This is a genomic window from Streptomyces sp. NPDC030799 (genome assembly GCF_055572255.1).
Genome location: NZ_JBVIDS010000010.1, coordinates 170653 through 226826 on the forward strand (window position 1 = coordinate 170653; position 56174 = coordinate 226826).

52 protein-coding genes and 1 pseudogene (2 of these 53 only partly in view) are annotated in these 56174 nt (G+C 71.2%); 14 read left to right on the top strand and 39 right to left on the bottom strand.

Translation table 11 applies throughout. The annotated features are described in order from the left end of the window. From lepB to ACZ41I_RS25085, 7 genes are all read right to left on the bottom strand, one after another. A protein-coding gene (gene lepB / locus ACZ41I_RS25055) for a signal peptidase I (RefSeq protein ID WP_468322435.1) crosses the window boundary here: on the bottom strand, nucleotides 1-186 show its beginning. The gene continues 516 nt to the left of window position 1, outside the view; 186 of the gene's 702 nt are visible here — the first part of the coding sequence; the start codon lies at nucleotides 184-186; the stop codon falls past the left edge of the window. 63 nt (nucleotides 187-249) lie between these two features. Beyond that, complete coding sequence (gene rplS / locus ACZ41I_RS25060) at nucleotides 250-600, bottom strand: 50S ribosomal protein L19 (RefSeq protein ID WP_055704359.1); 351 nt, start codon at nucleotides 598-600, stop codon at nucleotides 250-252. Between the two features lie 135 nt (nucleotides 601-735). Next, nucleotides 736-1569 (bottom strand): tRNA (guanosine(37)-N1)-methyltransferase TrmD, encoded by an 834-nt coding sequence (gene trmD, locus ACZ41I_RS25065; RefSeq protein WP_468515098.1) that lies wholly within the window; start codon nucleotides 1567-1569, stop codon nucleotides 736-738. Beyond that, nucleotides 1569-2147 carry a ribosome maturation factor RimM gene (rimM, locus tag ACZ41I_RS25070; RefSeq protein ID WP_468515099.1) on the bottom strand — a complete coding sequence of 193 codons (579 nt, stop codon included), beginning with the start codon at nucleotides 2145-2147 and terminating at the stop codon, nucleotides 1569-1571. The genes trmD and rimM overlap by 1 nt, the downstream gene beginning before the upstream one ends. Before the next feature lie 102 nt (nucleotides 2148-2249). After that, on the bottom strand, nucleotides 2250-2489 hold the full coding sequence (locus ACZ41I_RS25075) for an RNA-binding protein (RefSeq protein WP_003973401.1): 240 nt from the start codon (nucleotides 2487-2489) through the stop codon (nucleotides 2250-2252). A 5-nt stretch (nucleotides 2490-2494) separates the two neighbouring features. Further along, nucleotides 2495-2914, bottom strand: a complete 420-nt coding sequence (rpsP, locus tag ACZ41I_RS25080) for a 30S ribosomal protein S16 (RefSeq protein ID WP_030785131.1) — start codon at nucleotides 2912-2914, stop codon at nucleotides 2495-2497. Nucleotides 2915-3217: 303 nt separating this feature from the next. Then, entirely contained in the window at nucleotides 3218-3814 is a 597-nt protein-coding gene (locus ACZ41I_RS25085; RefSeq protein WP_363218174.1) for a hypothetical protein, read from the bottom strand. 523 nt (nucleotides 3815-4337) lie between these two features. On the opposite strand from ACZ41I_RS25085, the gene ACZ41I_RS25090 reads away from it, so the two are divergent. Beyond that, nucleotides 4338-5255, top strand: coding sequence for an SAM-dependent methyltransferase (locus tag ACZ41I_RS25090; RefSeq protein WP_363218175.1), 918 nt, complete (start codon nucleotides 4338-4340; stop codon nucleotides 5253-5255). Here ACZ41I_RS25090 and ftsH read toward each other — a convergent pair. The 6 genes from ftsH to nsdA form a co-directional block, all read right to left on the bottom strand. Further along, nucleotides 5252-7195 carry an ATP-dependent zinc metalloprotease FtsH gene (gene ftsH / locus ACZ41I_RS25095; RefSeq protein WP_468515100.1) on the bottom strand — a complete coding sequence of 648 codons (1944 nt, stop codon included), beginning with the start codon at nucleotides 7193-7195 and terminating at the stop codon, nucleotides 5252-5254. The two genes, ACZ41I_RS25090 and ftsH, sit on opposite strands and share 4 nt — an antisense overlap. A gap of 61 nt (nucleotides 7196-7256) precedes the next feature. Then, nucleotides 7257-8807, bottom strand: coding sequence for a signal recognition particle protein (gene ffh, locus ACZ41I_RS25100; protein WP_399770783.1), 1551 nt, complete (start codon nucleotides 8805-8807; stop codon nucleotides 7257-7259). Between the two features lie 123 nt (nucleotides 8808-8930). Beyond that, a complete protein-coding gene (locus tag ACZ41I_RS25105) occupies nucleotides 8931-11375 on the bottom strand; it encodes a [protein-PII] uridylyltransferase (RefSeq protein ID WP_399770781.1) in 2445 nt (814 codons plus the stop codon). 28 nt (nucleotides 11376-11403) lie between these two features. Next, nucleotides 11404-11742: a P-II family nitrogen regulator gene (locus ACZ41I_RS25110; protein ID WP_030990174.1), complete on the bottom strand. Its 339-nt coding sequence runs from the start codon at nucleotides 11740-11742 to the stop codon at nucleotides 11404-11406. Further along, the gene (locus tag ACZ41I_RS25115) at nucleotides 11739-13082 is read right to left on the bottom strand and encodes an ammonium transporter (protein WP_399770777.1); all 1344 of its coding nucleotides are present in this window, start codon (nucleotides 13080-13082) and stop codon (nucleotides 11739-11741) included. The genes ACZ41I_RS25110 and ACZ41I_RS25115 overlap by 4 nt, the downstream gene beginning before the upstream one ends. Nucleotides 13083-13423: 341 nt before the next feature. Further along, complete coding sequence (nsdA, locus tag ACZ41I_RS25120) at nucleotides 13424-14902, bottom strand: transcriptional repressor NsdA (protein WP_399770775.1); 1479 nt, start codon at nucleotides 14900-14902, stop codon at nucleotides 13424-13426. A gap of 491 nt (nucleotides 14903-15393) precedes the next feature. On the opposite strand from nsdA, the gene ACZ41I_RS25125 reads away from it, so the two are divergent. Next, complete coding sequence (locus ACZ41I_RS25125) at nucleotides 15394-16056, top strand: bifunctional DNA primase/polymerase (protein ID WP_363215785.1); 663 nt, start codon at nucleotides 15394-15396, stop codon at nucleotides 16054-16056. 81 nt (nucleotides 16057-16137) lie between these two features. Here the strand turns inward: ACZ41I_RS25125 and ftsY are convergent, their stop codons facing one another. Further along, complete coding sequence (ftsY, locus tag ACZ41I_RS25130; protein WP_399770771.1) at nucleotides 16138-17352, bottom strand: signal recognition particle-docking protein FtsY; 1215 nt, start codon at nucleotides 17350-17352, stop codon at nucleotides 16138-16140. A 169-nt stretch (nucleotides 17353-17521) separates the two neighbouring features. On the opposite strand from ftsY, the gene ACZ41I_RS25135 reads away from it, so the two are divergent. Continuing rightward, nucleotides 17522-18973: a cytosine permease gene (locus ACZ41I_RS25135; protein ID WP_399770767.1), complete on the top strand. Its 1452-nt coding sequence runs from the start codon at nucleotides 17522-17524 to the stop codon at nucleotides 18971-18973. Between the two features lie 98 nt (nucleotides 18974-19071). Further along, the gene (locus ACZ41I_RS25140; RefSeq protein WP_399770765.1) at nucleotides 19072-20043 is read left to right on the top strand and encodes an LLM class flavin-dependent oxidoreductase; all 972 of its coding nucleotides are present in this window, start codon (nucleotides 19072-19074) and stop codon (nucleotides 20041-20043) included. 334 nt (nucleotides 20044-20377) lie between these two features. Here ACZ41I_RS25140 and ACZ41I_RS25145 read toward each other — a convergent pair whose 3' ends face one another. The 4 genes from ACZ41I_RS25145 to ACZ41I_RS25160 all read right to left on the bottom strand — a co-directional run bounded on the left by ACZ41I_RS25145 (nucleotide 20378) and on the right by ACZ41I_RS25160 (nucleotide 26839). Beyond that, nucleotides 20378-21796 carry a sugar porter family MFS transporter gene (locus tag ACZ41I_RS25145; RefSeq protein WP_399770764.1) on the bottom strand — a complete coding sequence of 473 codons (1419 nt, stop codon included), beginning with the start codon at nucleotides 21794-21796 and terminating at the stop codon, nucleotides 20378-20380. A 202-nt stretch (nucleotides 21797-21998) separates the two neighbouring features. Further along, complete coding sequence (locus tag ACZ41I_RS25150) at nucleotides 21999-25724, bottom strand: AAA family ATPase (protein ID WP_468515101.1); 3726 nt, start codon at nucleotides 25722-25724, stop codon at nucleotides 21999-22001. Nucleotides 25725-25969: 245 nt separating this feature from the next. Beyond that, complete coding sequence (locus ACZ41I_RS25155; protein ID WP_392319897.1) at nucleotides 25970-26173, bottom strand: hypothetical protein; 204 nt, start codon at nucleotides 26171-26173, stop codon at nucleotides 25970-25972. A gap of 384 nt (nucleotides 26174-26557) precedes the next feature. Then, nucleotides 26558-26839: an acylphosphatase gene (locus ACZ41I_RS25160; protein WP_363215778.1), complete on the bottom strand. Its 282-nt coding sequence runs from the start codon at nucleotides 26837-26839 to the stop codon at nucleotides 26558-26560. Between the two features lie 201 nt (nucleotides 26840-27040). Here ACZ41I_RS25160 and ACZ41I_RS25165 point away from each other — a divergent pair, with 201 nt between their 5' ends. Continuing rightward, nucleotides 27041-28228 carry a CAP domain-containing protein gene (locus ACZ41I_RS25165; RefSeq protein ID WP_468515102.1) on the top strand — a complete coding sequence of 396 codons (1188 nt, stop codon included), beginning with the start codon at nucleotides 27041-27043 and terminating at the stop codon, nucleotides 28226-28228. A gap of 32 nt (nucleotides 28229-28260) precedes the next feature. Here ACZ41I_RS25165 and ACZ41I_RS25170 read toward each other — a convergent pair. Continuing rightward, nucleotides 28261-28398: pseudogene (locus ACZ41I_RS25170) on the bottom strand (site-specific integrase); the annotation flags it as partial. Between the two features lie 537 nt (nucleotides 28399-28935). Then, complete coding sequence (locus ACZ41I_RS25175) at nucleotides 28936-29520, bottom strand: flavodoxin family protein (protein ID WP_468322410.1); 585 nt, start codon at nucleotides 29518-29520, stop codon at nucleotides 28936-28938. 118 nt (nucleotides 29521-29638) lie between these two features. Here ACZ41I_RS25175 and ACZ41I_RS25180 point away from each other — a divergent pair, with 118 nt between their 5' ends. Beyond that, nucleotides 29639-30049 carry a winged helix-turn-helix transcriptional regulator gene (locus ACZ41I_RS25180; RefSeq protein WP_363215774.1) on the top strand — a complete coding sequence of 137 codons (411 nt, stop codon included), beginning with the start codon at nucleotides 29639-29641 and terminating at the stop codon, nucleotides 30047-30049. On the opposite strand, the gene mutM is transcribed toward ACZ41I_RS25180, so the two are convergent. The 8 genes from mutM to recG form a co-directional block, all read right to left on the bottom strand. Beyond that, nucleotides 30022-30882 carry a bifunctional DNA-formamidopyrimidine glycosylase/DNA-(apurinic or apyrimidinic site) lyase gene (mutM, locus tag ACZ41I_RS25185; protein WP_363215772.1) on the bottom strand — a complete coding sequence of 287 codons (861 nt, stop codon included), beginning with the start codon at nucleotides 30880-30882 and terminating at the stop codon, nucleotides 30022-30024. The two genes, ACZ41I_RS25180 and mutM, sit on opposite strands and share 28 nt — an antisense overlap. 82 nt (nucleotides 30883-30964) lie before the next feature. Next, nucleotides 30965-31822, bottom strand: coding sequence for a ribonuclease III (rnc, locus tag ACZ41I_RS25190; RefSeq protein ID WP_363215771.1), 858 nt, complete (start codon nucleotides 31820-31822; stop codon nucleotides 30965-30967). An 8-nt stretch (nucleotides 31823-31830) separates the two neighbouring features. Beyond that, entirely contained in the window at nucleotides 31831-32004 is a 174-nt protein-coding gene (gene rpmF / locus ACZ41I_RS25195; RefSeq protein ID WP_003951102.1) for a 50S ribosomal protein L32, read from the bottom strand. Between the two features lie 2 nt (nucleotides 32005-32006). Then, the gene (locus tag ACZ41I_RS25200; protein ID WP_363215769.1) at nucleotides 32007-32660 is read right to left on the bottom strand and encodes a YceD family protein; all 654 of its coding nucleotides are present in this window, start codon (nucleotides 32658-32660) and stop codon (nucleotides 32007-32009) included. Nucleotides 32661-32788: 128 nt separating this feature from the next. Continuing rightward, entirely contained in the window at nucleotides 32789-33862 is a 1074-nt protein-coding gene (locus tag ACZ41I_RS25205; RefSeq protein ID WP_363215768.1) for an ATP synthase F0 subunit B, read from the bottom strand. Nucleotides 33863-33919: 57 nt separating this feature from the next. Next, nucleotides 33920-34399 (bottom strand): pantetheine-phosphate adenylyltransferase, encoded by a 480-nt coding sequence (coaD, locus tag ACZ41I_RS25210; RefSeq protein ID WP_067041222.1) that lies wholly within the window; start codon nucleotides 34397-34399, stop codon nucleotides 33920-33922. 26 nt (nucleotides 34400-34425) lie between these two features. Next, nucleotides 34426-35013, bottom strand: a complete 588-nt coding sequence (gene rsmD / locus ACZ41I_RS25215) for a 16S rRNA (guanine(966)-N(2))-methyltransferase RsmD (RefSeq protein ID WP_468322402.1) — start codon at nucleotides 35011-35013, stop codon at nucleotides 34426-34428. 83 nt (nucleotides 35014-35096) lie between these two features. After that, nucleotides 35097-37322, bottom strand: coding sequence for an ATP-dependent DNA helicase RecG (recG, locus tag ACZ41I_RS25220; RefSeq protein ID WP_468515103.1), 2226 nt, complete (start codon nucleotides 37320-37322; stop codon nucleotides 35097-35099). Between the two features lie 167 nt (nucleotides 37323-37489). Here recG and ACZ41I_RS25225 point away from each other — a divergent pair, with 167 nt between their 5' ends. Together ACZ41I_RS25225 and ACZ41I_RS25230 are read left to right on the top strand one after the other, a co-directional pair. Continuing rightward, nucleotides 37490-39337 (top strand): HSP90 family protein, encoded by a 1848-nt coding sequence (locus ACZ41I_RS25225; RefSeq protein ID WP_468515104.1) that lies wholly within the window; start codon nucleotides 37490-37492, stop codon nucleotides 39335-39337. Then, a complete protein-coding gene (locus tag ACZ41I_RS25230) occupies nucleotides 39330-42491 on the top strand; it encodes a tetratricopeptide repeat protein (RefSeq protein ID WP_468515105.1) in 3162 nt (1053 codons plus the stop codon). Before ACZ41I_RS25225 ends, ACZ41I_RS25230 begins: the two co-directional genes overlap by 8 nt. A 7-nt stretch (nucleotides 42492-42498) precedes the next feature. Here the strand turns inward: ACZ41I_RS25230 and ACZ41I_RS25235 are convergent, their stop codons facing one another. Continuing rightward, a complete protein-coding gene (locus ACZ41I_RS25235; RefSeq protein WP_468515106.1) occupies nucleotides 42499-44277 on the bottom strand; it encodes a DAK2 domain-containing protein in 1779 nt (592 codons plus the stop codon). Nucleotides 44278-44531: 254 nt separating this feature from the next. Here ACZ41I_RS25235 and rpmB point away from each other — a divergent pair, with 254 nt between their 5' ends. Next, nucleotides 44532-44717 (top strand): 50S ribosomal protein L28, encoded by a 186-nt coding sequence (gene rpmB / locus ACZ41I_RS25240; RefSeq protein ID WP_009190838.1) that lies wholly within the window; start codon nucleotides 44532-44534, stop codon nucleotides 44715-44717. A 94-nt stretch (nucleotides 44718-44811) separates the two neighbouring features. On the opposite strand, the gene thiD is transcribed toward rpmB, so the two are convergent. Then, nucleotides 44812-45600: a bifunctional hydroxymethylpyrimidine kinase/phosphomethylpyrimidine kinase gene (thiD, locus tag ACZ41I_RS25245; protein WP_468515107.1), complete on the bottom strand. Its 789-nt coding sequence runs from the start codon at nucleotides 45598-45600 to the stop codon at nucleotides 44812-44814. Next, entirely contained in the window at nucleotides 45597-46562 is a 966-nt protein-coding gene (locus tag ACZ41I_RS25250; RefSeq protein ID WP_360091099.1) for a thiamine-phosphate kinase, read from the bottom strand. Before ACZ41I_RS25250 ends, thiD begins: the two co-directional genes overlap by 4 nt. Before the next feature lie 246 nt (nucleotides 46563-46808). On the opposite strand from ACZ41I_RS25250, the gene ACZ41I_RS25255 reads away from it, so the two are divergent. Both ACZ41I_RS25255 and ACZ41I_RS25260 read left to right on the top strand, forming a co-directional pair. Next, entirely contained in the window at nucleotides 46809-47042 is a 234-nt protein-coding gene (locus tag ACZ41I_RS25255; protein ID WP_003993216.1) for an Lrp/AsnC family transcriptional regulator, read from the top strand. 20 nt (nucleotides 47043-47062) lie between these two features. Further along, a complete protein-coding gene (locus ACZ41I_RS25260; protein WP_468515108.1) occupies nucleotides 47063-47584 on the top strand; it encodes a DUF3515 domain-containing protein in 522 nt (173 codons plus the stop codon). 12 nt (nucleotides 47585-47596) lie between these two features. On the opposite strand, the gene ACZ41I_RS25265 is transcribed toward ACZ41I_RS25260, so the two are convergent. The 3 genes from ACZ41I_RS25265 to ACZ41I_RS25275 form a co-directional block, all read right to left on the bottom strand. Further along, entirely contained in the window at nucleotides 47597-48754 is a 1158-nt protein-coding gene (locus ACZ41I_RS25265) for a D-alanine--D-alanine ligase family protein (RefSeq protein WP_363215759.1), read from the bottom strand. 81 nt (nucleotides 48755-48835) lie between these two features. Next, entirely contained in the window at nucleotides 48836-49846 is a 1011-nt protein-coding gene (locus ACZ41I_RS25270; RefSeq protein WP_363215757.1) for an NAD(P)H-dependent glycerol-3-phosphate dehydrogenase, read from the bottom strand. After that, on the bottom strand, nucleotides 49843-50613 hold the full coding sequence (locus tag ACZ41I_RS25275; RefSeq protein WP_363215756.1) for a lysophospholipid acyltransferase family protein: 771 nt from the start codon (nucleotides 50611-50613) through the stop codon (nucleotides 49843-49845). The genes ACZ41I_RS25270 and ACZ41I_RS25275 overlap by 4 nt, the downstream gene beginning before the upstream one ends. A gap of 154 nt (nucleotides 50614-50767) precedes the next feature. Here ACZ41I_RS25275 and cofC point away from each other — a divergent pair, with 154 nt between their 5' ends. Then, a complete protein-coding gene (cofC, locus tag ACZ41I_RS25280) occupies nucleotides 50768-51406 on the top strand; it encodes a 2-phospho-L-lactate guanylyltransferase (RefSeq protein WP_468322382.1) in 639 nt (212 codons plus the stop codon). 146 nt (nucleotides 51407-51552) lie between these two features. After that, a complete protein-coding gene (locus ACZ41I_RS25285; RefSeq protein WP_363215754.1) occupies nucleotides 51553-51756 on the top strand; it encodes a hypothetical protein in 204 nt (67 codons plus the stop codon). 82 nt (nucleotides 51757-51838) lie between these two features. Here ACZ41I_RS25285 and ACZ41I_RS25290 read toward each other — a convergent pair whose 3' ends face one another. From ACZ41I_RS25290 to leuC, 4 genes are all read right to left on the bottom strand, one after another. After that, nucleotides 51839-52489, bottom strand: a complete 651-nt coding sequence (locus ACZ41I_RS25290; protein ID WP_468515109.1) for an HU family DNA-binding protein — start codon at nucleotides 52487-52489, stop codon at nucleotides 51839-51841. A 136-nt stretch (nucleotides 52490-52625) separates the two neighbouring features. Then, nucleotides 52626-52856 (bottom strand): SCO5555 family protein, encoded by a 231-nt coding sequence (locus tag ACZ41I_RS25295; protein WP_363215752.1) that lies wholly within the window; start codon nucleotides 52854-52856, stop codon nucleotides 52626-52628. Nucleotides 52857-53127: 271 nt separating this feature from the next. After that, complete coding sequence (leuD, locus tag ACZ41I_RS25300; protein WP_351240178.1) at nucleotides 53128-53721, bottom strand: 3-isopropylmalate dehydratase small subunit; 594 nt, start codon at nucleotides 53719-53721, stop codon at nucleotides 53128-53130. A 6-nt stretch (nucleotides 53722-53727) separates the two neighbouring features. Beyond that, a complete protein-coding gene (gene leuC, locus ACZ41I_RS25305) occupies nucleotides 53728-55158 on the bottom strand; it encodes a 3-isopropylmalate dehydratase large subunit (RefSeq protein ID WP_363215751.1) in 1431 nt (476 codons plus the stop codon). A gap of 196 nt (nucleotides 55159-55354) precedes the next feature. Between leuC and ndgR the strand changes: the two genes are divergently transcribed. Further along, nucleotides 55355-56071: an IclR family transcriptional regulator NdgR gene (gene ndgR / locus ACZ41I_RS25310; protein ID WP_023546516.1), complete on the top strand. Its 717-nt coding sequence runs from the start codon at nucleotides 55355-55357 to the stop codon at nucleotides 56069-56071. A 77-nt stretch (nucleotides 56072-56148) separates the two neighbouring features. Here the strand turns inward: ndgR and ACZ41I_RS25315 are convergent, their stop codons facing one another. Continuing rightward, nucleotides 56149-56174, bottom strand: the final stretch of a protein-coding gene (locus ACZ41I_RS25315) for a DUF4188 domain-containing protein (RefSeq protein ID WP_468515110.1). The gene runs 484 nt beyond the window's last position; only the last 26 of its 510 coding nucleotides appear in the window; its start codon lies off the right edge, out of view — the gene reads right to left on this strand; it ends in the stop codon at nucleotides 56149-56151.

Here is a 56174-nt window from a genome sequence, read left to right on the forward strand (position 1 = left end):
TTGCACCACGAAAGCGTTGAGGACCAGCAAAAACGCCAGGCAGGCGAAGAGGGTGAGGGTGATCCGGCCGCCCGGCAGCCAGTCGGCGATCCGTGCCACCAACGCGAAACGCGACCGCTCCTCCGGACCCGGGGAATCCGGGTGGGAGGAACGGTCGCGTTCCGTCGGCTGTGCTTCGGTGTCCATCGGAGCCAGATGCTATCCGGCTCCGCTGTGAGCCCGGTGCGGGCCGGGACACCGGGAAAGCGCTCAGCTCTCGCGCTTCTCCTTGATCTTCGCGGCCTTGCCGCGCAGGTCACGGAGGTAGTACAGCTTGGCGCGGCGCACGTCACCACGGGTGACCAGCTCGATCTTCTCGACGATCGGGGTGTGCACCGGGAAGGTGCGCTCGACGCCGACGGAGAACGAGACCTTGCGGACCGTGAAGGTCTCGCGGACACCGGAGCCCTGGCGACGGATCACAACGCCCTTGAACTGCTGCACACGGGAGCGGTTGCCCTCGATGACGCGGACGTGGACGTTGACGGTGTCACCCGGGCGGAAGGCCGGGATGTCGCTGCGCAGCGACGCGGCGTCGACGGAGTCGAGCAGGTGAGACATTTCGTCTGCTTTCTTCGCTGATGCCACAGGTCATCAACGGAAACTAGGTGTACAGGAAGTCTGCCGTGCGGGTCGGGGCGGGCGTCGTCTCCCCCTGTGGCAGGGGCGCACGCCGGACGGGCGCACAACAGCGGTCTATTCTTCCACGCCCTCGGCCCGGCGCCAAAATCGGCCGTACGGCTCCCCGTCCGGGTCGGGCTCCCAGCCCAGGATGGAGAGCATCTCGCGGTCCTTCTTGTCGAAGGCCTTCGGGTCGCAGCGTTCGATCAGGTCGGGCCGGTTGGCGGTCGTACGCCGCAGCGCCTCGTCGCGGCGCCAGCGGGCGATCTTCCCGTGGTGGCCGCTGAGCAGCACGTCCGGGATGTCCCGGCCGCGCCAGACGGGCGGCTTGGTGTAGACGGGGCCTTCCAGGAGGCTCGCCATCGCGCCGGGCGCGAACGAGTCGTCGCGGTGGGACTCGGCGTTGCCGAGGACCCCGGGCAGCAGCCGGGCGACGGCTTCCGTGATGACGAGGACGGCCGCCTCGCCACCGGCGAGCACGTAGTCACCGATGGAGACCTCGTGCACGGGCATGCGGGTCGCGTACTCGTCGATCACGCGCCGGTCGATTCCCTCGTAGCGGGCCGGCGTGAAGATCAGCCAGGGGCGCTCGGCGAGTTCGACGGCCAGTTCCTGGGTGAAGGGGCGCCCGCTGGGGGTGGGGACGATCAGCGCGGGGGCGCGGTCGCCGGAGTCGTAGCCGTCGGCGAGGACCGTGTCCAGGGCGTCGCCCCAGGGGTCGGTCTTCATGACCATGCCGGGTCCGCCGCCGTACGGGGTGTCGTCCACCGTGTTGTGGCGGTCGTACGTCCAGTCCCGCAGGTCGTGCACGTGGACGTTCAGCTGCCCACGCGCGCGTGCCTTGCCGACGAGGGAGACGTTCAGGGGTTCCAGGTACTCGGGGAAGATCGTGACGACGTCGAGGCGCATTACGACTCTTCTCCGGAGGCTTCCCGGGCGTCTTCTCCGGAGGCTTCCCGGGCGGACGCGATCTCGGCGCGGTCGTCGATCAGGCCCGGCGGCGGGGCGACTACGGCCTTCTGCTCGTCCAGGTCGATCTCGGTGACGATCTCCTCCACGAAGGGGATCATGACCTCGGACCCGTCCGGGCGCTCCACGATGAACAGGTCCTGCGAGGGCAGGTGCGAGATCTCGGTGATCCGGCCGACCTCCACGCCGTCCTCGGTGACCACGTCGAGGTCGATGAGCTGGTGGTCGTAGTACTCGTCCTCGCCCTCGGGCAGCTCCTCCGGGTCGACCTCGGCGATCAGGAGGGTGTTGCGCAGGGCCTCGGCCGCGGTGCGGTCGGCGACGCCCTCGAAGCGCAGGAGGAGACGGCCGCTGTGGACGCGTCCCGTCTCGATGGTCAGCGGTCCCGCGGAGGCGGGATCCGTGGCGAGTACGGCGCCGGGCGCGAGCCTGAGTTCCGGCTCGTCGGTACGTACCTCGACGGTGACCTCGCCCTTGATGCCATGGGCACGGCCGATCCGTGCGACTACCAGCTGCACGTGTCCAATTCTCCTGTCATCTCCTGCCGGCGTCCTCTCATACGACTGCGGGCCGGGGACGGCCAGTGGCCCTCCCCGGCCCGAGCCGGTTGCGATGAAGCGTCAGCGGACGTGATCCACGTCGACCAGGTCGACGCGGACACCGCGACCGCCGATGGCGCCCACGACGGTGCGCAGGGCGCGCGCGGTGCGGCCGTTGCGGCCGATCACCTTGCCGAGGTCGTCCGGGTGTACCCGGACCTCCAGCACGCGCCCGCGGCGCAGGTTGCGCGAGGCGACCTGCACATCGTCAGGGTTGTCGACGATGCCCTTCACGAGGTGCTCAAGCGCCTCTTCGAGCATGCTGCTCAGGCCTCGGTCGACTCGGACTCGGCAGCGGCCTCGTCCTTCTTCTCAGCCTTCTTCTTCTGGGTGATCGCCTCACCCTTGCCCTCGTCGTCACCGCCGAGAGCCTCGAACGACGGACGGGCCGGCTTCGGCTCGGCGACGAGCAGCGGCGCGGGAGCCGGCTCGCCCTTGAACTTCTGCCAGTCGCCGGTCTTCTTCAGGATGGCGAGCACGGGCTCGGTCGGCTGCGCGCCGACACCCAGCCAGTACGCCACGCGCTCGGCGTCCACCTCGATGACCGACGGGTTGTAGGTCGGGTGGTACTTGCCGATCTCCTCGATGGCCCGGCCGTCACGGCGGGTACGGGAGTCGGCGACGACGATGCGGTAGTGAGGCGAACGGATCTTGCCCAGACGCTTCAGCTTGATCTTGACTGCCACGGGAGTGGGTTCTCCTGGATTTGACGTGGTTGGGCACGGCGAGCTGCCGCGTGGGGTTGCGGTACCCGAATGCCCGATGGACGCGTCAGCCGGAGGAGAGAGGGGTCCTGTGCGGCTGTCGAGTACAGCTAGCCATTGTGCCACACCCTGTGGGTCGCTTCGGGCCGAGGGTGAGTGAGTGAGTGCGCGTGGGCATGCCGGAGAGGCACCCGGCGTGGAGGTGAGGTCACGTCGGGTGCGCTGCCCGGTCGCAGGCGGGACCACTTCCGGCACCCACGAGATGCCGGTATGCGCGGCCCGCGATCATGCCGCCCCCGCGACCTCCGGGATTCTGAACGGCTTGCCGCAGCCGCCGCAGACGATGGGGGCCTGGGCCAGGACCGAGGGGACCACGCGGACGTTGCGGCCGCAGTCGCAGACCGCCTTGACGCGGACGCCGCCGCCGGAGGAGCCGTGCCGGGCGGCCGGACCGCGGAAGGTGCGGGAGGTGTCCGAGGAGGTGGCCGCCGTGTGGGCCCGCAGCGCGCGTTGCAGCCGCTCGATGGTCGGGCGGTAGCGCCGCTTGGCCTCGGGGTTGAGCGTGACCAGGGAGAAGCCGCTGCTCGGGTGCGGCTCCTCGGGGTGGTCGAGGCCCATTTCCTCGGCGATCGCGAGGAAACGGCGGTTGTGGTAGCGGCCGGCGCGGGAGGTGTCGCGGATCCCACGGGCGGCTGCGATGCCGTGGACTGCCTCATGGAGCAGTCGCTCGAAGGAGAGTTCGTGACCGCACGCGGACGACGACTCCCCGATCAGGGACTCTGGCGCGGCGAGGTCCGGCAGCTCGGGGTGGTACCGCTGAATGTCGGCCCACGCCTGTGCCAGCTCTGCGGCGAGAACAGGTGGTGTCTGTGTCGTGCTCACGTAATGACAACGAGCGGGAGCTCGAATGTGTTCCTATTCCGGGTCATCTCAAATAATTTGCACGTACCCGTCAGTTGGCACTGATGCGTCCGGACGAGGGCGGGTGCGCAGATCTGCGGAGAAGCCGCACAGCTCCTACCAAGCTGGTGCGTAGTCCGCCGTACGACCCGGCATGTACGGCCCGGTGCCGCTGTGGTCGGCGGTTGCGCAAGAGACGTTTCGGCCGCTCTCCTCGCGATGCCTCACTTCGGTCAGCGTCTGTGACGGCCGTGACGTTACCGCTCGCCGTCCGGCGCCCCGGCACCGGTCGGTACCCCGGAAGCGGACACCGTATGGCCTTGCGGATGACGGGGATGTGAAATCTCGCCACACCCGCGTCCGGAGTCCAAGCGGGAGCCCACGCCCCCTGGACGGGTCGGCGAGCCGGGAGTTACCTGACATACGTGGGAAGTGCGCGCGCACGGCACGGGGGCCACGCAACCGGGCACAGCGGCGAACTGTCGGCGGATTGGGGCGCTTACCTATGACACCTACGCTCGTGCGGCAGCACGCGTTGCACGCGGATTCCGCACCCCGCGTGGATCTGTGCGCACGCGCGCGTGACTGGTCCGAGATCCAGGAGCGGATGCTGGTGCCGCTCTACGAAGCCGTCTACGAACGACTCGAAGTGGGTCCCGCCACCCGGCTGCTGGGCCTGCGCTGCGGTTCCGGGCTCGCGCTGCTGCTGGCGGCGGGCAGAGCTGCCACGGTCACGGGGGTCGACACCTCCTCCCCCGAACGGCTCGCCCTCGCCCGCGAACGGCTGCTGCCGCAAGCCCCGCGGGACGGCAACGGCGACATGGCCGTGCACGGCGGAAGCAGCCGCCCACGCGCGCGTACGCAGGCGCGGCTCGTCGACGGCCCGCCCCGTGACGCGGCCGGCGCTCAGACGGCCACGTACGGCCTGGTGACCGTCTTCGAGCCGATCGGCTGTCTCGCCGGCGACTCCGAGGGGCTCGGCGAGCTGCTCGCGGAGGCGCTGCCGCTGGCCGCGCCCGGCGCCGCCGTGGTGCTGACCGGGTGGGGCCCTCCGGAGCGCTGCGCCACCTCCTCGGTGCTGCGGGTGGCGACGAAACTGGCCGATCCGCTGCGCAGCGCGCGCAGCTGGCGGCCCGCCCGGCGGGACGACCTGGAGGAGGTCGCCCAGCGGGCGGGGCTGAAGCCCGACGGCTCGGGGCGGGTGGCCTGCCCGTTCGGGTACGCCGACGTCGACAGCGCGGTACGCGGGCTGCTGTCGACCGGCCTGTTCGACGCGGCGATCGCGGCCACCGACGCCAAGCAGGTCGACAAGGAGCTGACGGAGGCCCTGCATCCGCACCGGCGCCCGGACGGGACCGTCTGGATGCCGAACGTCTTCCGCTACCTCGTCGCCCGGGTGCCCCAGGACGCCCGGGTGCCCTAGGGGGTGTCGCTCTCCTTGGCCAGGCGCGGGATCCCCGCGATCCGGTACGCGTCCGCCTCCTCCAGCGTCTCGCTCGCCAGCAGCGCCTCGGCGAGAGCGTCCAACTGGCCGCGGTGCTCGCGGAGCTTGCGGCAGGCCTCCTCGTAGCACTCGTCGACGATCCGGCGCATCTCGGCGTCGATGACGTCGAGGGTCTGCGGGGCGGCGGCGAGGCCGTAGGCCTGCTGGGCGTCGTTGGGAAGGGCGGAGAGGCGGCCGACCTCCCGGCTCATGCCCCAGCGGGACACCATCCCGCGCGCGATGTTGGTGACCTGTTCCAGGTCGCTCTCGGAACCTGTGGTGATCACGCCGTAGACGACCTGCTCGGCCGCCATGCCGCCGAGGGCGCCGATGATCCGGCCGCGCAGATACTCCTCGGTGTACGCGTACTTGTCGGCGTCCGGTGTGGAGAGGGTGACGCCGAGCGCGCGGCCGCGGGGCACGATGGTGATCTTGCGGACCGGGTCGGCGCCCGGCTGGAGCATGCCGAGCAGGGCGTGCCCGCTCTCGTGGTAGGCGGTGCGCCGGCGTTCCTCCTCGGGCATCACCAGCGGGCGTTCCGCGCCGAGCTGGACCTTCTCCAGTGCGTCGGAGAGGTCGGACTGGGTCACGTGCGCCTGTTTCCGCTTCACCGCGAGCAGCGCGGCCTCGTTGGCGAGGTTGGCCAGATCGGCGCCGGTCATGCCCGGGGTCGTACGGGCGACCTGGGCGAGGTCGACGTTCCCGGCGAGCGGGATGTCGCGGGTGTGGATCTCCAGGATGGCCTCGCGGCCGCCGCGGTCCGGGGGCGAGACCTGGACCACCCGGTCGAAGCGGCCGGGGCGGGTCAGCGCCGGGTCGAGGATGTCGGCGCGGTTGGTGGCGGCGATGACGATGACGCCCTCCGAGCCGGAGAAGCCGTCCATCTCGGTGAGGATCTGGTTGAGGGTCTGCTCGCGCTCGTCGTGCCCGCCCATCGAGGCGCCGCCGCCGCGGGCCCGCCCGATGGTGTCGATCTCGTCGATGAAGATGATCGACGGGGCGACCTTGCGGGCCTCCGCGAACAGCTCCCGCACACGCGAGGCGCCCACGCCCACGATCATCTCGATGAACTCGGACGCGGACGCGGAGAAGAACGGCACACCCGCCTCGCCGGCCACCGCCCGCGCGAGCAGTGTCTTGCCGGTGCCGGGCGGGCCGGCCAGCAGCACCCCGCGGGGCATCTTGGCGCCCATACGGCGGTAGGCGTCGGGGTTCTTCAGGAAGTCGACGACGTCGTTCAGCTCGCCCTCGACCTCGTCGATGCCGGCCACGTCCTCGAAGGTGGTGCGCTTCTCGCCCGGCACCAGCTCGACCGGCTTCGGCGGTGCCTTGCGGCCCAGCATGCCGCCCGCGCCGCCGAGGCCCGCACTCATCCGCCGCGCGATGAAGATCCACAGGGCGACGATCACCAGCATCGGCGCCAGCGAGATCAGCAGGTTGGACAGGAAGCTGCGGTGCTGGACGACCGGCTCGGCGGTGACCGTCACCTTGTGCTTGGTCAGGTTCGCCCAGAGGTCGTCGTGCGCGAACGACGGGCGCTCGGTGTTGAACTTGGTGTAGTTCCCGCCGCCCTCGGGCTTCTTCTGCTGCTTGCGCAGCTGGCCCTGGATCGAGTCGCCCTTGGCGTAGATCTTGGCGACATTGCCGTCGTTGACCTGCTTGCTGAACTCGGTGTACGAGATCGTCGGCTCGTTGGCCTGGTCGAAGTAGGACAGCACCAGGTTGGCGATCAGGTATACGACCAGCGCGGTGACGACCAGCCGCCACCAGCCCCCGCGCATCCGGCGCCCGCCGGGCGGCTGCTGCGGCGGCTCGTCCGGGGCGCCCTCGGTACGCCAGGGCTGGTCGGGTGACTTGCGTGGCGGCGCGGGGTTGGTCATATGCGGACGGTACGGCACCGACCAGACCCCGGCACGCGCAGAGGCGAACTCAGGGGCGGAGTCAGCCCATGAACTTCTTGAACTCGTCCGGCAGCTCGAAGTCCTGGCCGCCCTGCTGCGGCAGCCCGAAGGCGTTGCCGCCCTCCGCCGCGGCGGCCCGGCGGGCGGCCTCCTCCAGCTCCTGCTGCTTGCGCTTCATCGGGTTGCCGGAGCGCTGCTTGCCCTTGGCCTTCTTCTGCTGCTTCTTCTGCCGGCCCGGGCCGCCGCCCATGCCCGGGATCCCCGGCATGCCCGGCATGCCGCCGCCCTGGGCCATGCGCGACATCATCTTGCGGGCGTCGAAGAACCGCTCGACCAGGTTCTTCACCGCGCTGACCTCGACACCGGAACCCTTGGCGATACGGGCGCGGCGGGAGCCGTTGATGATCGTCGGGTCCTGGCGCTCGGCCGGGGTCATCGACTTGATGATCGCGCCCACGCGGTCGACTTCCCGCTCGTCGATGTTCTGGATCTGGTCCTTGATCTGGCCCATGCCCGGGAGCATGCCGAGCAGCTTGGAGATGGAGCCCATCTTGCGGACCTGCTCCATCTGGGCCAGGAAGTCGTCCAGGGTGAAGTCCTGGCCCTTCTTGGACGCCAGCTTCGAGGCCATCTTGGCGGCCTCTTCCTGGCTGAAGGTCTTCTCCGCCTGCTCGATCAGGGTGAGCAGGTCACCCAGGTCGAGGATGCGGGAGGCCATCCGGTCCGGGTGGAAGGCGTCGAAGTCGTCCAGCTTCTCGCCGTTCGACGCGAACATGATCGGCTTGCCGGTGATCTGCCGGATCGACAGGGCGGCACCACCGCGGGCGTCACCGTCGAGCTTGGAGAGCACCACGCCGTCGAAGCCGACGCCGTCGCGGAAGGCCTCGGCGGTGTTGACGGCGTCCTGACCGATCATCGCGTCGACGACGAACAGGATCTCGTCCGGGGAGACCGCGTCGCGGATGTCTGCGGCCTGCTGCATCATCTCGGCGTCGATACCGAGGCGGCCGGCGGTGTCCACGATCACGATGTCGTGGACCTTGGACTTCGCGAAGTCGATGGACTCCTTGGCGACCTTCACCGGGTCGCCGACGCCGTTGCCCGGCTCGGGCGCGTAGACGGCGACGCCCGCGCGCTCGGCGACGACGCTGAGCTGGTTGACGGCGTTCGGGCGCTGGAGGTCGGCGGCGACCAGCAGCGGGGAGTGGCCCTGCTCCTTCAGCCAGCGGCCGAGCTTGCCCGCGAGGGTGGTCTTACCGGCACCCTGCAGACCCGCCAGCATGATCACGGTGGGGGGCTGCTTGGCGAAGCGGAGACGCCGGGTCTCGCCGCCGAGGATGGTCACCAGCTCGTCGTTGACGATCTTCAGGACCTGCTGGGCCGGGTTCAGCGCGCGCGAGACCTCGGCGCCGAGTGCACGCTCCTTGACGTTCTTGATGAACGTCCGGACGACAGGAAGGGCGACGTCCGCTTCCAGGAGCGCGATGCGGATCTCGCGTGCGGTGGCGTCGATGTCCGCCTCGCTCAAACGCCCCTTGCCGCGCAGATTCTTGAAGGTCGCTGAGAGGCGGTCGGAGAGAGTATCGAACACGGCGGCGTCGGTCCTCGGAGTCGGGGGCAGTCTGAGCGTCTTCCAGGGTATCCGGCCCCGCAAGCTCTTCGTCCTCGCGCGCCCGCATCGAGTGAGTGCGCGGGGACAACCGACCCTACGGGGTCACGCCCGCAGGGTCTCCTCCAGCACTCTCGCCGTCGACGCCGCGTCCTCCGCCGGCAGTGGCGCACCCGTGCCGGTGGTGACGTAGAACGCATCGACGGCGTTGGAGCCCAGCGTGCTCACATGCATGCTCCGCACCCGTACCCCCGCCTTCTCCAACGCCATGCCGATGCGGTGCAGCAGCCCCGGGGCGTCCTGGGCGCGGACCTCGATCACCGTGGCGTGGCGGGAGGCGGCCGGGGCCACCGTCACGCGGGGCGGCGGGGCGACCCAGCCGCGCCGACGGGGGTAGGCCGCGTCCCGTTCGGCGAGGCGGCCGGCGATGTCCAGGGTGCCGTCGAGGGCGCGGACGAGGTCGGCGCGCAGCCGGGTGGCCTGCGGCAGGGAGCCGTACTCGGCGGCGACCCGCCAGTTGAGCAGCAGGACCGAGCCGTCTTCGACGTCGTCGGGCAGCCTCACGGCGCGGAGTTCCGCCGTACGGACCGTGAGGCGGTGGACCGCGAGGACGCCGGCGACCGCCGGGAGCACGGCGGGCTGGTCGGGTACGGCGATGAGCAGCTCGACGCCGAGGGGCTCGCCGGAGCCGCCCTCCTCAGCGACCGGTTCCGGCTGGGCGCGCAGCGCGAGGACCGGGCCTCCCGTGCGGTACGCCTCGATCGCCAGCCGCTCCTGCTCGACCGTGGGCGCGGCGGGCTCCGGCTCGTCGGGGGCGTCCCCGGCGAGCACGGCACCGACGCGGCGGACCAGGTCGGCGACGAGGGAGCCGCGCCAGGAGGACCAGGCCGCCGGTCCGGTGGCGAGGGCGTCGGCCTCCGTCAGCGCGTGCAGCAGCTCCAGGGTGCTCTGGGTGCCGACCGCCTCGGCGACCGAGCGGACCGTCGCCGGGTCGTCCAGGTCGCGGCGGGTGGCCGTCTCGATCAGCAGCAGGTGGTGGCGGACCAGGAGGGACAGCACGGCCACGTCCGCGCGGTCGAAGCCGATCCGTGCGGCCACGTCCTTGGCGATGATCTCGCCGGCCACCGAATGGTCGCCCGGCCAGCCCTTGCCGATGTCGTGCAGCAGGGCGGCGACCAGGAGCAGGTCGGGGCGGCTGACGCGGCGGGTCAGTTCCGAGGCGCGGACGGCCGTTTCGATCAGGTGCCGGTCGACCGTCCAGATGTGGACGGCATTGCGCTGCGGGCGGAAGCGGACCCGCTCCCAGTCCGGCAGCAGGCGGCTGATCAGGCCCTCCGCCTCCAGCGCCTCCCAGACGTCCACCGTCGGACGTCCGGAGCCGAGCAGCGTCACCAGCTGCTCGCGGGCCTCGGCGGGCCAGGGCGTCGGCAGGGGGCGCGCGGTGGCGGCCATGCGCCGTACGGCGTGCAGGGAGAGCGGGAGGCCTGCCTGCGCGGCGGCGGCCGCGGCGCGCAGGGGGAGCACGGGATCGCGCTCCGGGCGCGCGGCACGGGCGAGCACCACCTCGCCGTCCTGCTCCACCACGCCCTCGGCCAGCGGGGAGCGCTCCGCGACCGGCTTGCCGCCGCCCAGCATGGCGCGCAGGCGCGGGCGGACGGCGCGTGAACGCAACACGCGCCCGACCTCGCGCCAGGTGACGTCACTGGCGTACGAGATGACCCCCGCCGCCTCGTAGACCTGTCGCAGCAGCGTGTCCGCGTCCAGCAGCCCCAGCTCGGCCGCCACCTGGTCCTGCTCCTGCAGCGCGAGCCGGTCGGTCGCGCGCCCGGTGGCCAGATGCAGCGCGTCCCGTACGTCGAGCAGGCGCCGGCGGGCGTCCGCGAGGCCCTCGCGCGGGGCGTCGGCGAGCCAGGAGGCGGCGACGGCACGCAGCGCGGTGGCGTCCCTCAGGCCGCCGCGGGCCTCCTTGAGGTCGGGTTCGAGCAGGTACCGCAGCTCGCCCTGGCGTTCGGCGCGCTCGGCGCACAGTTCCCGGAGTTCGGGGAGGCGTTTGGGGGCCTGGTTGCGCCAGTCGGCGAGGACGGCCGTACGCAGCCCGGCGGTGAGGCCGGCGTCGCCGGCGAGATGACGGGCGTCCAGGAGGCCCAGTTGGACCTTCACGTCCTCGCCCGCGGTCTTGCGGGCCTCCGCGGGGGTGCGCACGGAGTGGTCGAGGGCGAGGCCGAGGTCCCAGACGGGGTACCAGAGGCGGTCGGCCAGGGCGGCGACCGCGCCCGGGTCGGAGCCGTCGTGCAGCAGCAGGAGGTCGAGGTCGCTGCGCGGGGACAGCTCGCCGCGGCCATAGCCGCCCACGGCGACGAGGGAGACCCCGTGCACCCCGTCCGCCGCCGCGGCGAACAGCCCGGCGAGCCAGTCGTCGGTCAGCCCCGCGAGGGCGGCACGGCGCGGCGGCCCGGACCGCGCCCCCTCGGTGAGGAGGCGCAGCCGGGCCGCCGCGTAACCGCTGGGTCCCGAGTCCTCTGCTTCAGTTCGCACGTCCGTTCCCGTCACCCAGCGACTCCGTTTCTCAGAGGTGTCCTCAGAGCGCGTCCGGACCGCGCTCGCCGGTGCGGACCCGTACGGCGGTCTCGACCGGCAGCGACCAGACCTTGCCGTCACCGATCTTGCCGGTGCGGGCCGCCTTGACGATGACCTCGATCAGCTGTTCGGCGTCGTCGTCCTCGGCCAGCACCTCGATGCGGATCTTGGGGACCAGGTCGACGGTGTACTCGGCACCGCGGTAGACCTCGGTGTGGCCCCGCTGACGACCGTAACCGCTGGCCTCGGTGACCGTCAGGCCGTGGACGCCGAAGGCCTGAAGGGCTTCCTTGATCTCGTCGAGCCGGTGGGGCTTGACGACGGCGGTGATGAGCTTCATGCGTCCACCTTCTTGGTCTGCGCGGCGGCCAGGGCCGGGGAGTGGGCGGCGGAGCCGATGACACCACCGCCGGCGCCGCTGAAGTCGTAGGCGGTCTCGGCGTGCTCGGCCTGGTCGATGCCGGAGATCTCCTCGTCCTCGGTGACCCGCATGCCGATCGTCTTGTCCAGCAGGAAGGCGAGGACCGCGGAGACGATCAGGGAGTAGGCGAGGACCGCGCCGACACCGGCGCACTGCTTCCACAGCTGGGTCCAGGTGTGGTCGCCGTAGAAGACACCCGTGGCGGTGGACTGGCCCTTGCCGGTGGCGAAGAAGCCGATGAGCAGGGAGCCGATGATGCCGCCGACCATGTGGACGCCGACGACGTCGAGGGAGTCGTCGTAGCCGAACTTGAACTTCAGGCCCACCGCCGCGGCGCAGGCGACACCGGCGATGGCGCCGACGGCGATCGCGCCGAGCGGGGAGACCGCGCCACCGGACGGGGTGATCGCGACCAGACCGGCGACCGCGCCGGAGGCGGCGCCCAGCGTGGTGAATGCGCCGTGCCGGATCTTCTCGTAGGCGAGCCAGGCCAGCATGGCGGCGCCGGTGGCGACCTGCGTGTTGACGAACATCAGCGCGCCGACGCCGTCGTCGTTGCCGAGCCAGGAGCCCGCGTTGAAGCCGAACCAGCCGAACCACAGCAGGCCCGCGCCGAGCATGACCAGCGGGAGGCTGTGCGGGCGCATCGGGTCCTTCTTGAAGCCGACGCGCTTGCCGATGACGAGGATGACACCGAGGGCGGCAGCACCCGCGTTGATGTGGACCGCCGTACCACCCGCGAAGTCGATCACGCCGAGCTTGAAGGCCCAGCCGTCGGCGCCCCAGACCCAGTGGGCGACCGGGACGTAGACGATCGTGGCCCACAGGGCGATGAACAGCGACCAGGCCGAGAACTTCACCCGGTCCGCGAGGGCGCCGCTTATCAGGGCCGGGGTGATGATGGCGAACATCATCTGGAAGACCATGAAGACGAACACCGGGATGGTGTAGCCGGGCCACAGCTCCGTCAGCCCGATGTTGCCGAGGCCGAACCAGTCGGAGTTCCAGCCGATGAGGCTGTTGTGCTCCCCGAAGGCGAGGGAGAAGCCGTAGAGCACCCAGAGAATGGTGACGATGCCCATGCTGATGAAGCTCATCATCAGCATGTTGAGGGTGCTCTTGACGCGGACCATGCCTCCGTAGAAGAAGGCCAGGCCCGGGGTCATGACCAGCACCAGGGCGGAACAGATGAGCATGAAGCCTGTGTTCGCGGCAGACAGCTTGGGTGCCTCCGCGGCAAGCGTGATGGCTGGGGCCATCGGCGTCTCCTCGTCGGTTGGTACGGCCCCGTGCGGGCGGTGCCTGAGCGGTCCGGCGGGTCGGGGGGTGTAGGCCGGTTATGCGCCAAGAGATTGGCGCAGCGCGGTTTCGGTGGAAGCCCCTCGTTGTTTCGCCGGGGTGACAAGGGCGCCCTGCTTGTTACGCCTGGATGAACCGCCGGATTCCGGGCTCGTCGATCGTTATCGTGGCGCAACCTCCCGGAGGATCCTGCCGGAGACGCAGGCCGGCCGCGGCGGGCCTCTCCGATGACCTGGCGCGGGGGAGCCGAGTCGGGCAGTTCGGGAGGACCGGCCGCGGCCGGGGCACGGTGCCGGAGGTGTCAGACCGCTTCGGCGGTCTCCGGCAGGTCGACGGCGAGCTGGTCGGTGAGGTCGACGACGGCGGCGAGATCGCCGTAGTCCTGTACGGCCGTGTCGACCGTCTTTCGGATACGAGTGTTCACACGCTCGGAGCGGACCTTCTTGGCGATCTCCATGGCTCGGGAGGCATAGGCCGTGCTCTGTTCCGGTTCGCGCTGGAGCAGGTGCACGGTGGCCATGCCGATCAGGTTGAGCGCATACGACCGCTGGTGCTCGCTGTCCTTGGCGAACAGTTCCACCGCGCGCTGCATGAGCGGCTCGGCCAGGGAGGCGTAGGCGGGGCTGCGCCCGGCGACGTAGGCGAGGTCGCGGAAGGAATGGGAGTTCTCGCCGTACAGCTCGGCCTCGGAGAAGAAGCGGATCCAGTCGGGGTCCGGCTCGTCCCACTCGTCGGTCTCGGCGAAGGTGTCCTGGGCCATGCGGACCGCGCGCTTGGTCTTGCCGGGCTGGCCCATGTTGGCGTAGGCGCGGGCCTCCATCGCATACAGCATGGACTGGGTGCGCGGGCTCGCGCAGTCCCGGCTGCCGTACTGGGCGAGGTGGATCAGCTCCAGGGCGTCGTCGGGCCGGCCGAGATGGATCATCTGGCGGCTCATGCTGGAGAGGATGTACGAGCCGAGCGGCTTGTCGCCGGCCTCCTTGGCCGCGTGCAGGGCGAGGACGAAGTACTTCTGCGCGGTGGGCTGGAGCCCGACGTCGTACGACATCCAGCCGGCCAGCTCGGCCAGCTCGGCGGCGACCTTGAAGAGCCTGCGGGTGGTGGCCTCCGGCTGGGGTTCCTGGAGCAGGTCGGTGACCTCGTGCAGCTGGCCGACGACCGCCTTGCGGCGCAGGCCGCCGCCGCACTGGGCGTCCCACTGGCGGAACATCCGCGTGGTGGACTCCAGCAGGTCCAGCTCGGGCTTGGAGAGCCGGCCGGGCCTGCGGGAGTCGAGGACCGGCTCCGGCTCGGGCGGGACCGCGGAGGCGGGCGTGGGCACGAGCCAGCGCTGCATGGGCTCGATGAGGGACGGGCCGGCGGACAACGCGAGCGAGGTGCCGAGGAAGCCGCGCCGGGCCAGCATCAGGTCGCTGCGCGAGAACTCGCTGAGCAGCGCGACCGTCTGCGGGGCGGTCCAGGGCAGGTCGACTCCGGACACGGAGGGTGACTGGCGGGCGGCGCGCAGGCCGAGGTCCTCGATGGAGACCACACAGCCGAAGCGCTCCGAGAACAGCTCCGAGAGGATGCGCGGGATCGGCTCCCGCGGATTCTCCCCGTCCAGCCAGCGGCGTACCCGAGAGGTGTCCGTGGAGATGTGGTTGGCGCCCAGCTGGCGGGCCCGGCGGTTCACCTGGCGGGCCAGCTCGCCCTTGGACCAGCCGCTGCGCACGAACCACGAGCCGAGCAGCTCGTTGGGGCGCTTGTCAGCGTTCGCCCCGCTACCGCCGTTGCCGCTCACTGGAACGCCCCCATCCCTGGAAACACCTGTCGTCGTTGCGACCCTCGGTCGCCCCGCAGGGAGACCGCCGCGCGCCAAGCCCTATCAGAATGCCGGTAAATACGGCTTCCCGCCCGGAGGTTCTCACCCTTCGAACGAGCTGACGACTCGCCTCCGGCATACCCATCGGTGCATATGCCTCCCGGACCCGCACACTCACAGTAATCCTACGATCACCCGCTCAGCCACGTGGATCCCGGAAACGCCACCATTCGCCACCCCTTCGAATGAACTCACGGACGCTCGCACAGGATTCACTTGACATAGGACGGCCGGAAGTGGGCGGAGTGAAGCACGAGGGGGCGCGTAGCGCTCCAGGTGCCACCCCGTTGCGCTTCAAGGCGCCGCCTTGGCCTGGCGTCGGCGCGGGCAGGCGGAGCCGTAGCGTTACGTTCCGCTTCCGTCTCGTTCCGTGTCGTAACCACCGGCGCGCAGGACCCGTTGGAGGGGGCATGGGCTTCACGATCGGCGGCATTCGCGAGATCCGCTCCGGCACACGCCGGCGCGGCCGTTCGTCGGAGTGCACCACCGTCGCCGAGTTCACCGGTCTGTGGGGCTGGGACGTCGTGCCCGGCGCGCGGGCCGCGGCGGGCGCCTGCTCGTGCGGGAACGCCGACTGCCCCGCACCCGGCGCCCATCCGCTTGACTTCGCACCGCAGGTGCCGGCCGGGGCCACGCTGGACGAGGTGAGCAAGGCCTGGTCCGAGTTCCCGGGCGCCGCGGTGATGCTGCCGGTGGGCCGGGCGTTCGACACCATCGAGGTCTCCGAGGCCGCCGGCCGCCGCGCCCTGGTCCGCCTGGAGCGCATGGGCCTGCCCCTCGGCCCGGTGACCGCGACCCCGGACGGCCGCGCCCACTTCTTCGTCGCGCCGGGCGCCGCCGCCGAGCTCCCCCGGCTGCTCTACCGCATGGGCTGGGACGACCCCTCCGCCCTGGACCTGCGCGGCCTCGGCCCCGGCGCGTACCTCACGGCGCCGCCCTCCGACCGGGGCGGCCTCGGCCCGGTGCGCTGGCTGCGCCCGCCCGCGCTGGACTGCGCGACACGGCCTCCGGCGGCGCGGTTGCTGCTGGGGACGCTGGCGTATGTGGCACATCGGTCTCGGGCGCGGGCGTGACCCACTCCGGTACGGCGAAGCGCCCGTCCCCGGATGTGCCGGGGCGGGCGCTTCTCGTCGGCTACCGGATTCCGTAACCGCTCAGTCACCGATCAGCGCGTCGACGAACGCCTCCGGCTCGAACGGCGCCAGATCGTCCGCTCCCTCGCCGAGTCCGACCAGCTTGACCGGCACACCCAGCTCACGCTGGACCGCGACGACGATGCCGCCCTTGGCCGTACCGTCCAGCTTGGTCAGCACGATGCCGGTGATGTCCACGACCTCGGCGAAGACGCGGGCCTGCACCAGGCCGTTCTGCCCCGTGGTGGCGTCCAGGACCAGCAGCACCTCGTCGAGCGGCGCATGCTTCTCCACGACCCGCTTGACCTTGCCGAGCTCGTCCATGAGCCCGGTCTTGGTGTGAAGCCGCCCGGCGGTGTCGATGAGGACCACGTCGACCCCCATCTCCTTGCCTTCCTTGACCGCGTCGAAGGCGACGGAGGCGGGGTCGCCGGCCTCGGGCCCGCGCACGGTGTAGGCGCCGACCCGCTCGCCCCAGGTCTGCAGCTGGTCGGCGGCGGCGGCCCGGAAGGTGTCGGCGGCGCCGAGCACGACGGTGCGGCCGTCGGCGACGAGCACGCGCGCGAGCTTGCCGGTCGTGGTGGTCTTGCCGGTGCCGTTGACGCCGACGACCATCACGATGCCGGGCTTGCGGTCCTCCGGCTCGGTCTTCACGGTGCGGTCGACATCGGTGCCGACCAGCTTGAGCAGCTCCTCGCGCAGCAGGCCGCGCAGCTCCTCGGGCGTGCGGGTGCCGAGCACCTTCACGCGCTCGCGCAGTCCTTCGACCAGTTCCTGGGTGGGCTGCACGCCGACGTCGGCGGTGAGCAGCGTGTCCTCGATCTCCTCCCAGGTCTCCTCGTCCAGGTGCTCGCGCGAGAGCAGCGTGAGCAGGCCCTTGCCGAGGGCGTTCTGGGAGCGGGACAGGCGGGCACGCAGCCGTACCAGCCGGCCCGCGGTGGGCTCCGGGATCTCGATCGCGGGAGCCTCTTCGACCGGAGCCTCTTCAACGGGGGGCTCCTCGACGGCGACCGCGGGGCCGCCCGGGAGATCCACCTCCTCGATCGTCCGGCGCGGTTCGTCGCGCGGCGTCTCGGCCTCGTCGCCGACATGCGGCTCGGCCGGGGGCGCGGTGATGTCGGGCGTCTTCGGGGGCGGCGGAGGCAGCGGCTTCCGGCGCCGGCTGCCCACGACCAGCCCGCCGAGCGCGACGAGCACGACCACGGCGATGACTACAGCAAGGATGACGGTTTCCATAACTCGTCCAGTATCAGTCATGGGGTACGACGAGAGGCTGTTTGTGGCTTCCTCTGAGAGACAAACGCCACTTAAAGCAAGGAGTCGGAGCAAAGTACGATGGTGGCGACTCGGTTGACGCGCGTAGAGTCCCGATCGTCACTGTCCCCCCACGTCTGGCCCCTTTTTCATGAGCAAAACCGTCGAGACCGAAGGCGCTCTCGAGACCCGTGGCATCGAGCAGGTCCCGGATCACGAGCGCACCGCGAAGACCCGTGAGCTGTTCCCCACCTGGGTGGGCGCCAACATCAGCGTGCTGCTGCTGACCATGGGCGCGAGCCTCGTCGTGGCGTACCACCTGAACATCTGGCAGGCGCTCGTCGTCGCGGTGACCGCGCCGGCCGTGTCGTACGGCCTGGTCGGGCTGATCGGCATCGCCGGCAAGCGGGGCGGCGCGCCGGGCATGGCGCTGTCGCGCGCGGTCTTCGGGCAGCGCGGCAATCTGCTGCCCGGTTCGCTGATCTGGGTGGCCCGCTGGGGCTGGGAAACGATCAACGCGGTGACCGGCGCCTACGCGATGCTCACCATTCTGGACATGCTGTTCGGCCTGAAGGCGAACAGCGTGCTCGACATGGTGATGCTGCTGGCGTTCGTCATCGCGACCTTCGCGATCTCCGGGCTCGGCATCAACGCCGTGCAGAAGTGCAACAAGTACGCGACCTATTTCTTCGGCGTCTTCTCGGTGCTGGTCCTGGTCTATCTGGCCGTGAACACCGACTGGTCGAAGGTGATGCACCACGGCGCCGGCTCGACGGCCGCCGTGATCACCGGTGTCGGCATGATCGCGGCCGGCGGTGTCAGCTGGATCCCGTCCGCGCCGGACTTCACCCGCTACCTGCCGCGCACGGCGTCCTCGAAGGCGATCGTGGGCACGGCGGTCGGCGGCGCGGGAGTCGTCGTACTGCCGATGGTCCTCATGGGCGCGGTGATGGCGGTCTCCACGCCGGACCTGGCCTCGGCCACCGACCCGGTGTCCTTCCTCGGCGAGATCCTGCCGACGTGGATCGCGGTGCCGTACCTGTTCATCGCGCTGATCGGCATGCTGCTGATCAACTCCATGTCGATGTACTCGGCGGGCTTCACCGCGCAGACCCTGGGCTTCAAGGTGCCGCGGCACTGGGCGGTCTCGGTGAACGCGGTGATCTCGCTGATCTTCGGCGGGGTGCTGATGCTGGTGGCGACGAGCTTCATGGGCTCGTTCATCGCCTTCCTGTCGCTGCTGGCGGTCGCCTTCTCGGCCTGGGTCGGCGTGTTCGGCGCGGACATGCTGCGCCGCACGGAGTACGACGGCGAGGCGATGACCGACACCACCCGCACCAGCGCCTACTGGTACCGGGGCGGTTTCTCCCCCGCGGCCGTGGCCGCCTGGGCGATCGGCCTGGTCTCGGGCCTGATGTTCACGACCTCGGACTGGTTCACCGGCCCGCTCGCGAAGAACAACGTCATCGGCGAGTACGGCCTCGGCTGGGTCGCCACGGTCGTGATCTCGGGCGTGCTGTACCTGGTGCTGCCGAAGCCGGCGGTGACCGAGCCTGCGGCAGCCACCGAGCCGGCGGACGAGCCGACGACGGTCACCGTCTGACGGCTCCGGCCGGCCGGACACCATGGCTATCTGACGCTACGTCAGCTACCGTCCCCCTCCACCGCACCGCACCGCGCCGCACCGGAGGGGGACTTCCCATGCCCGTCACGGTCGTCCGTTTCAATCTCGTCGCTCCCGGCGCCGCTCCCGCCGCCCTCTCCGCCCGCTACCGGGCCGCCCTGGAGATGGCCGCGTACGCGGACGAGCACGGCATCAGCACCGTGCAGACGGAGGAGCACCACGGCGCGGAGAACAACTGGCTGCCGTCGCCGTTCGCCTTCGCGGGCGCGGTGTTCGGGGCGACCCGGAGCATCGCGGTGACGGTGTCGGCGGTGATCGGCCCGCTGCACGAGCCTCTGCGGCTGGCCGAGGAGATCGCCGTACTGGACCTGCTGAGCGGCGGTCGGCTGGTCACGGTGGCCGGGATCGGCTACCGGCCCGAGGAGTACGCCCTGTTCGACGTCGACTGGGGGCGCCGGGGCCGGCTCCAGGACGAGCTGCTGGAGACGCTGCTGAAGGCGTGGAGCGGCGAGGAGTTCGGGTACCGGGGCCGTACGGTACGGCTCACCCCGCGCCCGTTCACCGACCCGCACCCCTTGCTCCTGGTCGGCGGCTCCTCGAAGGCCGCCGCCCGCCGGGCGGCCCGGCTCGGCCTGCCGTTCTTCCCCAGCGCGTATCTGCCGGAGCTGGAGGCGTACTACAAGGAGAGGCTCACCGAGTACGGCACCGAGGGCTGGGTCATGATGCCGGCCGCCGAGACTCCCCTGCTGCACATCGCCGAGGACCCGGACCGGGCGTGGGCGCACTACGGCGAGCACTTCCTGCACGAGGCCCGGACGTACGCCTCCTGGCAGTCGGGCCGGATCCGCTCGGCGGTGAGGTCGGCGGCCACGACGGTGGACGAGCTGCGGGCGGAGGGCGTGTACCGCGTCCTCACCCCGGAACAGTGCGTGGCGCTGGGCGCCGACAGCCTGGTCCTGCATCCGCTGGTGGGCGGGATGCCGGTGGAGGAGGGCTGGCGCAGCCTGCGGTTGTTCGCCGAGCGGGTGCTGCCGGAGGTGGGCGGCTGAGGCGGGTGGTTGGGGTGGGTGGTTGAGGCGGGCCGGCTGAGGTGGACCGCTGAGGCGGGTGGCTGAGGTGGACCGCTGAGGCGGGTGGCTGAGGCGAGCCGCTGAGACGAGCCGGTGAGGCAGGCCGGTGAGGCGGGCCGCTGGGATGGCGAGGCGGACATGGGGCGTTCGGTGGCGTGGAACGGATCTGCCCGTCGCCCCGCCCCGGCGGGGCCCGCGCAGGCCACCGCCCCCGGACCGGGCAGTGGCCGGTGCGGGGGCGGCGGGGGGTACGAGGAGAGGGGCAGCGGGGTCTTGGGCCCCTGCTCCTCGGTCTGGGGGCTGTCCGTGCGGGTCAGCCCATCTCCTCCAGCGCCTTGCCCTTCGTCTCCTTGACGAACTTCAGGACGAACGGGACGGAGAGCGCGGCGCAGACCGTGTAGACCACGTAGGTGCCGGAGAGGCTCCAGTCGGCCAGCGACGGGAAGCTCGCGGTGATGGCCCAGTTGGCGATCCACTGCGCGGAGGCGGCGACGCCCAGGGCGGCGGCGCGGATCTTGTTCGGGAACATCTCGCCGAGGAAGACCCAGACCACCACACCCCAGGACAGGGCGAAGAAGAGGACGAAGAGGTGCGCGGCGATCAGGGCGGTCCAGCCCTGCGTGCTCGGGAGCTTGCCGTCGACCAGGTGGTAGCTGAACGCCCAGGCCTCCAGCGCGAGACCGACGACCATGCCGACCGAGCCGATGAGCGCGAGCGGCTTGCGGCCGACGCGGTCCACGAAGATCATCGCGATCACGGTGCCGATGATGTTGATGATCGACGTCGTGAAGGAGTAGAAGAACGAGTCCGTCGGGTCGACACCGACCGACTGCCACAGCGTCGAGGAGTAGTAGAACGCGACGTTGATACCGACGAACTGCTGGAAGACCGACAGGCCGATGCCGATCCAGACGATCGGCTTGAAGAAGAAGCCGCCGCCGAGCAGGTCCTTGAAAGTGGACTTGTGCTCGCTCTTCATCGCGTGCTCGATCTCGGCGACGCGCGCGTCCAGGTCGACGCCCGTGCCCTCGACCTCGCCGAGGATCTCCTTGGCGCGCTCACGCTTGCCGACGGAGAGCAGGAAGCGCGGGGACTCGGGGATCGCGAAGGAGAGCATGCCGTACAGGACGGCCGGGACGACCATGACGCCGAGCATGACCTGCCAGGCCTCCAGGCCCATCAGGTGACCGCGCTGGTTGCCGCCGGCGGCGTTCAGCAGGCCCCAGTTGACCAGCTGCGAGACGGCGATGCCGACGACGATCGCGGCCTGCTGGAAGGATCCGAGCCGACCACGATAGGCGGGCGGGGCGACCTCGGCGATGTAGGCCGGGCCGATGACGGAGGCCATACCGATGGCGAAGCCGCCGACGATGCGCCAGAGGGCGAGGTCCCACAGGGCGAAGGGCAGGGCCGAACCGACGGCGCTGATCGTGAAGAGGACCGCGGCGATCTGCATGCAGCGGATGCGGCCGATGCGGTCGGCTATCCGGCCGGCCGTCGCGGCGCCGATGGCGCAGCCGATCAGGGCGACGGCGATGACCTGGGCGAGGGCGGCGGAGCCGATGTCGTACTTGCCGCGGATGGCCTCGACCGCGCCGTTGATCACGGAGCTGTCGTAGCCGAAGAGGAATCCGCCCATGGCAGCGGCCGCCGCGATGAAGATGACGTGCCCGAGATGTTCGGGATGAGCCGTCCTGGCTCCTGACTGAGGTGCCTGCGCTGTGCTGGTCACGTGAATCTCCTCGGGCCGCGGCAACGCTGCCGGGGTGGGGGACGAGCCCTTACAGGTGAGACCTGAAGGTAAAAGCAACGTTGCAGAGACTATGCCTTCAAGTTTCGAAGTCAATACTTCAATGGCTGTGAGTTTTTCGATAGGCCACGTCCCTCCGTGTTCACTTCTTGAACACCGAGTCAGTTGATCTTGAATAGCTGCGCTAACGAAGGCGCTGAGAGATGACCTTCGAGACGCCGTCGCCCTGCATGGACACGCCATAGAGCGCGTCGGCGACCTCCATCGTGCGCTTCTGGTGCGTGATCACGATCAGCTGCGAGGCCTCCTGCAGCTCCTGCATGATCCGGATCAGCCGCTGGAGGTTGGTGTCGTCCAGCGCCGCCTCGACCTCGTCCATGACGTAAAAGGGGCTGGGGCGCGCCTTGAAGATCGACACCAGCAGGGCTACGGCCGTCAGCGAGCGCTCACCACCCGACAGCAGGGACAGCCGCTTGACCTTCTTGCCCGGCGGGCGCGCCTCGACGTCCACGCCCGTGGTGAGCATGTTGTCGGGGTCGGTGAGCACGAGCCGTCCCTCACCGCCCGGGAAGAGCCGGCTGAAGACGCCCTCGAACTCGCGGGCCGTGTCCCGGTAGGCCTCGGTGAAGACCTGCTCGACGCGCTCGTCGACCTCCTTCACCACCTGCAGCAGATCGGCACGGGTCTTCTTCAGGTCCTCCAGCTGCTCGCTGAGGAACTTGTGCCGCTCCTCCAGCGCCGCGAACTCCTCCAGCGCCAGCGGGTTGACCTTGCCCAGCTGCTGGTACGCCCGCTCGGCGGCCTTGAGCCGCCGCTCCTGTTCGGCACGGTGGAAGGGCTTCGGCTGGTTGCGCGGGTGCCCGGGGTCGTCCGGCAGCACCTCGCCCTCGGCGGGGGGCGAGGGCGGCACGGGCTGGTGCGGACCGTACTCCGCCACCAGTCCCGCCGGCTCGACACCCAGCTCCTCCAGCGCCTTGGTCTCCAGCTGCTCGATCCGCAGCCGTTTCTCGGCGCCGAGTACCTCGCCGCGGTGCACTGAATCGGTCAACTTGTCGAGCTCGGACTTGAGTTCGCGTCCGGCGGTGCGCGCGGCGGTCAGCTCCTGCTCCCGCTGGGCCTTGGCGGCCTCGGCGGCGGTCCGGTCCCGTTCGGCGCGGGTGAGGGACACCTCGATGTGCGCGAGCAGCTGCCGGGCACCGGAGGCGACGGCCTCCGCCACCGCGGCCTCGTGCCGCAGACGGGCGCGGCGCTGCTCGGCACGCGCGCGTGCCTCGCGTTCCGCGCGGGCCGCCCGGTCGAGGGAGTCCGCTCGTCCGGCGAGCCCCTTGACCCGTTCCTCGTGGGTACGGACCTGGAGGCGGGCCTCCATCTCGGTCTGGCGGGCGTTCGCGCCGTCGGCGGCGAGCCGGTCCCGGACGGAGGTGTCCGGCTCCTCCTCGACCGGCATCTCCTCGGCGACGGCCAGCCGCTCGGCCAGTTCCTCGGCCTCCAGTACGGCCTTCTCCAGCGCCTCCTGTGCGCGTGCCGCCGCCGCGGCCGACCGCTCGGCCTCCCCGGCGGCACCGCGCGCCTGTCCGGCGAGCCGGCCCAGTTGCTGGGCCACGGCCGACTTCTCCCGGTCGGCGGCCCGGCGCCGCTCTGCGAGTTCTTCCACGAGGGCGGCGGCCTCGGTACGCCGCTCGGCTGTCGCCCGCTGCTCCCGGGCCAGCTCCGCACACCGCACCGCCAGCTCGGCGAGCTCGGCTGCGGCCTCGTCCACGGAGGCCTGCACCTCCAGCAGGCTGGGCGCTCCGGCCGAGCCGCCATGGGCGAAATGGGCACCCAGCAGGTCGCCCTCCGCGGTGACGGCGGTGAGTTCCGGATGCGCGTGGACGAGGTCTTCGGCGTCCTCAAGGGTGCCGACGACCACGATGCCGTGCAGGAGGCGGCGGACTGCGGGGAGGAGGTGGGCGGGGCCACGGACCAGATCTGCGGCGAAGCGTCCGCCGGGGGGTGCCGTGGGAGGCAGTGGGGCGGCTGCGGGTGCGTCGTGGCTGGTCGCCTCCGCACGGCGGCAGCCGCACGCCGGACACAGCCCCCCGTCCCTTCCGGACGCCCCCGCGCCATGGTCTTCCGCGGGATCGCCGTGGCCCGTCGCGCCCGCACGGCGGCAACCGCACGCCGGACACAGCCCCTGGTCCCTTCCGGGCGCGTTCCCTGCCAGCAGCAGTGCCGCGCGGCCGCCGTCCTGCTTGCGGAGCATGCGGATCGCCTCGGCTGCCGCTGCCGGGCTCGACACGGCGATCGCGTCCGCTGCCGCGCCGAATGCCGCGGCCAGCGGGACCTCGTAGCCCGGGGTGACCGTGAGCAGCTCCGCCGCCGGGCCGAGGACTCCGGTGAGGCGGTCGCGGGCGCCGAGGAGTATTCCGGTGCCGTCCTTGCGGCGCAGGCCCAGGGCCAGGGCCTCGTGCCGGGCCTGGGTCGCGGCGCGGGCGCGTTCCGCCGCGGTGGACGCCTCCCGGGCCGCGCTCAGGGCGGCTTCGGCCTGCGTCAGCTGCCGCTTGGCGGCATCGTGCTGTTCGGCCAGGTCCGCGTCGTCCGCGTCCAGGCCGTCGACCTCCGCCTTGAGCGCCTCGTACTCCTCCTGGGCGCGGACGGCACGTTCCTGCGCCTCGTCGCGGGCCGTGGCCAGGCGGTCGATCTCGGCCTGGGCCGAGGCCGCGCGGGAGCGGGCCGCATTGACCTGGCCGGAGAGGCGGGCCAGACCCTCGCGGCGGTCGGCGATGGCACGGGCGACGTCCTTCAGGCGGCGTTCCTCGACGGCCAGCTCCCGCTCCAGCTCGGCCCGGTGCGCGACGGTGTCGTCGAGGGCGTGCTGGGCCGCCTCCAGGGCCGCCTCCAGCTCGGCCTCCTGCTCGCGGATGCGGGCGGCCTCGCGCTCCAGGTCCTCGGGGTCACGGCCGCGCCGCTCCTCCGGGGGCGCGGAGGTGGCGCTCTTCACCCGGGCGTCGGCCAGCGAGATCGTGCCGCGGACGCGTTCGGCCAGCTGGGACAGCTCGTACCAGGTCTGCTGGGCGCGTTGCAGGCGCGGCGTGAGCTGCCGTACCTCGTCCTCCAGCAGGGCCTCGCGGTGCAGGGCCTTCTTCAGCTCCTGCTCGGCCGTCTCCTTGCGCTCCTTCAGGGCCGCCTCGTCGGCGATCTCGGCCTTGAGGGCTTCGCGCAGGCGTACGAGGTCGTCGGCGAGCAGGCGCAGGCGGGCGTCGCGCAGGTCCGCCTGGATGACGGCGGCCCGGCGGGCCACCGCCGCCTGGCGGCCCAGGGGCTTGAGCTGGCGGCGGAGTTCGTCCGTCAGGTCCTGCACGCGCGCGAGGTTGGCCTGCATCGCGTCCAGCTTGCGCAGCGCCTTCTCCTTGCGCTTGCGGTGCTTGAGGACGCCGGCCGCCTCTTCGATGAAGGCGCGGCGGCCCATCGGGTCCGCGTGCAGGACGGAGTCGAGCTGGCCCTGGCCGACGATGACGTGCATCTCCCGGCCGATGCCGGAGTCGGAGAGGAGTTCCTGGATGTCCAGGAGGCGGCAGGTGTCGCCGTTGATCTGGTACTCGCTGCCGCCGTTGCGGAACATGATCCGCGTGATGGTGACCTCGGCGTACTCGATGGGCAGCGCGCCGTCGGAGTTGTCGATGGTCAGGGACACCTCGGCGCGGCCCAGCGGCGGACGGCCGGTGGTGCCGGCGAAGATGACGTCCTCCATCTTGCCGCCGCGCAGCGACTTGGCGCCCTGTTCGCCCATGACCCAGCTGAGCGCGTCCACGACGTTGGACTTGCCCGAGCCGTTCGGTCCGACGACACACGTGATGCCCGGTTCGAACCGGAGCGTGGTCGCCGAGGCGAACGACTTGAACCCGCGGAGGGTCAGGGCCTTGAGGTGCACGCCGCTGGACTCTACCGGGCGCCGCTATCTCACTCCATGAACCTTCGCAACCGCGCGGTTTCGCCATTGAACATGCAGGGCACACCGTACGTTAAAGACAGTGAAAGGATGCGCGGGGCAGAAAAGAAGGGACGCCGAAGCGTCCCTTGCAACTCTGACGGCCGGGTTGCGGTCGCCTGAATCAACTGAGCGGTTGATACGGCAGCCCGATCGCTGCGACTGCTGTTGTGGAGCTGATGCAGTGATCAGGTGAGCGCAGGCTCCGCCTGGTGTGCGTCGATGCTCTCCATGATCCTGTCCTGAGAGGCGGCAGCCGACAGCTCTTCGTTCTCCGCCTGAATCCGTACCAGCTCGGACTCCAGGTCCTGGACGCGCTGCTGCAGCCGTCGCATCTCGGCGAGGAGTCGAGGGTCGGAGCCGCCGACGTAACCGAGAAGCGCCTTTGCCATGATGGATGGTCCTCCACACTGAGTGACCGACCGATGCGGTGTGGGTCGTGAGGGATTCGCACCCGCGGTGCTTGGCACATCCGGGTGTTGCTCTGCTGTTGCTCCATGCCAAACAGCTAAGGTGCGCGGGGCTTTCAGCGTCTCACCAAAAAGTTTGACGGTCAACACGATCACGCCCTGTATTGGGGGCCGAACCGGGGATGCGCGGCCGGGAAAGCGGCGGCGCTGCGACTCATCCGGGGCCCGCAGGGCGTGACGATCAGAAGTACCAGCCGGAGCCTGCCATGTCGGCGCGTTCTTGGCAACCACCAGGTCGTTTCCGCTCCGGGCAGGTGCTCCGGGCAGCCCGCCGCGCGCCCGCCCGGGCGCCGTTGCAGCACCGGCTCAGCGGATGGCGAAGCCGTCGTAGCCGCCGCGAGGTGTGTCCCAGATCTCGGTGACTCCGTCGACCCGCCCGGGCGTGTCGTCCCCCTGGAGCCAGTCCAGCAGCCCCTCGCAGCCCTCGCGGGCGCCCTCCGCGACCACCTGGACGCGACCGTCGGCCAAATTGAGAGCAAAACCACTCAGGCCGCCGATCTCCAGCGCCTTGGCACGCGTGAACCAGCGAAAACCCACACCTTGGACCTGTCCACGCACCCAGGCGACCAGTCGCACTTCCTCGCTCATGGGTGCAACCTAACCGGCCGGTGTCGGCCGGGACACATCGCGCCCCGGTGGCATGGGGTACCGTCCCGACCCAATGCATCTCATATGAAACTCACTCGATCGAGTGAGTCGGGTCGGCCAGAGGGAGTCACTCGCCGCAGCAGGGAGTCACTCGCCGCGCAGGCGCCGGTCGACCGCGAGGACGAGGAAGAGGGCAAGGACATGGGACGCCACCGACGCATCGCCGCCGGCCGCGCCGCCACGGGCCGCGCCACGGGGGGCATACGCACGGAGCGCTCCGGCGCCGGAAGCGGCGGTCCGCGGAACTCGTACGCGGGTGAGGCGCCCAGGGGCATCGCGCCGTATCTGAACCCGGAGGCCTACGCCGAGGCGACCGCCAAGGCGCACGCCTATCTGTTCGCGGCGGACGACGAGGGCGCGGCGCCGGCCGGCGCCGGCTTCACTCCGGGCGGCGACCCCTCTCACGACCACCGGCGCAGGAAGAAGGCCGGGAAGCCGGTGCGCGCGGGCCTGCTCGGGGTGTCCGCGGCCGTCGCCCTCGGTACGGCCGCGGTGGCCACGGGCGTGGTGCCGGGGCTGCAGAACTACAAGCTCGGCGGCGCCACGGACACCACGGGTGGTGAGCGGGTGCAGGCGGTGGCCACGCCGAGCAACACGGCCGCCGAGCAGGGTGGCACCTCGGGCAGCGCCGACAGCCGCGGGAGCGGCACCGGGACCGGCACCGGCACCGGCACCGGCACCGGCACCGGCCGGAACACGGCGCGCCCGGAGTCCCCGAGCCCGTCCGTCTCCGCGTCGGCGTCGCAGTCGGTCTCGCCCACGCCCACCCCGTCGAGGACGGCGTCCGGCAGGCCGACGCCGGCACCCACGCCGTCGAAGCCGCACAGCACGAGCAGCCCCTCGCGTACGGCGACCAGGACGCCCACCGCACCCAGGACACCCACGGCTCCGAGGACGCCCACCGCACCCGAGGCGCCCGCGGCGAGTTCCCCACCGGTGACGGTGTCGGCGCGGGCCGCCGCCGAGGCGGAGGTACTCAGGCTGGTCAACCAGGAGCGGTCGAAGGCCGGATGCAGCCCGCTGGCGGCGAACTCCTCGCTGACCCGGCTGGCCGAGGCGTTCAGCGACGACATGGCGGCGCGGGACTTCTTCGACCACACCGATCCCAACGGCAAGACGCCCTGGGACCGGGCCGCGGCGGCCGGTATCACCGACCTCGGCGGCGAGAACATAGCCCGCGGCCAGGCCGACGCGGCGGCCGTGATGAACGCCTGGATGAACAGCCCCGGCCACCGCGCCAACATCCTGAACTGCGACTTCAAGACCCTGGGCGTCGGCGTCCACTTCGGCCCGGGCGGGCCTTGGTGGACGCAGGACTTCGGGTACTGAGACAACCGCAGGTCAGACGGCCAAGCACTCTCCTGGGCCGGGTCCGGGCCGTCAATCATGGGTTCGTCGTCGGCGAAGACACGATCCACGGCGGCCCGGGTCCGGGTCCCGCTCGACGGCATCAGGTGCGTGCACGTCCGCAGCGTGAAGCCGGGGTCGTGGTGGCCCAGGCTGACCTCCGGGACGCCTGTGGCCGGCTGGGGCGGTCGGCTCCACGGCTCAGACCCTGGCCAGTTGGTGCCCAAGTACCCTCAAGGACTCAATGCGGAGCCCAGGGGGGACACATGGTGTTCGTTTTGTTCTGGCTTATCGGTAGCTGCTTCCTTTTGCTCGGGTTGTTCTGTCTCTACCTTGCTTTCTTGATGTGGTTGGGCTGGCGAAAGGGCCTGGAACGGTACACGTTCGCGAAGTTCCTGCTGTTCGCATGCGCGGGGATCGCCTCGGAGGGGCTCATGGTGGTCTTCTACAAGATCCACGCGTGATCGCTGGTGCCGGCGTGCCGTTCATGAGCCGCATGCTGCCTGGATCGATCGGATCCGGGGCCGTCGCTGGGCCGTCCGAGGACGCTCGACGGCAACCAACGCTGACAACCACCGACAGCCAAGTCGCAGGTCGCAGCGTTGGTCGATTGCACGGCCGCAGGTCAGAAACCCGGCCCTTCACTTCTTCGGCTACTGACGCCGTCGCGGTCCGCCGTCCGACGGGTCTCAGGCGGCGACGCGTCCGCGGGCGAACAGCTGTGCCGTCTCGGTGATCCGGCGCCCCAGGTGTTCGGCCGTGGCGATGTCCGCCTTGTGGACGGCCTCGGGGCCCTCGTCGCTGTTGGTCTGGGCGGCGGCGCCGGCGAAGAAGCCGAGGCGGTTGAGGTCGTTCTCGGAGGCGGTGCTGGCGTTCCAGCCGGGCAGCAGGCCGAGGTTGACCCAGGTCATGCCGTGCTGGGCGGCGAGCGTCTGGAAGAACTGCAGGGTGTGCAGCTTGTCGCCGCTCTTCGAGGCCGAGTTCGTGAAGCCGGCGGCCAGCTTGTCCTGCCAGGCGCGGGTGTACCAGCGGTTCGAGGTGCCCTCGGCGAAGACGTGGAAGGCGCCGGAGGCGGTGCCCATGTAGGTGGGCGAGCCGAAGACGATCGCGTCGGAGCGGTCCAGCGTCTCCCACTGCTCGTCGGTGATCTCGTCGACCTTGATCAGATGCACCTCGGCGCCCGCGTCGGCGGCGCCCGCGCGGACGGCCTCGGCGAGGACGGCGGTGTGGCCGAAGCCGGAGTGGTAGGCGATGGAAACGACAGGGGTGGTCACAAGGGACTCCTCGAACGGTGGCTCGAATGGGCAGCTCAAGAGCAGTGACCCCAGGAAAGCACTTACTTCTAGTTAGTGCAACCTGGTGGTTAGCGCTGCGTGCGCGTACCCTGGCGCCATGACCGCCACCACCCAGGACCACGACGACCAGGCGTACGACGACCTGGCCTACAACGTCTTCGCCAAGGCCTGCCCCTCCCGCGGCACGCTGGAGCACGTCACGGGACGCTGGGGCGGGCTGACGCTCGGCGCGCTGTACGAGGGCTCGCTGCGCTTCAACGAGCTGCGCCGCCGCGTGGACGGGGTGAGCGAGAAGATGCTGTCCCAGACCCTGCACGCCCTGGAGCGCGACGGCCTGGTGCACCGCGAGGCACAGCCGACGAACCCGCCGCGCGTGGACTACGAACTGACTCCCCTGGGCCGCCAGGTGGCCGAGCGGCTGCTGGCGCTCATCCACTGTGTGGAGGGCGCCATGGACGACGTCCTCGCGGCCCGCGCGCGTTACGACGAGACGCGCGGCGCCCTCTGACACCTCGGGCAGAAGTAGCTGGACCGGTTCATCCACGGGCGGCGGCGGATCGGCGTACCGCAGCGCCTGCACGGCTCGCCCTCGCGGCCGTACGCGTCCAGGGACCGGTCGAAGTAGCCCGACTCGCCGTTGACGTTGACGTAGAGGCTGTCGAAGCTGGTGCCGCCGACGGACAGGGCCGCGTTCATCACGTCCCGGATGTGGCCGAGGAGCGCCGTGGTGACGGGGCGGGTGAAGTTCGCGGTCGGGCGCTCGTAGTGGATGCGGGCGCGCCACAGCGCCTCGTCCGCGTAGATGTTGCCGACCCCGCTGATCAGCGACTGGTCCAGCAGGGCCCGCTTGATGGTGGTCCGCTTGCGGCGCAGCGCCTGATGGAAGGCCTCGTCGTCGAACAGCGGATCGAGGGGGTCGCGGGCGATGTGTGCGATGACGTCGGGCAGGCCGTCGAGGGTGTTGTCGTGCAGCGACAGCCCGCCGAAGGTGCGCTGGTCGACGAAGCGGAGTTCGGTGCCGAGGGAGTCGGCGAACCGGATCCGGATGCGCAGGTGCTTCTCGTCCGGCGTCTCGTGCGGCTGCACCAGCAGCTGGCCGCTCATCCCGAGGTGGGCGAGGACGGACTGGTTGGTCTCCTCCAGCGGCAGCCACAGGTACTTGCCGCGGCGGCTGGGGGTGCCGATGTGGTGGCCCTTGAGGCGGTGCGCGAAGTCGTCCGCGCCCGCGATGTGCCGGCGTACGGCACGCGGGTGCAGCACCTCGACCTCGGCGACGGTGCGGTGGGCGACCCAGCGCGCGAGGCCGCGCCGGACGACCTCGACCTCGGGCAACTCGGGCATGGAACCCCCCGTACGAAGCGGTGGACGAGCTGAGCGCCCGCCCCGCCGTGAGGGCGGGGCGGGCGCTCGGTACTGCTGCGGGTCAGGCGGGAGCGGACGACGACTCGTCGTCCTTGACGGCTTCCTTGGCCGCCTCGTCGGCCCGCTGGGCCTCCTTGGCCGCCTTGGCGCGCTCGTCCGCCGAGGCCTTGATGGCCCGCCAGGCGGACTCGGCGGCCTGCTGCTCCGCCTCCTTCTTGCTGCGGCCGGTGCCGGTGCCGTACGAGACGCCTCCGACGCGGGCGGCAGCAGTGAAGGTCTTCTCGTGGTCGGGGCCGGTCTCCGTGACCAGGTACTCGGGCACGCCGAGTCCTTCGGTCGCGGTCAGCTCCTGGAGGGAGGTCTTCCAGTCCAGGCCGGCACCGAGGTTCGAGGACTTCTCGATCAGCGGGTCGAAGAGCCGGTGCACCAGCTCGGACGCCGCATCGAGGCCCTGATCGAGATAGACCGCGCCGATCACCGCTTCCAGGGTGTCGGCGAGGATGGACGCCTTGTCCCGGCCGCCCGTGCCCTCTTCACCGCGGCCGAGCCGGATGAAGGAACCCAGGTCGAGGCCACGGCCGACCTCCGCCAGCGCACGAGAGTTGACCACCGCGGCCCGCAGCTTGGCCAGCTGGCCCTCGGGCAGGTCGGGGTGGGTGCGGTACAGCGTGTCCGTGACGACGAGACCGAGGACGGAGTCACCGAGGAACTCCAGCCGCTCGTTCGTCGGCAGACCGCCGTTCTCGTACGCGTAGGAACGGTGGGTCAGCGCGCGCACCAGAAGGGCGGACTCGACCTGGTAGCCGAGCCGCCCTTCCAGAAGCGTGTGGGACGAGGCCGTGTTGTCCGCCTTCTTCTTGGCGGGTGCGTCCGCCTTGGCGTCTTCCGCCTTCTTGGGACTGGACACAGTGCCTCTCACCAGCCCGCTCAGACTTCGAGGACCTGGCGCTTGTTGTAGGTGCCGCAAGACGGGCACGCGATGTGCTGCTGCTTGGGCTCGTGGCAGCGCTCGCACGCAACCAGGGTGGGGACCGCAGCCTTCCACTGCGACCGGCGGTGGCGCGTGTTGCTGCGCGACATCTTCCGCTTCGGAACAGCCACGGCTACTTCTCCTGCTTCTCGTCGGCGCGTGCTGACTGAGGCGCGCCGCCGCTCATCTCGTCCTTCTCGCCGTCTTCGAGTGAACCGGCGAGTCCCTGCAAAGCCGCCCAACGGATGTCGACGGCATCGTGGTGGTGGTCCGGGTCGTCCGCGAGCCGCGCTCCGCACTCGGAGCACAGGCCCGGGCAGTCTTCCTGGCACACCGGCTGCATCGGCAGTGCGAGCACCACCGAGTCACGCAGCAGAGGTTCGAGGTCGAAGAGTCCGTCCTCGAGGAAGAACCTGTCCTCGTCGTCCTCGGCGTCGTCGCCCGGTTCCGCGATCACACGGCCCCGGTCGTCGGCGTCAGGGTACGAGAACAGTTCCTGGAAGTCCGCTTCGAGCTCCAGCTCGACCGGCTCCAGACACCTTACGCACTCCCCCTCGGCCTGTGCACGGGCGGTGCCTGTGACGAGCACCCCTTCCATGACCGACTCGAGCCGGAGTTCGAGCTCCACCGGGGCGCCTTCCGGCACTCCGATGACTCCCTGGATGCCGAGATCGGCGGGAGCGTCGATCGTGCGGGTCAGGCGCTGCAGCGCGCCAGGACGCCGACCCAGCTCGTGTGTGTCGAACACGAGGGGGTTGCGGTGGTCGAGGCGGGCGTTGGAAGCCATTCCTGCTTTCGATCTTCAAACTCGGAGGGCCGCCGCCCGTCGGTGTTCCGGGCAGCGGAGATCGCGGACGTACACGCGACCGAAGAGCCAGGATACTGGAGCTTTCGCTCAGGGCCCAATCCGGTACGTCACTGCAGCCCGCGCCCCTGCTCGTACGCCCGCAGCTGCTCCGCGCTGATCATGCTGGTGTCGAAAAGGCTGGTCTCGTCCAGCGCGTAGCCCTGCTGCTGGTGCTGGTGGGGCTGCTGGGCCTGCTGGGGGTCGTAGGCGGCCTGCTGGGGGTCGTAGGAGCCCTGGTAGGCGTAGGGGTCGGCCTGCTGGTAGCCGTAGGGGTCCTGCCGGCCGTAGGCGGGCTGCTGCTGCGGGAATCCGCCGTAGGGGTCCGGCTGCTGCTGGTCGTACGAGTACGCCGGCTGCGGCTCGTACGACGGCTGCTGCGGCGGCTGGGCCGGCCGCTCCTGGCGCTCGGCGGCGGTGTCCTGGTCCGCGAGGGCGGCGAGGTCGGCGAGGTAGTCGGCGTCGCTGGAGTGCTGGAAGGTCGAGGTGTCGTCGGCGAGGGCGCCGAGGTCGTCGGTGGCGATCCGGCCGTGCAGCTTCTGCCGGCCGCGGCCGACGGCCTCCAGGGTCTTGGCGAGGACCGCCTCGAAGGCGCCCAGCTTGGCGTCGACGTACTGGTCGGCGTTGTGGCGCAGGGTCTCCGGGTCGTGGCTGCGCTCGGGCGCGTCCTCGTCCTCGTAGCCGTTCTCGTCCAGGCCGGGGCCGGTGCCGAGCAGCTTCTCGCGGCCGCGGCCGACCGAGCCGAGCGTCTTGGTGAGGACGACCTCGAAGTTGGCGAGCTTGGAGTCGACGTAGTCGTCGGCCTCGGCGCGGATCTCCTCGGCCTCCTTGCGGGCCTCGGCGAGGATCCGGTCGGCCTCGGCCTGGGAGCGGCGGGCGATCTCGGTGTCGGAGATCAGCGAGCCGCGCTCGGCGTGCGCGTTCTCGATGATCCGCTCGGCCTCCATGCGGGCCTGCTCGACCATCTGCTCACGGTCGCCGATCAGCTCCTGCGCCTGCGCGAGGGAGCCGGGCAGCGCCTGGCGCACCTCTTCGAGCATCGCGAGCAGCTCGGCGCGGTTGACCACGCACGACGCCGACATGGGCATGGACCGGGCGCCCGAGACCGCGGAGACGATCTCGTCGAGCTTCTTCTGCACGTCCACCTGTGCTCGCCACTCTCTACAGCCGGGTTGGAGACGGACGGGACGACTGTAGCCCCATCAGTCCTTGCGCAGACGCTTGTTCAAGGCCTCCAGGACCGGGGCGGGCACCAGGTGGGAGACGTCGCCGCCCCAGGCGGCGACCTCCTTGACCAGGGAGGAGGAGAGGAAGCTGTACGTGGGGTTGGTGGGCACGAACAGCGTTTCGACACCGGTGAGGCCGATGTTCATCTGGGCCATCTGCAGTTCGTAGTCGAAGTCGCTGACGGCGCGCAGGCCCTTGACGATGGCGGGGATGTCGCGCTGCTTGCAGAAGTCGACGAGGAGGCCGTGGAAGGCCTCGACCCGGACGTTCGCGTACTCGGCGGTGACCTCGCGGATCAGCTCGATCCGCTCCTCGATCTCGAACAGGCCCTTCTTGGACTTGTTGATCATCACCGCGACGTACACCTCGTCGTACAGACGGGAGGCGCGGGCGATGATGTCGAGATGTCCGTTGGTGATCGGGTCGAACGACCCGGGACAGACGGCGCGGCGCACTTGTGATCCCTCGCTCTCCGGTCCGGTCATCGTGCGTCTTCGCACGTAGAGGCGGCGCGACCGTACCAAAACGTTCCCTCGCCGTAGCGACGGGACCGGATCGCCTCGAAGCCGTCCGGCCAGCGGAATTCGCCGCCTCTGGTGCTGCGCTCCACGGTGACGAGCGCTTGCTCAGCGAGCCAGCCTTCCGAGCGGAGTGTGAGCAGAATCTCGCGAAGATCGTCGTCCGTGACGGCGTACGGGGGGTCGAGAAAGACCAGGTCGTACGGTGCCGCCGGGGCCGGCGACTTGATGATCTGTTCCGCTTTGCCCGTTCTGACCTCGGCGCCGGGGAGGCCCAGGTTCTTGACGTTCTCGCGGACGGTCCTGGCTGCGCGGGCGTCGGCCTCGACCAGGAGGGTGTGGCTCGCGCCCCGGGACAGGGCCTCCAGGCCTACGGCGCCTGAACCGGCGTAGAGGTCAAGGACCCGTTCGCCGTCGATCGGACCGCCGAGGAGGGACTGCCAAGTGGAGAAGAGACCTTCGCGGGCACGGTCCGACGTCGGCCGGGTTCCGGTGCCAGGGGGTACTGAGAGGCGCCGTCCGCCGGCCCGGCCGGCGATCACGCGGGTCATGTGGGGTCCTTCTTCGTGGGCGGCTTTACGTTCATTGTGGCTGGTCGCGCAGTTCCCCGCGCCCCTTCGGGCGCGCTTCCGCCTCAGCCCTTTTCCAAGTACTGCTCCCTCTCCTCGTTCAAGAGGGCGTCCAGAGCCGTACGCAGACCCGGGAGCCGCTCCAGCTGCGGATCGGCCGCCACCACCGCCGTCGCCTCCTCCCTCGCCTCCGCGATGACCTCCTCGTCCTCGATGACCGCCAGGACGCGCAGGCTGGTGCGGGCGCCGGACTGTGCCTGGCCGAGGACGTCGCCCTCGCGGCGTTGTTCGAGGTCGATGCGGGAGAGTTCGAAGCCGTCGAGGGTGGAGGCGACGGCGTTCAGGCGCTGGCGGGCGGCGGCGGCCTCGGGCATCTCGGTGACCAGGAGGCACAGACCGGGGGCCGAGCCCCGGCCCACCCGGCCGCGCAGCTGGTGGAGCTGGGAGACGCCGAAGCGGTCGGCGTCCATGATGACCATCACCGTGGCGTTGGGGACGTTCACGCCGACCTCGATGACCGTGGTGGCGATCAGGACGTCGGTCTCGCCGGCCGCGAAGCGGCGCATCACCGCGTCCTTGTCGTCCGGGGGCATACGGCCGTGGAGGACCTCGACCTTCAGGCCCTGCAGGGGGCCGCGGCTCAGCTGGTCCGCCATGTCCAGGACGGCGAGCGGCGGGCGCTTGTCCGCCTCGTCCTCGGCGGACTTCTGCCTGGCCTTCCGGGGATCGGCCGCCTCGTCGGCGTCGTCGCCGATGCGGGGGCAGACGACGTACGCCTGGTGGCCGTTCGCCACCTCCTCGCGGACGCGTTCCCAGGCGCGGGCGAGGAAGTGGGGTTTGTCGGCGGCCGGGACCACATGGCTGGCGATCGGGGAGCGGCCGGCGGGGAGCTGGTCGAGGACGGAGGTCTCCAGGTCGCCGAAGACCGTCATGGCGACCGTGCGCGGGATCGGGGTGGCCGTCATCACCAGCAGATGCGGGGGCTGTTTGCCCTTGCCGCGCAGGGCGTCGCGCTGCTCGACGCCGAAGCGGTGCTGTTCGTCGACCACGACCAGGCCGAGGTCGTGGAACTGGATCCTGTCCTCGATCAGGGCGTGGGTGCCGATGACGACGCCGGCCTCGCCGGTGACCAGGTCCAGCAGGGCCTGGCGGCGGGCGGCCGCACCCATGGAGCCAGTGAGCAGGACGACCTTGGTGGCGTGCTCGGCGCCGCCCAGCATGCCGCCTTCGGCCAGCTCGCCCATCATCTCGGTGATCGAGCGGTGGTGCTGCTGGGCGAGGACCTCGGTGGGCGCGAGCATGGCGGCCTGACCGCCTGCGTCGACCACGGCGAGCATGGCGCGCAGGGCCACCAGGGTCTTCCCACTGCCGACCTCTCCCTGGAGCAGGCGGTGCATCGGGTGTTCCGTGGCGAGGTCGTCGAAGATCTCCTTGGAGACCTTCTGCTGGCCCTCGGTGAGGGTGAAGGGGAGGCGGTCGTCGAACGCCGTGAGGATGCCGTCCGGCTTGGGGGTGCGGGGGACGGCGGGGAGTTGGGCGTCCGCGTGGCGGCGGCGGGCCAGGGCGACCTGCAGGACGAAGGCCTCGTCCCACTTCAGGCGGGCGCGGGCGCCCGCGATGTCGGCCTTGGTGTGCGGACGGTGGATCTTGAGGAGCGCCTCGGGGAGCGGGAGCAGACCGCGGCCCTCACGCAGGGCGGGCGGCAGCGGGTCGAGGGCTTCCTGGGCGGCGGGCAGCACCGTCTGGACCGCCTTGCCGATCTTCCAGGACTCCAGTTTGGCCGTGGCCGGGTAGATGGGGATCAGGGCGCCGGCCCAGGTCTCGACCGTCTCCTCGCCGTCGCCGCGCAGCAATTCGTAGGCGGGATGGGCCAGTTGGAGGCGGCGGTTGAAGACCGAGACCTTGCCGGCGAACATCGCGCGGGTGCCCGGCAGCAGTTCCTTGTGGGGCTTGTGGACGCCGTTGCCGAAGAAGACCAGCTGGAGCCGGCCGCTGCCGTCGGTGATCGTGACCTCCAGGCGCTGGCCCTTGCCGCGGGGGGCCTTGGCGGAGGCGAAGCTGTGCAGCCGGGCGTCGGCGACCTGGGCGACCACCGTGACGTGCTCGTCCATGGGGAGGTCGGCGAGGTGGGTGAGCTGGCCGCGCTCCTCGTATCTGCGCGGGTAGTGGTGGAGGAGGTCGCCGACGGTGTGCAGGCCGAGGTGCTCGGCCATCACCTTCGCGGTGGCGGGGCCGAGCACTGACTTCAGTGGCTGCTTCAGTGGTTCTTCCAGTGCGGGCACGAGATCCATTGCACACCACGGCACTGACAATGCCGTATACGCTTCGGGAAAGTCCTGGTCACACGGTTCGTTCGGGCTCTAGGATGGCGCGCCCCGGCCATCCCTTCCGCGGTCACCGCCCCACCGGACCGCCCGACCCCGCGCCGTGCGAGTCCCCCGCCCGCGGCGCCGTGACGATGGACTCCCAGACTTCGCAGTCATCCCAGGCATCCCGGTCACCTGCACCTCAATCGCCTCATTTGTTCCAGGTCGACCTGCGCGGTCTGGTGGACCTGCTCTCGCATCACCTCTACTCCAGTCCCAAGGTCTATCTGCGCGAGCTGCTGCAGAACGCCGTGGACGCGATCACCGCCCGGCGGGCGGTGCAGCCGGACGCGCCGGCACTGGTCCGGCTGCACGCGGCGGACGGCACCCTGCGCGTGGAGGACAGCGGTGTCGGGCTCACCGAGGCGGATGTGCACGACCTGCTGGCCACCATCGGGCGCAGCTCCAAGCGGGCCGAGGACCTGCGGGAGGCCCGCTCGGACTTCCTCGGCCGGTTCGGCATCGGCCTGCTCGCCTGCTTCCTGGTCGCCGAGCGGATCCGGGTGGTCAGCCGCAGCGCCCGTACGCCCGGCGCGCCGCCGGTGGAGTGGACGGCGAGCGACGACGGGTCGTACACCGTGCGCACGCTGCCCGGCCCGGCGCGTCCCGAGCCGGGCACGACGGTGTACCTGACCGCGCGGGGCGGGGCGGCCGAGTGGCTGTCGCCTCAGCGGGTCCTGAGGCTGGCCCGGGACTTCGGCTCGCTGCTGCCGTACGACGTGCGGGTGGGCGAGGAGCCGGTCACCGGTCTGCCCGCGCCCTGGGACCGGCCGTATCCGAGTCCCGCGGCGCGCCGGGGTGCGCTGGCCCGGCACTGCCGGGAGCTGTTCGGGTTCGCGCCGCTGGACTCGATCGACCTGGATGTGCCGCTGGCGGGGGTCCGCGGGGTGGCGTACGTGCTGCCGTCCGCGGTGAGCCCCGCGCAGCGGGCGAGCCACCGGGTGCATCTGAAGGGCATGCTGCTGACCGAGCGGGCCGAACAGGTGCTCCCCGACTGGGCGTTCTTCGTGCGCTGTGTGCTGGACACCGACAGCCTGCGGCCGACGGCCTCGCGCGAGTCGCTGTACGAGGACGAGACGCTGGCCGCCGTGCGGGAGGCGCTCGGCGAGAGGATCCGCTCGTGGCTCACCGGGCTCGCCGCCGGTGATCCGGAGCGGCTGGCGGCGTTCCTCGCCGTGCACCACCTGGGGGTGAAGTCCCTCGCCCGGCACGACCGCGGCATGCTGCGCACGATGCTGCCCTGGCTGCCGTTCGAGACGACCGACGGCCGGTTGTCCCTGGAGGAGTTCGCGCAGCGGCACCCGGTGGTGCACTTCACGCGGACCGTCGAGGAGTACCGGCAGGTCGCGCCGATCGCCTCCGCGCAGGGCGTCGGTGTGGTCAACGGGGGCTACACGTACGACAGCGAGCTGGTCGAGGTGCTGCCGTCGGTGCGGCCGGGGACGGTGGTCGCCGAGCTGGACGCGGACACCGTGACCGCCCATCTGGACGCGGTCGACCCGGGCGAGGAGCGGGCCCTGTCGGGCTTCTTGGCGGCGGCGCGGGCGAAGCTGGACCCGCTGGGCTGTGACGTGGTCCTCCGCGCCTTCCACCCGCTGTCGGTGCCCGCGCTGCACCTGGACGACCGGGCGGGCCGGCACGAGCAGGCGCGGGCGGCGGCCGAGGAACAGGCCGACGACCTGTGGGCGGGCATCCTCGGCTCGCTGCGCGGCAGCGCACCGCGCGGGCGTCTGGTGCTCAACCACCTCAACCCGCTGGTGCGCAGGATCGGTTCGCTCAAGGATCCGGAGCTGATCGGTACGGCGGCCGAGTCGCTGTACGGGCAGGCCCTGCTGAGGGCGCAGCGCCCCCTGAGGCCCGCCGACTCGGCGCTGCTCAACCGGGCGTTCATCGATCTGCTGGCGTGGGCGACCCACGGGGAGGGTGAGGGCGATGAGTGAGATCACGGACTTCGACGCGCTGCGCCGGGCGATGGCGGAGAACTCCGAGCAGCCGGAGGGCCCGGCCCGCAACGCGCGCGCGGAGCAGCTGCTCGCCGAGGCCGAGCGGCTGGACGTCCCGCTCGCCGTGATCGAGGCGCTCGGACACCAGCTGCAGGTCTACAACTACAGCTCCGAGAAGGACAAGATGTTCGTCCCGTTCGCGCGGCTGCTGCGCATGTGGGACGAACGGCCCGAGGACTTCGACGCGTACGAGACGCACTCGCTGCACTGGGTCTTCAAGTGGATGTCGGCGGGCATGCTGGACCAACCGCACATCCCGCTCGCCTCGATCGAGCAGTGGCTGGGCGAGATGGAGCACCGCTACCGGCTCGCCGGGTACTCCGAACGGGCCGTGCGCCGTGCCGAGTTCAGCGTGGCCGCGCACATCGGGGACCTGGCGCGCGCGGAGCGGGCGTACGCGGCGTGGCTCGCCGCGGACCGCGACCGGATGGCCGACTGTCCCGCGTGCGAGCTGCGTGGGCAGGGGGTCTGGCAGGTCGAGCGGGGCCGCGACGCGGAGGCGCTCGGGCTGTGGCGGCCGGTGCTGGAGGGCGAGTTCGCGTGCGCGCACGAACCGCACACCGTGCTGGCCTCCTCACTGGCCCCGCTGCTGCGTCTGGGCCGCGTGGACGAGGCCCGCGCGCACCACCTGCGGGGCCTTCGCCTCGTACGCCCGATGGAGTCGATGCGCGGCGCGTACGCCGACCATGTGGAGTTCTGTGCGCTGACCGGCAACGAGGCGCGCGGTCTGGAGCTGCTCGCCGAACGGCCGGCGTACTTCACGGACACCGGGCATCCGCGCAGCCGGCTGGACTTCCTGGCGGTGGTGGCGCTGCTGATGGACCGGCTGGCCGAACTGGGGTCGGCCGGGCAGCGGGTGCCGGGGCCGGCCGGGCGGGCGTGGACCGCGGGGGAACTCGCCGCCCACGCGCGCGTGGAGGCGCTGGACCTGGCCGAGCGGTTCGACCGGCGCAACGGCACGTCGTACGTCGGCGACCGGACACGCGCGCGTATGGCCGGGCGGCCGCTGGTGGACCGCCTGCCGCTGGGCGTGCGCACGGTACTCCGGACGCCGGTGACCGTGGCGCTGCCCGAGGTCACCGAGACGCCCGGCCTGGGGACTCTGCTTGCCGAGGCCCGACGGCTGTCGGACACACTGCAGCCGCATGCCCTGGAGGCCTGGGCGGCGGTCGCGCGGGCCGCGGGCGACGCGGAGCTGGGGCCACGCGACCGCGCCGAGATCGCCGACCACGAGGCGATGGCCCGTGGTCCCGAGGGCATCGAGCTGTTCGCACGGGCGGCTGAGCTGTACGCGGAGGCGGGCGACCCCGGCGAGGCCCTGGCGGCACGCGCGCGTGGAGCGTACGTCCGCGCCCTGAGGGGCGAGGTGGACGCGGCAGTGCACACGGTCACCGCTCTGTACGACGAGGTACTCGCCCTGTACGCCACGGAGGACACCGGCCTGCGGCAGACGGCATCGGTGCTGATGAGCCGGGCCCGGATCCTGATGCGACGACTGCACGAGGGGACGGTGTACGAGACCCCGACGGGCGGGGGGACGGCACCAGGCGCCTGCGCGGCGGACGGGTCCGTGGGGGAAGGGACCGTTCCGGGTGAGCCGGGGACGGGCGGGCGGGACGCAGTCGGGGAAACCGATTGCGTCCGGCCGGGCGCCGGTGGGGCGGTGACCGGGGCGCCTGCGGACGAGGCGCTGCTGCCGGACGGGGCTGTGCCGGAAGCGTCCGCCTCGGGTGAGGGCGGGGCCGGGGCGGGTGGGGTCGGTCCGGAGGGCGCGGGGGTTCAGGGGGATGCCGGGGCGTGTGCCGAGCAGGCTGTGCGGGAGGTGCTCGCGCTGGTCGGGGGGCGGGTCGGGGACGATGTGCGGCTGGCCGCTCGGGCCGCGGAGGCGCGGGCCATGCTCGCCGAGCTGGCCGGGCACGCCGGGGACGCCGAGCGGTCCGCGGAGCTGTTCCGGCGGGCCGCCGCCGACTACGTGGCCGCCGGGCTCCCGTGGTTCGCGGTCGAGTACGAGGTGCAGGTCGCCGCACTGGCCCACCAGGCCGGTGACCTCGCCGAGGCCGAGCGGGCGCTGCGGTCCGCCCTGGAGCACGGCGGGGACTGCGTGGAGCCGGTCGGCCGGGCCCAGCTGCATCTGCAGCTCGCCGAGGTGATCGGCGGGCGGGGTGAGACCGCCGCAGCCGCCGAGCACGCGCTGGAGGCCGCGCACTGGGCCGACGAGGCGGGCGAGAGCCGCACGCTGGGCGCCTGCGCGCGACAGCAGCTGGGTGGTCTCCTGCTCCGTCAGGGCCGTTGGGCGGAGGCCGCCGAGGTGCTGGAGTCGGCGCTGGCCGACCTGTCCGCCGAGACGCACGGCGACGGCGCCGTCGTACAGGCGCAGTGGTGGCTCGGTGACTGCCTGAGCGAGCTGGGCGACCACCGCGCGGCCGCGGAACGCCGGCTGCGGGCGGCCGAAATCGCCCGGCACTGGCCCGAGCAGCAGGACCACGCCACGCTCGCCCATCTCGCTGCCGAGTCCCTGAGCAACGCCGGTCTGACGGCGGAGACGGACCAGGCCTATGCGCGCGCGGGCGACCTGTGGCGCGCGCTGGGCAATGCGCCCTTCCTCGTCCGGTCGCTGCGCGCCCGCGGCTGGCTGGCGCTGAGCGGCGAGGGCGGAGCGGAGGGCGCCCGCGCGCTGATGGCGGAGGCGGTGCGGGAGTGCGAGCGGGCGCTGGAGGCCGCTGCCGACCCGGTGTCCCTGGAACAGCTCACCGAGGAACTGGCCGGCACCCACCGCCAGTTCGGCGATCTGCTGGCCCGCTCGGCGTCCGAGGAGGCGGCGGACGGCACCATCCGGGCGGCGTTCGAGGCGGCGCTGGTCCAGCTGGAGCGGGCGGCCTCGCTGTTCGGCACGCTGGGCACGGACGGACTGCACAGCCGTACCGGCGCCGAACTCGCCGCGGGCTGGCTGGAAGCCGACCTGGGCCGTCCCGCCGGGGCGGCGGCACGCGCACGTGCCGTACTCGCGGCCTACGAGGATGCCGACGACGAGGACGAGACCGTCCGCGCACGGCGGGCGGAGGCCGCCCAGATGCTCGACCCGGACGCGTGAGGGCGGGTCACTCCACGCCGATCAGGAGCAGGGTGCCCTGGCGTCCGCCCCGGTACACCACCGTGTCCACGGCGAGGTAGGACTCCCGTACGCGCATGTCGAGGTGTTCGGCGATGTTCTCGGGGGCCTCGTCGCCGACGACGAGGGTGACCAGCTCGCCGCCGGCCTGGAGCATGCGGTCCAGGACGGTCGCGGCGGTGGCGGTGACGTCCGGGCCGATCACCGCCACGTCGCCGTCGATCAGCCCGAGCACGTCCCCGGCCTGGCAGATCCCGGCCGTCGTCCAGGACTGGCGCTCGGCGACGACGACCTCGGCGTACCGGGTGGCGCCCGCCGCCGCGGTCATCTGGACGACGTCCTCGTCGAACCGGCGCTCCGGTTCGTGCACGGCCAGCGCGGCGATGCCCTGGACCGCCGAGCGGGTCGGGATCAGGGCCACGCGGATGCCCTCGGTACGGGCCTGCTCGGCGGCCGCCGCGGCCGTGTGGCGCAGCTCGGCGTCGTTGGGCAGCAGAACGACCTCGCGCGCGTGGGCACGTCGTACCGCCTGCACCAGTTCCCCGCTGGCGGGCGGCTCGCCCGGGCGCGCGAGGACGGTGGTCGCGCCCGCCTCGGTGTACAGCCCGGCCAGGCCCTCGCCGGGTACGACGGCGACGACGGCCCGCTGGACCCGCTCGCGCGGGTGCCGCTCGCCGCCGGTGTGCACGTCCCCGATGGCGAAGTGGGTGATCCGGATCCGGTACGGCCGCCCGGCCTCCACGCCCGCCTCCACGGCGGCGCCCGCGTCGTCGACGTGCACATGGACGTTCCACAGCCCGTCGCCGCCGACCACCACCAGGGAGTCACCGAGTGCGTCGAGGCGTTCCCGGAGCCGGGCCACGGCCGTGTCGTCGGCCTCCAGGAGATAGATCACCTCGTAGGAGGGCCCGGCGGTCCCGGAGCCGTCGGCGCACGGCCCGGCGGACGGGCCGGCATCGGAAACGGCCGCCACGCACGCGTGCGCCTCGCGGGCGCCGCCGTCCGCGGTCCCGGCGCCGTCCACGGCCCCGCCGGCGTGCGGGGCCCCCGGGGTCTCCCCCGCCGCGGGGCCGTCCGCCACCACCGACAGGGCCGGCGCCTCGCGCACCGTCTCCCCCGTGAACGCCTCCACCAGCGCCCCCAGCACCGCCACGAGGCCGCGCCCGCCCGCGTCGACCACTCCGGCCCGGCCGAGCACGGGCAGCTGGCCCGGCGTTGCCGCCAGGGCGGTGCGCGCACCGTCGTAGGCCGCCCGCGCGACCGTGCCGCAGTCGCCGTCGGCTCCCTCGGCGGCTTCGGCGGCGGCCGAGGCGACCGTCAGGACCGTGCCCTCGACGGGGTGGGCCACGGCCTGCCGGGCGGAGTCGGCGGCCCGCCGCAGGGCCAGCCGCAGTCCCGCGCCGCCGACGTGGGACGTCTCGCTCCCGGGGGCGTCCGCGAGCACCTGTGCCATGCCGCGCAGCAGCTGCGCCAGGATCGTCCCGGAATTGCCGCGGGCCCCGATGAGCGCCCCGTGGGCCATCGCGTGCACGGCGTCGGCCAGGGAGGGCTCCCCGGTGCCCGTCCCGTAGCCGGCGAACACCGCCTCCACGGCCGTGGCCGCCGATTCCAGGGTCAGGTAGAGATTCGTCCCGGTGTCGCCGTCGGCCACCGGATAGACGTTGATCGCGTCGATCTCCTCGCGGGCACGGCCCAGTGCCCGGAGCGCCAGACCGCACCAGGTGCGCACCGCGAGAGCATCGAAGAATGTCTGCGGCACCTGCGCCACCTGCGCCTCCCTGAGCTGGACGTGGGACGCAGCGTAGACCCCGGGACCGTGTGCACCGGAAGAGGGCCGGGAGCGGGGCCCTGAGCTGCCATGGTAGTTTCGTTGTACGGACGCAGTCGTTGTATGCTGCTCCGGTTGCCCGATCCTGATCGGGCTGTTCCCCTGGCAACGCCACTCAGATCTCAGGTCGTACGATCTCGATCCCGGCATGCCGGGATTAACCGTAAGTGCATCTGAAGTCTTTGGAGTGACCCGTGGCTGCCAACTGCGACGTCTGCGGCAAGGGGCCGGGCTTCGGCAACAACATCTCGTTTTCGCACCGCCGTACGTCCCGCCGCTGGAACCCGAACATCCAGCGTGTGCGTACCGTGGTCGGCGGGACGCCGAAGCGCGTGAACGCTTGCACCTCGTGCATCAAGGCCGGCAAGGTCTCGCGCTGACGCTACAGCTGAGCGCGCGGCCACTGCCTGGTTCGCTGCACTGAGCCGGTCCACCGAAGGGTGGGCCGGCTTTTTGCCGTACCCGCGCGGGAGGTCAGCTCCTGAACCGCCATCCGTGATCCACCGGCCCGATGCCCGCCCCCAGGGCGAACCCTCGGGCGATCGCGCCCGTGACGTACTCCTTGGCCTCGATGACCGCCTCCGGCACGCTCAGGCCCTTCGCCAGCCCCGAGGCGATCGCGGAGGCCAGTGTGCAGCCCGTGCCGTGCGTGTGCCGGTTGTCGTGGCGCGGCGCCCGCAGCCAGTGTTCCGCCGAGCCGTCGGTCAGCAGATCGACCGCATCGCCGGCAAGGTGCCCGCCCTTGATCAGCACCCATCGCGGCCCGTGGGCCAGCACGGCGGCGGCCGCCCGTCGCAGATCGTCCTCCGACTCGACCCGCACCCCGGTGAGTTGTGCCACCTCGTCGAGGTTCGGGGTCGCCACGGTGGCCGCCGGGAGCAGCTTCGTCCGTACGGAGTCCAGCGCGGTGGCGGCCAGCAGGGGATCGCCGTGCTTGGAGACGCCCACCGGGTCCACCACGGCCGGGGCGTCCGTGCCGGAGATCAACTCGGCGACCGTCTCGACCAGTTCCGCCGAGGCCAGCATGCCGGTCTTCACGGCCTGTACGCCGATGTCGTCCACGACACTGCGGTACTGCGCCCGTACCGCCTCCGCGGGCAGCTCCCACGCGCCCTGCACGCCCACGGAGTTCTGCGCGGTGACGGCCGTGATCACGCTCATCCCGTGCACGCCGAGCGCGAGCATCGTCTTCAGGTCGGCCTGGATGCCGGCGCCGCCGCCGGAGTCCGAACCGGCCACCGTCAGGACCCTGGGCAGGCTCATGACTCGATGTCCCCGAAGTGGTCCCAGCCGCCCTTGCTGGTCCAGGGGGCCCCGTCGACGGTCACCTGGGGCAGCGCGGAGGGGTTGAGGACCTCGCCGATGACCTTCCAGCGGGCCGGGAGCTTGGCGTCCGGCGGGAAGGTCGCCACGATCGCGTGGTCCTCTCCCCCGGTCAGCACCCACTGCATCGGATCCACGCCGACGGCCTGACCGATGTCGTTCATCTGGGTCGGGATGTCGATCGCGCCGGAGCGGATGTCGATGCGGACCTTGCTGGCCTCGGCGATGTGCCCGAGGTCGGCGATCAGCCCGTCGCTCACGTCGCACATCGCGGTCGCGCCGAGCGCGGCGGCCGCCGGGCCCGCGTGGTACGGCGGCTCCGGGCGCCGGTGGGCCTCCACGAAGGCGCGCGGGGAGCGGAAACCCCGGGAGAGGACCGCGTAGCCGGCCGCGGACCAGCCCAGCCAGCCCGTGACGGCCACCAGGTCGCCGGGCTGGGCTCCCGCGCGTGTGACGGGCTCCTGGTTGCGCAGATCGCCGAGCGCGGTGATCGACACCATGATCGTGTCGCCGCGTACGACGTCCCCGCCGACCACGGAGGCGCCCGCGACCTGGCACTCGTCGCGCAGGCCGTCCATCAGCTCGCTCGGCCAGGTCACCGGGAGTTCGGCCGGTACGACCAGGCCGAGCAGCAGGGCGGTCGGTACGGCGCCCATCGCGGCGATGTCGGCGAGGTTCTGTGCCGCCGCCTTGCGTCCGACGTCGTAGGCCGTGGACCAGTCGCGGCGGAAGTGCCGTCCCTCCAGCAGGATGTCGGTGCTCGCCACCACCCTCCGGTCGGGCGCGGCGACCACCGCGGCGTCGTCGCCGGGGCCGATCCGGACCGCCGGGGTGGTGGTGAGACGGGAGGTGAGCTCCCTGATGAGCCCGAACTCCCCGAGCTCACCAACAGTGCCCTTCATTGCTCTTGCTCCCCTTCTCTGCCATGCCGTGCCCACTCGCGCGTCATCAGTGTCCCCGATACGGTCGAGGTGACCGTCGACACGGTCGGAACGACCGTCGATACGGTCAGGTGACCGTCAACTTCCGTCGTGCCTGCACCCTGGCGCGCAAGCCTGGTTCCCGCAGGTCTCCCCGCGGGGAGCGGCGACGCGATACCGTGGCGTTCCTTTTCCCCACATGATCCTCGTGGCCGCCCTGGAGGTTCCGTGGTACAGGCGTACATCCTGATCCAGACGGAGGTCGGCAAGGCGTCGACCGTCGCCGAGACGATCAGCAAGATCCCTGGAGTGCTCCAGGCCGAGGACGTGACGGGACCGTACGACGTCATCGTGCGCGCCCAGGCCGACACCGTCGACGACCTCGGTCGCATGGTGGTCGCCAAGGTCCAGCAGGTGGACGGCATCACCCGCACCCTGACCTGTCCGGTCGTGCATCTGTAGCCCCCGTCTACCCTTGGCCGGTGAATATTTTCCGTCACCGGCCCTTCGGCCTGTTCGCGCCCGCGCTGCTGATCGCGGTCGCGGGCTGCTCATCGGCAGACGACGGCGGCGCCACGGTGGCGGTTCCCAGCCCCGACGCGAAGACGGCGAAGGTGTGCCGGGATCTGCACCGGGTGCTGCCGCAGAAGCTCGACGGGCGGAGCCGCAACGACCCCGAACCCCGGTCCGCCTACACGGCGGGCTGGGGAAACCCGGCGATCATACTGCGCTGCGGTGTCGTACGGCCGCCGAAGATGGTCGATCCCGAGGTGGCCGAGGGCGGTGACCCCGACGCCGTCGCGGGCGGGGTGAACGGCGTCGACTGGCTGATGGAGAAGCAGGGCGACGGCACCTGGCGGTTCACGACGGCGAACCGCGTGGCTTATGTGCAGGTGAGCCTGCCCGAGGGGATGTCCGCGCAGGAGGAGGGCACGGCCGTGCTCACCGACCTCGCGACGGCCGTGAAGAAGGCGATCCCCCAGGGGATCGCCTCCATGCGGTGAGGGTTCCGCGGGTCAGCGCAAGCCGGTCGAGCGGCGCAGCGCCGCCTGGACCAGGCGGTCGATCAGCTCCGGGTAGCTGATGCCGCTGGCCTGCCACATCTGCGGGTACATCGAGATCGGCGTGAAACCGGGCAGGGTGTTGACCTCGTTGATCACGAACTCGCCCTCCTCGGTGAGGAAGAAGTCCGCGCGGACCAGGCCCTCGCAGGAGACCGCCTCGAACGCCTGCACCGCGAGCTCCTGCACCTCGGCGGTCTGCTCCTCGGTGAGCGGCGCCGGGACGACACCGGGCGTGGAGTCGATGTACTTGGCCTCGAAGTCGTAGTACGCGTGCGCGTCCGGCGGCGGGATCTCGGCCGGTACGGAGGCGCGCGGCCCGTCCTCGAACTCCAGCACACCGCACTCGATCTCACGGCCCCGCACGGCGGCCTCGATGAGGATCTTCGGGTCGTGGGCCTGCGCGGTGGCGATCGCCTCGTCCAGGCCGGACAGGTCGTCGACCTTGGTGATGCCGATCGACGAACCCGCGCGGGCGGGCTTCACGAACAGCGGCCAGCCGTGCTCGCCGGCGAAGTCGACGATCTTCTTGCGGGCGGCGGACTCGTCCTGCTCCCACTCACGCGGCCGGATCACCACGTACGGGCCGACCTTGAGCCCGTAGGAGGTGAAGATCCGCTTCATGTACTCCTTGTCCTGGCCGACGGCCGAGGCGAGCACACCGGCACCCACGTACGGCACTCCGGACAGTTCCAGCAGGCCCTGCAGGGTGCCGTCCTCGCCATAGGGACCGTGCAGCACCGGGAAGACCACGTCGACCTCGCCGAGCGCCTTGGGCACCGAGCCGGGCTCGCTGTAGACGACCTCGCGGTTCGAGGGATCGACGGGGAGCACCACGCCGCCCTCGTGCGACTCGGCGAGGTCCTCGACCTCGGGGGTGCGGCGGTCGGTGATGGCCATCCGCTCCGGCTCGTCGGCCGTCAGCGCCCAGCGGCCGTCCCGGGTGATGCCGATCGGCAGGACGTCGTACTTGGTCCGGTCGATGGCCTTGAGGACGGCGCCGGCGGTGACCACGGAGATCCCGTGTTCGGAGCTGCGCCCGCCGAACACGACGGCCACACGCGGCTTGCGCGACGGCTGCTCAGGGCTCTGGGGAAGGTTCTCGGTGCTCATATCGCGTTGAGAGTACCCGTTGGTATCGGCCGAGTCAGCGCCCGCTGGGCCACCGTGACGCAGCGTCCCTCCAACGGTCGCTCAGCGTCGTTCCGGCTTCGCGCTGCGCGCCATCAGCTCCTTGAGGGCGACCACCGGCGGCTTGCCCTCGTGCACGATGTCCACGACCGTCTCGGTGATGGGCATCTCCACACCGTGCCGGCGGGCCAGATCCGCCACCGACTCGCAGGACTTGACGCCCTCGGCGGTCTGCTTGGTGACCGCGATGGTCTCCTGGAGCGTCATGCCCTTGCCGAGGTTGGTGCCGAAGGTGTGGTTGCGGGACAGCGGCGAGGAGCAGGTGGCCACCAGGTCGCCGAGGCCCGCGAGTCCGGAGAAGGTCAGCGGGTCGGCGCCGAGCGCCATGCCGAGCCGGGTGGTCTCGGCGAGACCGCGGGTGATGAGCGAGCCCTTGGCGTTGTCGCCGAGCCCCATGCCGTCGGCGATGCCGACCGCGAGGCCGATGACGTTCTTGACCGCTCCGCCCAGTTCGCAGCCGACGACGTCGGTGTTGGTGTACGGCCGGAAGTACGGCGTGTGGCAGGCGGCCTGGAGGCGCTGGGCGACTGCCTCGTCGGTACAGGCGACGACGGCCGCGGCGGGCATGCGGGCGGCGATCTCGCGGGCCAGGTTGGGCCCGGTGACGACCGCGATGCGGTCGGAGCCGACCTTGGCGACGTCGTCGACGACCTCGCTCATCCGCATGGTGGAGCCGAGTTCGACGCCCTTCATCAGGGAGACGAGCACGGTGTCCGGGGCGAGCAGCGGGGTCCACTCGGCGAGGTTGGCGCGCAGGGTCTGGGAGGGGACGGCGAGGACGGTGAAGTCCGCGTCCCGCAGCGCCTCGGCCGGATCGGAGGTCGCGGCGAGGTTCTCCGGGAGTTCGACGCCGGGCAGGTAGTCGGGGTTGGTCCGGGTGGAGTTGACCGCCTCGGCCAGCTCGGGGCGGCGCGCCCACAGGGTCACTTCGCAGCCCGCGTCGGCGAGGACCATACCGAAGGCGGTACCCCATGAGCCGGTGCCCATGACCGCCGCCTTGACCGCCTTGCTCACTTGCCCTGCCCTTCCGGTTCCTTGCGCTGCGTCTGCGCCTGGGTGCGGCGTCGCTGTTCGATCCGCTCGCGGCGCGGGTCGTAGGGCGTCTCGGGCGCCTTCTCGCCGCGGATCTGCTCCAGCTGGCGGGTGATGGCCGCCATGATGACCTCGGTGGCCTCCTTCAGCAGGTCCGGGGTCATCTCCTTGTCGTAGAAGCGCGACAGGTCCACGGGCGGGCCCGCCAGCACGTGATGGGTCTTGCGCGGGAAGAGGTTGGGCTTCTTGGCGTACGGCGGCAGCAGCTCGTTGACGCCCCACTGCGCGACCGGGACGACCGGGCACCTGGTCTGCAGGGCGACGCGGGCGGCACCCGTCTTGCCGGTCATGGGCCAGCCGTTCGGGTCGCGGGTGAGGGTGCCCTCGGGGTAGAAGGCGACGCACTCGCCGCGCTCCACGGCGTCGATCGCGGCGCGGAAGGCGCTGAGCGCGTCCGTGGACTCGCGGTAGACGGGGATCTGCCCGGTGCCGCGCATGGCGGCGCCGACGAATCCCTTCTTGAAAAGTCCGCTCTTCGCCAGGAATCGCGGAACCCGTCCGGTGTTGTACTGATAGTGCGCGTACGCGAAGGGGTCCACGTGGGAATTGTGGTTCACCACGGTGATAAATCCGCCCTCGGCCGGAATGTGCTCCATTCCACGCCAGTCCCGCTTGATCAGAACCACCAGCGGCGGTTTGCAGATCACCGCGGCGAAGCGGTACCAGAAGCCGATTCTGCGGCGGGGCACAAGGACACCTTCCTCTAGGGGGCTGCCACCCCGGCGGGGGCCGCACAAGTGTCGCCCCGAGCCGCCGGTCTGTCGAGAACACCGTACGCCCCGAGGGGCAGGCCGCCAGAAGCCCCGGGGACAATGATCGCGACAAGAGAGGGGCGGTACGCCGGTGCAGTGGAGCTTGGTGATCCCGCTGAAGCCCTTGGCACGGGCCAAGAGCAGGTTGGCGGACACCGCCGCCGACGCAGTGCGGCCGGGGCTGGCCCTCGCGTTCGCACAGGACACGGTGGCCGCCGCGCTGGCGTGTCCGGCCGTGGCGGATGTGGCAGTCGTCACGGACGACGAGCTGGCCGCACGCGAGCTGGCCGCGCTGGGCGCGCGCATCGTCCCGGACGCACCGGCAAGCGGCCTGAACACCGCTCTCACGCATGGCGCCACCGTCGTACGCGAAATACGCCCGCGCACACCTGTCGCGGCACTGAACGCCGATCTGCCGGCACTGCGGCCGACGGAACTGGCCGTCGTCCTGGGCGCGGCGGCGGAGTTTTCCCGGGCCTTTCTCGCGGATGCGGCTCGGCTGGGCACGACGTTGCTGGCCGCGGGGCCGGACCGGGAATTGCGGCCGGAGTTCGGCATTGATTCCCGTTCCCGGCACCGCGAGTCGGGGGCGGAAGAACTCCGGCTCGCGGGGGTGGATTCGGTACGACAGGATGTGGACACCGGGGACGACTTGCGGGCGGCGCTGGCCCTGGGGGTCGGGCCGTATACGGCAGCCGTTTCGGCGGGACTGCTGATCCCCGGGTCGTGAGGCGCCCGGTGCGGGGGCCTGGCGAGGGGTTCGAGGCGGTGCTCGCCGAGAGGTGCCTCCCCCTAGGGGACATCCCCTCGCAGTCCGCAGCCGGCCTGCACCCCCGCGGCGAAACCCGGAACGAGGGCAACCACTAGGCTGCTGCCATGCAGGCCACCGCATACACCTACGACCCGGCAACCCGAAGCGGGCAGGTGCTCCTCGACGACGGCACCCCGGTCCCCTTCGACGCGTCGGCGTTCGACAAGGGCGGCCTGCGGCTGCTCCGCCCCGGTCAGCGGGTGCGGATCGAGACCGAGGGACAGGGCGAAGCCCTGCGCATCACCCTCGTAACCCTCCAAACCCTGTAACTGCCCTTACAAACGCCGCGGGCCGGGCTCCCGAGGGAGTCCGGCCCGGCGCGTGAGTGCCCTGGCGTGGCGCCCTGGCGGCTTACGACGTCGCCTTGCGGGCGGTGGCCTTCTTCGCGGTGGTCTTGCGTGCCGTCGACTTCTTGGCCGGGGCCTTCTTCGCGGTGACCTTCTTCGCCGGGGCCTTCTTGGCGGTGGCCTTCTTGGCGGTGGTCTTCTTCGCGGCGGTGGTCTTGGCGGCCGCCGTGGTCTTCTTGGCGGGAGCCTTCTTCGCCGGGGCCTTCTTCGCGGCGGCCGTGGTCTTCTTCGCGGTCGTCTTCTTCGCCGTGGTCTTCTTCGCGGCGGCGGCCTTGGTGGTCTTCTTCGCGGCGGCCTTCTTGACCGTCGCCGCGGCGCCGCCGGTCAGGCTGCCCTTGGGCGCCTTCTTGACCGAGACCTCGCCACCGCGCGGCAGCTTCTTCGAGCCGCTCACCAGGTCCTTGAAGCCCTGACCGGCACGGAAGCGCGGCACGGAGGTCTTCTTGACCCGAACCCGCTCACCGGTCTGAGGGTTGCGGGCGTAACGGGCGGGGCGGTCCACCTTCTCGAAGGACCCGAAGCCGGTGACCGAGACCCGCTCGCCCGCGACGACCGCGCGGACGATGGCGTCCAGGACATGATCGACAGCGTCGGCGGCCTGCTGGCGGCCACCCACCTTGTCGGCAATCGCTTCTACGAGCTGCGCCTTGTTCACGTCTTCCCCTTCGGAGACATCGCCAGAACGAAAGTGTTCAAGCTTTTTCGCACGTTAGGCAGATATATACCGCAAATCAAACACGAAACGGGCTAATCACCCTTGTGCCGCAACGGACTCGGTGGTCTCGGGCTGTTCAGTCGTCCTCTTCGGGGATCCGACCCTCGTCGAGGTCCGCGTTGAACCGCTCGAGCCGCCTTGCCGCAGCGGCGAGATCGTGCTTGGCCGCGGCCGTAATGACCAGCAGCTTCCGGGTCAGCGCCATCCGTACGCCCTCCGGGACTTGCAGTGCGCGCACTTTTGCGTGCGCTTCCTTGAGTTGGTTCGCGACCGCCGTATAGAGCTGGAGTTGGCCGTCGTGTCCCATGCACAGATTGTGCCATCTGGGGCGAGTTGTCGCCTGCCCAGGGGGTAACTGCCGCCTCAAATGGCCTTCCAGGCACTTGCGGAGGACGCGATCCCAGCACTCACGTACCCGCGCAACCCCCTTCGTAACGTGGGAAGTTGAGAGGCGGGCAAGAAGCGTGCGGGACGATTCGGGCCCGGACATGGCCGTACCCCCGATCGTGGCGATCGGGGGTACGGAGGGGGTGTTGGGTGGCCGGATCCGACCGCTCTGGCCCTGCGGCCGGAGCCGATCAGACCTGGAGCGTCCTCGGCTTGTACGACGGCCGCTTGGCCTCGTAAGCGGCGATGTCGGCCTCGTTCTGCAGCGTGATGGAGATGTCGTCCAGGCCGTTCAGCAGCCGCCAGCGGGAGTTCTCGTCCAGCTCGAAGGAGGCCGTGATGCCCTCGGCGCGCACCTCACGAGCCTCAAGGTCCACAGTGACCTCAGCAGTGGGGTCCTGTTCCGTCAGCTCCCACAGCGCGTCCACGATCTTCTGCTCAAGCACGACCGTGAGCAGGCCGTTCTTCAGCGAGTTGCCCCGGAAGATGTCCGCGAAACGGGAGGAGATCACGGCCTTGAAGCCGTAGTTCTGCAGCGCCCAGACGGCGTGCTCGCGGGAGGAGCCGGTGCCGAAGTCGGGGCCGGCGACCAGGACCGTGGCGCCCTGCCGCTCCGGGCGGTTGAGCACGAACTCCGGGTCCTTGCGCCAGGCCTCGAACAGCCCGTCCTCGAAGCCGTCCCGGGTCACCTTCTTGAGCCAGTGAGCAGGGATGATCTGGTCGGTGTCGACGTTGCTGCGGCGCAGCGGGACGGCCCGGCCGGTGTGCGTGGTGAATGCTTCCATGACTGATCAGACTCCAGCGGGCGTACGGGTCTCGGCGTCGGACAGGTCGGCGGGCGAGGCCAGGTGGCCCAGGACGGCGGTGGCCGCCGCGACCTGCGGCGACACCAGGTGCGTACGACCGCCCTTGCCCTGCCGGCCCTCGAAGTTGCGGTTGGAGGTGGACGCGGAGCGCTCACCCGGGGCCAGCTGGTCGGGGTTCATGCCGAGGCACATCGAGCAGCCCGCGTGCCGCCATTCGGCGCCGGCCTCCTTGAAGACCACGTCCAGACCCTCGGAGACGGCCTGCAGACCCACGCGCGCGGAGCCCGGGACGACCAGCATCCGTACGCCGTCGGCGACTTTGCGGCCCCGCAGCAGGTCCGCGGCTGCGCGCAGGTCCTCGATGCGGCCGTTGGTGCAGGAACCTACGAAGACGGTGTCCACCTTGATGGAGCGCAGCGGCTGGCCGGCCTCCAACCCCATGTATTCCAGGGCCTTTTCGGCGGCGAGGCGCTCCGAAGCGTCTTCGTACGAAGCCGGGTCGGGGACGTTCGCCGAAAGCGGCGCGCCCTGGCCGGGGTTGGTGCCCCAGGTGACGAACGGGGACAGCTCGTCGGCGTTGATCACGACCTCGGCGTCGAACTCGGCGTCGTCGTCGGTGCGCAGCGTCTTCCAGTACTCGACGGCCGCGTCCCAGTCGGCGCCCTCGGGGGCGTGCGGGCGGCCCTTGAGGTACGCGAAGGTGGTCTCGTCGGGGGCGATCATGCCCGCGCGGGCACCGGCCTCGATCGACATGTTGCAGATGGTCATCCGGGCCTCCATCGAGAGCTTCTCGATGGCGGAGCCGCGGTACTCCAGGATGTAGCCCTGGCCGCCGCCCGTACCGATCTTCGCGATGATCGCCAGGATCAGGTCCTTGGCCGTGACGCCCTCGGGCAGCTCGCCCTCGACGGTGATCGCCATGGTCTTCGGGCGGGCCAGCGGCAGCGTCTGGGTGGCCAGCACATGCTCGACCTGGGAGGTGCCGATGCCGAAGGCCAGGGCGCCGAACGCGCCGTGCGTGGAGGTGTGCGAGTCACCGCAGACCACGGTCGTACCGGGCTGGGTCAGACCCAGCTGCGGGCCGACGACGTGCACGACGCCCTGCTCGACGTCGCCCAGCGGGTGCAGCCGCACGCCGAACTCGGCGCAGTTCTTGCGCAGGGTCTCCAGCTGGGCCCGGGAGACCGGGTCGGCGATGGGCTTGTCGATGTCGAGGGTCGGGGTGTTGTGGTCCTCGGTGGCGATGGTGAGGTCGAGGCGACGCACCGTCCGGCCGCTCTTGCGCAGACCGTCGAAGGCCTGGGGGCTGGTCACCTCGTGCAGCAGGTGCAGATCGATGTAGAGGAGGTCGGGCTCGCCCTCGGCGCGCCGGACGACGTGGTCGTCCCAGACCTTCTCCGCGAGTGTCCTACCCATCGCTTTCCCTCCGGCCGGCAAAGGTGCACCGGCCCAACTAGAGATCTTGAGGAAGCGGCCGCCGCACCCTGATGTCGTGATTCCGGGCGTCCACCGCCAGGCCCGTTGGTCTGCGGGCCGCTGTGTGATTCCAGGGTGGCGCGTTCCACGGAAAATTGAACTTGCGTTTCACAGAGTGAGACGTGAGTATCGTTGCATGGACAACAGTAGCGGCGTCGGCGTTCTGGACAAGGCGGCCCTCGTCCTGAGCGCTCTGGAGTCCGGTCCGGCCACCCTCGCGGGTCTGGTCGGTGCCACCGGACTGGCACGACCCACGGCTCACCGCCTGGCCGTGGCTTTGGAACACCACCGCATGGTGGCACGCGACATGCAGGGCCGTTTCATTCTCGGCCCACGCCTCGCGGAGCTCGCGGCGGCGGCGGGCGAGGACCGCCTGCTCGCGACGGCGGGCCCCGTGCTCACCCACCTCCGCGATGTCACCGGCGAGAGCGCACAGCTCTACCGGCGCCAGGGTGACATGCGCATCTGTGTGGCCGCGGCGGAGCGCCTGTCCGGCCTGCGGGACACCGTCCCGGTCGGCTCCACGCTCACGATGAAGGCCGGCTCCTCGGCGCAGATCCTGCTCGCCTGGGAGGAGCCCGAGCGCCTGCACCGCGGCCTGCAGGGCGCCCGCTTCACGGCGACGGCCCTGTCGGGCGTACGGCGGCGCGGCTGGGCCCAGTCCATCGGCGAGCGCGAGCCGGGCGTCGCATCCGTCTCCGCGCCCGTACGCGGCCCCTCCAACCGCGTCGTGGCCGCCGTCTCGGTCTCCGGCCCCATCGAGCGTCTGACCCGCCACCCGGGCCGTATGCACGCCCAGGCGGTCATCGACGCGGCGGCCCGTCTGTCGGAGGCCTTGCGCCGCTCGGGCTGAGCCCCCCGCTGTGCGGGAACGCGAGGAGGGCCTGCCTCAACGCCGCGGCAGGCCCTCCTCGTCCCCCGTCCCCCTGTTCAGCCGGCCTTTTCCGCCACCGGGG

Excerpts from the sequence above, each read along its gene's own strand:
- ACZ41I_RS25265 (WP_363215759.1), bottom strand. The coding sequence starts at position 48,754 with ATGAGCACCGAGAACCTTCCCCAGAGCCCTGAGCAGCCGTCGCGCAAG.
- ACZ41I_RS25225 (WP_468515104.1), top strand. The coding sequence starts at position 37,490 with ATGGACTCCCAGACTTCGCAGTCATCCCAGGCATCCCGGTCACCTGCA.
- ACZ41I_RS25180 (WP_363215774.1), top strand. The coding sequence starts at position 29,639 with ATGACCGCCACCACCCAGGACCACGACGACCAGGCGTACGACGACCTG.
- leuD (WP_351240178.1), bottom strand. The coding sequence starts at position 53,721 with ATGGAAGCATTCACCACGCACACCGGCCGGGCCGTCCCGCTGCGCCGC.
- ACZ41I_RS25140 (WP_399770765.1), top strand. The coding sequence starts at position 19,072 with ATGCCCGTCACGGTCGTCCGTTTCAATCTCGTCGCTCCCGGCGCCGCT.
- ftsY (WP_399770771.1), bottom strand. The coding sequence starts at position 17,352 with ATGGAAACCGTCATCCTTGCTGTAGTCATCGCCGTGGTCGTGCTCGTC.
- ftsH (WP_468515100.1), bottom strand. The coding sequence starts at position 7,195 with ATGACCAACCCCGCGCCGCCACGCAAGTCACCCGACCAGCCCTGGCGT.
- thiD (WP_468515107.1), bottom strand. The coding sequence starts at position 45,600 with ATGAGCCTGCCCAGGGTCCTGACGGTGGCCGGTTCGGACTCCGGCGGC.
- ACZ41I_RS25090 (WP_363218175.1), top strand. The coding sequence starts at position 4,338 with ATGACACCTACGCTCGTGCGGCAGCACGCGTTGCACGCGGATTCCGCA.
- ACZ41I_RS25230 (WP_468515105.1), top strand. The coding sequence starts at position 39,330 with ATGAGTGAGATCACGGACTTCGACGCGCTGCGCCGGGCGATGGCGGAG.
- leuC (WP_363215751.1), bottom strand. The coding sequence starts at position 55,158 with ATGGGTAGGACACTCGCGGAGAAGGTCTGGGACGACCACGTCGTCCGG.
- ACZ41I_RS25135 (WP_399770767.1), top strand. The coding sequence starts at position 17,522 with ATGAGCAAAACCGTCGAGACCGAAGGCGCTCTCGAGACCCGTGGCATC.
- ACZ41I_RS25155 (WP_392319897.1), bottom strand. The coding sequence starts at position 26,173 with ATGGCAAAGGCGCTTCTCGGTTACGTCGGCGGCTCCGACCCTCGACTC.
- ACZ41I_RS25125 (WP_363215785.1), top strand. The coding sequence starts at position 15,394 with ATGGGCTTCACGATCGGCGGCATTCGCGAGATCCGCTCCGGCACACGC.
- rplS (WP_055704359.1), bottom strand. The coding sequence starts at position 600 with ATGTCTCACCTGCTCGACTCCGTCGACGCCGCGTCGCTGCGCAGCGAC.
- ndgR (WP_023546516.1), top strand. The coding sequence starts at position 55,355 with ATGGACAACAGTAGCGGCGTCGGCGTTCTGGACAAGGCGGCCCTCGTC.
- ACZ41I_RS25200 (WP_363215769.1), bottom strand. The coding sequence starts at position 32,660 with ATGGCTTCCAACGCCCGCCTCGACCACCGCAACCCCCTCGTGTTCGAC.
- ACZ41I_RS25115 (WP_399770777.1), bottom strand. The coding sequence starts at position 13,082 with ATGGCCCCAGCCATCACGCTTGCCGCGGAGGCACCCAAGCTGTCTGCC.
- ACZ41I_RS25160 (WP_363215778.1), bottom strand. The coding sequence starts at position 26,839 with ATGAGCGAGGAAGTGCGACTGGTCGCCTGGGTGCGTGGACAGGTCCAA.
- ACZ41I_RS25285 (WP_363215754.1), top strand. The coding sequence starts at position 51,553 with ATGCAGGCCACCGCATACACCTACGACCCGGCAACCCGAAGCGGGCAG.
- recG (WP_468515103.1), bottom strand. The coding sequence starts at position 37,322 with ATGGATCTCGTGCCCGCACTGGAAGAACCACTGAAGCAGCCACTGAAG.
- trmD (WP_468515098.1), bottom strand. The coding sequence starts at position 1,569 with ATGCGCCTCGACGTCGTCACGATCTTCCCCGAGTACCTGGAACCCCTG.
- ACZ41I_RS25295 (WP_363215752.1), bottom strand. The coding sequence starts at position 52,856 with ATGGGACACGACGGCCAACTCCAGCTCTATACGGCGGTCGCGAACCAA.
- ACZ41I_RS25075 (WP_003973401.1), bottom strand. The coding sequence starts at position 2,489 with ATGCTCGAAGAGGCGCTTGAGCACCTCGTGAAGGGCATCGTCGACAAC.
- ACZ41I_RS25165 (WP_468515102.1), top strand. The coding sequence starts at position 27,041 with ATGGGACGCCACCGACGCATCGCCGCCGGCCGCGCCGCCACGGGCCGC.
- ACZ41I_RS25110 (WP_030990174.1), bottom strand. The coding sequence starts at position 11,742 with ATGAAGCTCATCACCGCCGTCGTCAAGCCCCACCGGCTCGACGAGATC.
- rsmD (WP_468322402.1), bottom strand. The coding sequence starts at position 35,013 with ATGACCCGCGTGATCGCCGGCCGGGCCGGCGGACGGCGCCTCTCAGTA.
- ACZ41I_RS25250 (WP_360091099.1), bottom strand. The coding sequence starts at position 46,562 with ATGAAGGGCACTGTTGGTGAGCTCGGGGAGTTCGGGCTCATCAGGGAG.
- mutM (WP_363215772.1), bottom strand. The coding sequence starts at position 30,882 with ATGCCCGAGTTGCCCGAGGTCGAGGTCGTCCGGCGCGGCCTCGCGCGC.